This is a genomic window from Rhodococcus sp. ARC_M12 (assembly GCF_022810385.1).
Classification (GTDB): Bacteria; Actinomycetota; Actinomycetes; order Mycobacteriales; family Mycobacteriaceae; genus Rhodococcoides; species Rhodococcoides navarretei.
Window position 1 is genome coordinate 1 of record NZ_JALGQI010000010.1, and the last position, 54817, is coordinate 54817.

The 54817-nt window shown below is 63.9% G+C and carries 65 protein-coding genes (1 of these 65 cut by a window edge); 32 read left to right on the forward strand and 33 right to left on the reverse strand.

Annotated features, from left to right (window positions below; translation table 11 throughout):
• Positions 1-82: 82 nt before the first annotated feature.
• Both MTX35_RS13950 and MTX35_RS13955 read right to left on the reverse strand, forming a co-directional pair.
• Positions 83-403 carry an AsnC family protein gene (locus MTX35_RS13950; RefSeq protein WP_243595556.1) on the reverse strand — a complete coding sequence of 107 codons (321 nt, stop codon included), beginning with the start codon at positions 401-403 and terminating at the stop codon, positions 83-85.
• A 51-nt stretch (positions 404-454) separates the two neighbouring features.
• Entirely contained in the window at positions 455-1459 is a 1005-nt protein-coding gene (locus tag MTX35_RS13955) for a 1-aminocyclopropane-1-carboxylate deaminase (protein ID WP_243595557.1), read from the reverse strand.
• A 91-nt stretch (positions 1460-1550) separates the two neighbouring features.
• Here MTX35_RS13955 and MTX35_RS13960 point away from each other — a divergent pair, with 91 nt between their 5' ends.
• Positions 1551-2231, forward strand: a complete 681-nt coding sequence (locus MTX35_RS13960; RefSeq protein WP_243595558.1) for a GntR family transcriptional regulator — start codon at positions 1551-1553, stop codon at positions 2229-2231.
• On the opposite strand, the gene MTX35_RS13965 is transcribed toward MTX35_RS13960, so the two are convergent.
• The 8 genes from MTX35_RS13965 to MTX35_RS13995 form a co-directional block, all read right to left on the reverse strand.
• A complete protein-coding gene (locus MTX35_RS13965; RefSeq protein WP_243595559.1) occupies positions 2228-2905 on the reverse strand; it encodes a response regulator in 678 nt (225 codons plus the stop codon). The genes MTX35_RS13960 and MTX35_RS13965 overlap by 4 nt on opposite strands.
• Positions 2902-5355: a sensor histidine kinase KdpD gene (locus tag MTX35_RS13970; protein WP_243595560.1), complete on the reverse strand. Its 2454-nt coding sequence runs from the start codon at positions 5353-5355 to the stop codon at positions 2902-2904. The genes MTX35_RS13965 and MTX35_RS13970 overlap by 4 nt, the downstream gene beginning before the upstream one ends.
• A gap of 15 nt (positions 5356-5370) precedes the next feature.
• Positions 5371-6000 carry a potassium-transporting ATPase subunit C gene (locus MTX35_RS13975; protein WP_243595561.1) on the reverse strand — a complete coding sequence of 210 codons (630 nt, stop codon included), beginning with the start codon at positions 5998-6000 and terminating at the stop codon, positions 5371-5373.
• 2 nt (positions 6001-6002) lie between these two features.
• Positions 6003-8015 carry a potassium-transporting ATPase subunit KdpB gene (gene kdpB, locus MTX35_RS13980; protein ID WP_243595562.1) on the reverse strand — a complete coding sequence of 671 codons (2013 nt, stop codon included), beginning with the start codon at positions 8013-8015 and terminating at the stop codon, positions 6003-6005.
• The gene (gene kdpA / locus MTX35_RS13985) at positions 8012-9676 is read right to left on the reverse strand and encodes a potassium-transporting ATPase subunit KdpA (RefSeq protein ID WP_243595563.1); all 1665 of its coding nucleotides are present in this window, start codon (positions 9674-9676) and stop codon (positions 8012-8014) included. The genes kdpB and kdpA overlap by 4 nt, the downstream gene beginning before the upstream one ends.
• Before the next feature lie 7 nt (positions 9677-9683).
• A complete protein-coding gene (locus tag MTX35_RS26290) occupies positions 9684-9767 on the reverse strand; it encodes a potassium-transporting ATPase subunit F (protein WP_121871520.1) in 84 nt (27 codons plus the stop codon).
• A gap of 89 nt (positions 9768-9856) precedes the next feature.
• On the reverse strand, positions 9857-10315 hold the full coding sequence (locus MTX35_RS13990; RefSeq protein ID WP_243595564.1) for a hypothetical protein: 459 nt from the start codon (positions 10313-10315) through the stop codon (positions 9857-9859).
• Entirely contained in the window at positions 10300-10857 is a 558-nt protein-coding gene (locus MTX35_RS13995; protein ID WP_243595565.1) for an RNA polymerase sigma factor, read from the reverse strand. Before MTX35_RS13995 ends, MTX35_RS13990 begins: the two co-directional genes overlap by 16 nt.
• Before the next feature lie 172 nt (positions 10858-11029).
• Here MTX35_RS13995 and MTX35_RS14000 point away from each other — a divergent pair, with 172 nt between their 5' ends.
• The 7 genes from MTX35_RS14000 to MTX35_RS14030 are packed head-to-tail and all read left to right on the forward strand — an operon-like array spanning position 11030 to position 13770.
• Positions 11030-11521, forward strand: a complete 492-nt coding sequence (locus tag MTX35_RS14000; RefSeq protein WP_243595566.1) for an Asp23/Gls24 family envelope stress response protein — start codon at positions 11030-11032, stop codon at positions 11519-11521.
• 11 nt (positions 11522-11532) lie between these two features.
• Positions 11533-11808: an Asp23/Gls24 family envelope stress response protein gene (locus MTX35_RS14005; protein ID WP_243595567.1), complete on the forward strand. Its 276-nt coding sequence runs from the start codon at positions 11533-11535 to the stop codon at positions 11806-11808.
• Positions 11809-11812: 4 nt separating this feature from the next.
• Positions 11813-12097 (forward strand): hypothetical protein, encoded by a 285-nt coding sequence (locus tag MTX35_RS14010; RefSeq protein ID WP_121871524.1) that lies wholly within the window; start codon positions 11813-11815, stop codon positions 12095-12097.
• A gap of 15 nt (positions 12098-12112) precedes the next feature.
• Positions 12113-12292, forward strand: coding sequence for a hypothetical protein (locus MTX35_RS14015; protein WP_027495126.1), 180 nt, complete (start codon positions 12113-12115; stop codon positions 12290-12292).
• Positions 12285-12650 carry an Asp23/Gls24 family envelope stress response protein gene (locus MTX35_RS14020; RefSeq protein ID WP_243595568.1) on the forward strand — a complete coding sequence of 122 codons (366 nt, stop codon included), beginning with the start codon at positions 12285-12287 and terminating at the stop codon, positions 12648-12650. The genes MTX35_RS14015 and MTX35_RS14020 overlap by 8 nt, the downstream gene beginning before the upstream one ends.
• Complete coding sequence (locus MTX35_RS26025) at positions 12647-13189, forward strand: DUF6286 domain-containing protein (protein WP_243595569.1); 543 nt, start codon at positions 12647-12649, stop codon at positions 13187-13189. The genes MTX35_RS14020 and MTX35_RS26025 overlap by 4 nt, the downstream gene beginning before the upstream one ends.
• Positions 13186-13770, forward strand: a complete 585-nt coding sequence (locus MTX35_RS14030; protein ID WP_243595570.1) for a hypothetical protein — start codon at positions 13186-13188, stop codon at positions 13768-13770. The genes MTX35_RS26025 and MTX35_RS14030 overlap by 4 nt, the downstream gene beginning before the upstream one ends.
• Positions 13771-13773: 3 nt before the next feature.
• On the opposite strand, the gene MTX35_RS14035 is transcribed toward MTX35_RS14030, so the two are convergent.
• From MTX35_RS14035 to MTX35_RS14045, 3 genes are read right to left on the reverse strand one after another with little or no spacing between them, the layout of a single operon-like run.
• Entirely contained in the window at positions 13774-14745 is a 972-nt protein-coding gene (locus MTX35_RS14035; RefSeq protein WP_243595571.1) for an endonuclease/exonuclease/phosphatase family protein, read from the reverse strand.
• 14 nt (positions 14746-14759) lie between these two features.
• Positions 14760-16058, reverse strand: a complete 1299-nt coding sequence (locus MTX35_RS14040; protein WP_243595572.1) for a lipase family protein — start codon at positions 16056-16058, stop codon at positions 14760-14762.
• Between the two features lie 60 nt (positions 16059-16118).
• Complete coding sequence (locus MTX35_RS14045) at positions 16119-17402, reverse strand: HNH endonuclease signature motif containing protein (RefSeq protein ID WP_243595573.1); 1284 nt, start codon at positions 17400-17402, stop codon at positions 16119-16121.
• A 249-nt stretch (positions 17403-17651) separates the two neighbouring features.
• Between MTX35_RS14045 and MTX35_RS14050 the strand changes: the two genes are divergently transcribed.
• Both MTX35_RS14050 and MTX35_RS14055 read left to right on the forward strand, forming a co-directional pair.
• Positions 17652-18887: a molybdopterin-dependent oxidoreductase gene (locus MTX35_RS14050; protein WP_243595729.1), complete on the forward strand. Its 1236-nt coding sequence runs from the start codon at positions 17652-17654 to the stop codon at positions 18885-18887.
• Positions 18888-18995: 108 nt separating this feature from the next.
• Positions 18996-20249 carry an Nramp family divalent metal transporter gene (locus tag MTX35_RS14055; RefSeq protein ID WP_243595574.1) on the forward strand — a complete coding sequence of 418 codons (1254 nt, stop codon included), beginning with the start codon at positions 18996-18998 and terminating at the stop codon, positions 20247-20249.
• Here MTX35_RS14055 and MTX35_RS14060 read toward each other — a convergent pair.
• A complete protein-coding gene (locus MTX35_RS14060; protein ID WP_243595575.1) occupies positions 20246-20689 on the reverse strand; it encodes an SRPBCC family protein in 444 nt (147 codons plus the stop codon). The two genes, MTX35_RS14055 and MTX35_RS14060, sit on opposite strands and share 4 nt — an antisense overlap.
• A 29-nt stretch (positions 20690-20718) precedes the next feature.
• Entirely contained in the window at positions 20719-21693 is a 975-nt protein-coding gene (locus tag MTX35_RS14065) for a D-2-hydroxyacid dehydrogenase (RefSeq protein WP_243595576.1), read from the reverse strand.
• A gap of 32 nt (positions 21694-21725) precedes the next feature.
• On the opposite strand from MTX35_RS14065, the gene MTX35_RS14070 reads away from it, so the two are divergent.
• Both MTX35_RS14070 and MTX35_RS14075 read left to right on the forward strand, forming a co-directional pair.
• Positions 21726-22232 (forward strand): GNAT family N-acetyltransferase, encoded by a 507-nt coding sequence (locus tag MTX35_RS14070; RefSeq protein WP_243595577.1) that lies wholly within the window; start codon positions 21726-21728, stop codon positions 22230-22232.
• Positions 22233-22242: 10 nt separating this feature from the next.
• Entirely contained in the window at positions 22243-22803 is a 561-nt protein-coding gene (locus MTX35_RS14075) for a sugar O-acetyltransferase (RefSeq protein WP_243595578.1), read from the forward strand.
• Here the strand turns inward: MTX35_RS14075 and MTX35_RS14080 are convergent.
• The gene (locus tag MTX35_RS14080) at positions 22795-24378 is read right to left on the reverse strand and encodes an ABC transporter permease (RefSeq protein WP_243595579.1); all 1584 of its coding nucleotides are present in this window, start codon (positions 24376-24378) and stop codon (positions 22795-22797) included. The genes MTX35_RS14075 and MTX35_RS14080 overlap by 9 nt on opposite strands.
• On the reverse strand, positions 24375-25175 hold the full coding sequence (locus MTX35_RS14085) for an ABC transporter ATP-binding protein (RefSeq protein ID WP_374230298.1): 801 nt from the start codon (positions 25173-25175) through the stop codon (positions 24375-24377). The genes MTX35_RS14080 and MTX35_RS14085 overlap by 4 nt, the downstream gene beginning before the upstream one ends.
• A 36-nt stretch (positions 25176-25211) precedes the next feature.
• On the opposite strand from MTX35_RS14085, the gene MTX35_RS14090 reads away from it, so the two are divergent.
• Complete coding sequence (locus tag MTX35_RS14090) at positions 25212-26015, forward strand: SDR family oxidoreductase (RefSeq protein WP_243595580.1); 804 nt, start codon at positions 25212-25214, stop codon at positions 26013-26015.
• 6 nt (positions 26016-26021) lie between these two features.
• Here the strand turns inward: MTX35_RS14090 and MTX35_RS14095 are convergent, their stop codons facing one another.
• Positions 26022-26804 carry a pirin-like bicupin family protein gene (locus MTX35_RS14095; RefSeq protein WP_243595581.1) on the reverse strand — a complete coding sequence of 261 codons (783 nt, stop codon included), beginning with the start codon at positions 26802-26804 and terminating at the stop codon, positions 26022-26024.
• Between the two features lie 30 nt (positions 26805-26834).
• Positions 26835-27353, reverse strand: coding sequence for a VOC family protein (locus tag MTX35_RS14100; RefSeq protein WP_243595582.1), 519 nt, complete (start codon positions 27351-27353; stop codon positions 26835-26837).
• An 87-nt stretch (positions 27354-27440) separates the two neighbouring features.
• Between MTX35_RS14100 and MTX35_RS14105 the strand changes: the two genes are divergently transcribed.
• The 3 genes from MTX35_RS14105 to MTX35_RS14115 are packed head-to-tail and all read left to right on the forward strand — an operon-like array spanning position 27441 to position 29435.
• A complete protein-coding gene (locus tag MTX35_RS14105) occupies positions 27441-27893 on the forward strand; it encodes a MarR family winged helix-turn-helix transcriptional regulator (RefSeq protein WP_243595583.1) in 453 nt (150 codons plus the stop codon).
• Positions 27890-28612 (forward strand): pirin family protein, encoded by a 723-nt coding sequence (locus tag MTX35_RS14110; protein WP_243595584.1) that lies wholly within the window; start codon positions 27890-27892, stop codon positions 28610-28612. The genes MTX35_RS14105 and MTX35_RS14110 overlap by 4 nt, the downstream gene beginning before the upstream one ends.
• Before the next feature lie 13 nt (positions 28613-28625).
• Positions 28626-29435 carry an alpha/beta fold hydrolase gene (locus tag MTX35_RS14115; RefSeq protein WP_243595585.1) on the forward strand — a complete coding sequence of 270 codons (810 nt, stop codon included), beginning with the start codon at positions 28626-28628 and terminating at the stop codon, positions 29433-29435.
• Between the two features lie 2 nt (positions 29436-29437).
• Here MTX35_RS14115 and MTX35_RS14120 read toward each other — a convergent pair whose 3' ends face one another.
• Positions 29438-29872, reverse strand: a complete 435-nt coding sequence (locus MTX35_RS14120; protein ID WP_243595586.1) for a MarR family winged helix-turn-helix transcriptional regulator — start codon at positions 29870-29872, stop codon at positions 29438-29440.
• A gap of 65 nt (positions 29873-29937) precedes the next feature.
• On the opposite strand from MTX35_RS14120, the gene MTX35_RS14125 reads away from it, so the two are divergent.
• The 3 genes from MTX35_RS14125 (at position 29938) to MTX35_RS14135 (ending at position 31332) form a co-directional block, all read left to right on the forward strand.
• The gene (locus MTX35_RS14125; protein WP_243595587.1) at positions 29938-30309 is read left to right on the forward strand and encodes a VOC family protein; all 372 of its coding nucleotides are present in this window, start codon (positions 29938-29940) and stop codon (positions 30307-30309) included.
• Between the two features lie 214 nt (positions 30310-30523).
• On the forward strand, positions 30524-31111 hold the full coding sequence (locus MTX35_RS14130) for a helix-turn-helix domain-containing protein (protein ID WP_243595588.1): 588 nt from the start codon (positions 30524-30526) through the stop codon (positions 31109-31111).
• An 8-nt stretch (positions 31112-31119) separates the two neighbouring features.
• Positions 31120-31332 (forward strand): hypothetical protein, encoded by a 213-nt coding sequence (locus MTX35_RS14135; RefSeq protein ID WP_243595589.1) that lies wholly within the window; start codon positions 31120-31122, stop codon positions 31330-31332.
• A gap of 12 nt (positions 31333-31344) precedes the next feature.
• On the opposite strand, the gene MTX35_RS14140 is transcribed toward MTX35_RS14135, so the two are convergent.
• From MTX35_RS14140 to MTX35_RS14155, 4 genes are all read right to left on the reverse strand, one after another.
• Positions 31345-32286, reverse strand: coding sequence for a DUF808 domain-containing protein (locus MTX35_RS14140; protein WP_243595590.1), 942 nt, complete (start codon positions 32284-32286; stop codon positions 31345-31347).
• 112 nt (positions 32287-32398) lie between these two features.
• A complete protein-coding gene (locus MTX35_RS14145) occupies positions 32399-33562 on the reverse strand; it encodes an NADH:flavin oxidoreductase/NADH oxidase (RefSeq protein WP_243595591.1) in 1164 nt (387 codons plus the stop codon).
• Between the two features lie 227 nt (positions 33563-33789).
• Positions 33790-35010, reverse strand: a complete 1221-nt coding sequence (locus MTX35_RS14150) for a pyridoxal phosphate-dependent aminotransferase (protein WP_243595592.1) — start codon at positions 35008-35010, stop codon at positions 33790-33792.
• The gene (locus tag MTX35_RS14155; RefSeq protein ID WP_243595593.1) at positions 35007-35948 is read right to left on the reverse strand and encodes a DMT family transporter; all 942 of its coding nucleotides are present in this window, start codon (positions 35946-35948) and stop codon (positions 35007-35009) included. The genes MTX35_RS14150 and MTX35_RS14155 overlap by 4 nt, the downstream gene beginning before the upstream one ends.
• Between MTX35_RS14155 and MTX35_RS14160 the strand changes: the two genes are divergently transcribed.
• The gene (locus MTX35_RS14160) at positions 35947-37341 is read left to right on the forward strand and encodes a PLP-dependent aminotransferase family protein (RefSeq protein ID WP_243595594.1); all 1395 of its coding nucleotides are present in this window, start codon (positions 35947-35949) and stop codon (positions 37339-37341) included. The two genes, MTX35_RS14155 and MTX35_RS14160, sit on opposite strands and share 2 nt — an antisense overlap.
• On the opposite strand, the gene MTX35_RS14165 is transcribed toward MTX35_RS14160, so the two are convergent.
• Positions 37334-37609, reverse strand: coding sequence for a PLD nuclease N-terminal domain-containing protein (locus MTX35_RS14165; RefSeq protein ID WP_243595595.1), 276 nt, complete (start codon positions 37607-37609; stop codon positions 37334-37336). The genes MTX35_RS14160 and MTX35_RS14165 overlap by 8 nt on opposite strands.
• Before the next feature lie 54 nt (positions 37610-37663).
• Between MTX35_RS14165 and MTX35_RS26030 the strand changes: the two genes are divergently transcribed.
• Positions 37664-38464 carry a hypothetical protein gene (locus MTX35_RS26030; RefSeq protein WP_308198131.1) on the forward strand — a complete coding sequence of 267 codons (801 nt, stop codon included), beginning with the start codon at positions 37664-37666 and terminating at the stop codon, positions 38462-38464.
• A gap of 40 nt (positions 38465-38504) precedes the next feature.
• Complete coding sequence (locus MTX35_RS14175; protein ID WP_243595596.1) at positions 38505-39128, forward strand: hypothetical protein; 624 nt, start codon at positions 38505-38507, stop codon at positions 39126-39128.
• Here the strand turns inward: MTX35_RS14175 and MTX35_RS14180 are convergent.
• Together MTX35_RS14180 and MTX35_RS14185 are read right to left on the reverse strand one after the other, a co-directional pair.
• Positions 39112-39636, reverse strand: a complete 525-nt coding sequence (locus MTX35_RS14180; protein ID WP_243595597.1) for an HD domain-containing protein — start codon at positions 39634-39636, stop codon at positions 39112-39114. The genes MTX35_RS14175 and MTX35_RS14180 overlap by 17 nt on opposite strands.
• Positions 39637-39823: 187 nt before the next feature.
• A complete protein-coding gene (locus tag MTX35_RS14185; protein ID WP_243595598.1) occupies positions 39824-40444 on the reverse strand; it encodes a TetR/AcrR family transcriptional regulator in 621 nt (206 codons plus the stop codon).
• Between the two features lie 56 nt (positions 40445-40500).
• Here MTX35_RS14185 and MTX35_RS14190 point away from each other — a divergent pair, with 56 nt between their 5' ends.
• Positions 40501-40935 (forward strand): PaaI family thioesterase, encoded by a 435-nt coding sequence (locus MTX35_RS14190; protein ID WP_243595599.1) that lies wholly within the window; start codon positions 40501-40503, stop codon positions 40933-40935.
• Between the two features lie 40 nt (positions 40936-40975).
• Positions 40976-41434 carry a DUF6194 family protein gene (locus MTX35_RS14195; protein ID WP_243595600.1) on the forward strand — a complete coding sequence of 153 codons (459 nt, stop codon included), beginning with the start codon at positions 40976-40978 and terminating at the stop codon, positions 41432-41434.
• Here MTX35_RS14195 and MTX35_RS14200 read toward each other — a convergent pair whose 3' ends face one another.
• Positions 41435-42334, reverse strand: a complete 900-nt coding sequence (locus MTX35_RS14200) for a transketolase family protein (RefSeq protein WP_243595601.1) — start codon at positions 42332-42334, stop codon at positions 41435-41437.
• Positions 42334-43008 (reverse strand): thiamine pyrophosphate-dependent enzyme, encoded by a 675-nt coding sequence (locus MTX35_RS14205; protein ID WP_243595602.1) that lies wholly within the window; start codon positions 43006-43008, stop codon positions 42334-42336. The genes MTX35_RS14200 and MTX35_RS14205 overlap by 1 nt, the downstream gene beginning before the upstream one ends.
• 310 nt (positions 43009-43318) lie before the next feature.
• On the opposite strand from MTX35_RS14205, the gene MTX35_RS14210 reads away from it, so the two are divergent.
• The 8 genes from MTX35_RS14210 (at position 43319) to MTX35_RS14245 (ending at position 48760) form a co-directional block, all read left to right on the forward strand.
• Positions 43319-43690, forward strand: a complete 372-nt coding sequence (locus tag MTX35_RS14210; RefSeq protein WP_243595603.1) for a VOC family protein — start codon at positions 43319-43321, stop codon at positions 43688-43690.
• A gap of 21 nt (positions 43691-43711) precedes the next feature.
• On the forward strand, positions 43712-44032 hold the full coding sequence (locus MTX35_RS14215; protein WP_243595604.1) for a hypothetical protein: 321 nt from the start codon (positions 43712-43714) through the stop codon (positions 44030-44032).
• A gap of 1 nt (position 44033) precedes the next feature.
• Positions 44034-44543 carry a putative immunity protein gene (locus MTX35_RS14220; protein ID WP_374230299.1) on the forward strand — a complete coding sequence of 170 codons (510 nt, stop codon included), beginning with the start codon at positions 44034-44036 and terminating at the stop codon, positions 44541-44543.
• Between the two features lie 39 nt (positions 44544-44582).
• The gene (locus tag MTX35_RS14225) at positions 44583-44918 is read left to right on the forward strand and encodes a hypothetical protein (protein ID WP_243595606.1); all 336 of its coding nucleotides are present in this window, start codon (positions 44583-44585) and stop codon (positions 44916-44918) included.
• Positions 44919-44932: 14 nt separating this feature from the next.
• Positions 44933-45406 carry an N-acetyltransferase gene (locus MTX35_RS14230; RefSeq protein ID WP_243595607.1) on the forward strand — a complete coding sequence of 158 codons (474 nt, stop codon included), beginning with the start codon at positions 44933-44935 and terminating at the stop codon, positions 45404-45406.
• A gap of 23 nt (positions 45407-45429) precedes the next feature.
• Positions 45430-46185 (forward strand): class I SAM-dependent methyltransferase, encoded by a 756-nt coding sequence (locus MTX35_RS14235; RefSeq protein WP_243595608.1) that lies wholly within the window; start codon positions 45430-45432, stop codon positions 46183-46185.
• Positions 46186-46275: 90 nt separating this feature from the next.
• Entirely contained in the window at positions 46276-46560 is a 285-nt protein-coding gene (locus MTX35_RS14240) for a DUF1490 family protein (RefSeq protein ID WP_243595609.1), read from the forward strand.
• 19 nt (positions 46561-46579) lie between these two features.
• Positions 46580-48760: a cation-translocating P-type ATPase gene (locus MTX35_RS14245; protein WP_243595610.1), complete on the forward strand. Its 2181-nt coding sequence runs from the start codon at positions 46580-46582 to the stop codon at positions 48758-48760.
• Positions 48761-48770: 10 nt separating this feature from the next.
• On the opposite strand, the gene MTX35_RS14250 is transcribed toward MTX35_RS14245, so the two are convergent.
• The 4 genes from MTX35_RS14250 to MTX35_RS14265 all read right to left on the reverse strand — a co-directional run.
• Positions 48771-49028, reverse strand: coding sequence for a DUF3297 family protein (locus MTX35_RS14250; RefSeq protein WP_094611446.1), 258 nt, complete (start codon positions 49026-49028; stop codon positions 48771-48773).
• Between the two features lie 313 nt (positions 49029-49341).
• The gene (locus MTX35_RS14255; RefSeq protein WP_308198134.1) at positions 49342-50064 is read right to left on the reverse strand and encodes a DUF3800 domain-containing protein; all 723 of its coding nucleotides are present in this window, start codon (positions 50062-50064) and stop codon (positions 49342-49344) included.
• A gap of 129 nt (positions 50065-50193) precedes the next feature.
• Positions 50194-52836 carry a replicative DNA helicase gene (dnaB, locus tag MTX35_RS14260; protein WP_243595612.1) on the reverse strand — a complete coding sequence of 881 codons (2643 nt, stop codon included), beginning with the start codon at positions 52834-52836 and terminating at the stop codon, positions 50194-50196.
• Positions 52837-53357: 521 nt separating this feature from the next.
• A protein-coding gene (locus MTX35_RS14265; RefSeq protein WP_243595613.1) for a bifunctional SulP family inorganic anion transporter/carbonic anhydrase crosses the window boundary here: on the reverse strand, positions 53358-54817 show its 3' portion. It continues 820 nt past the right edge of the window; 1460 of the gene's 2280 nt are visible here — the last part of the coding sequence; the start codon falls outside the window, past its right edge; the stop codon is at positions 53358-53360.

Sequence of the window (54817 nt, forward strand, 5' to 3'; positions counted from 1 at the left end):
AACTTCTACAACACTCGACGTAGGCACTCCACGATCGGAATGCTCAGCCCCCACAATTACGAACAGTCACTGAACGCGCCGATTATGGCCGCGTAGCCACTGTCCACTTTTCGGGGTGAACCTCAACGAACATCGTGTCGTCACGACGGGCCAGCCCGACGGACACTGCGCGGGCCATACCCACGTGGCAGCGCGCTCGAAGAACGACGGCACCGGTGGCACCGATGACTCCGACCACGCGAACACTGCCCGACTCCAGCAGTTCCCGCCCCCGTCGAGTCACCGTTCTCTCGGGCTCGCCGAGCGCGTCGGCGATGCTCGCCCACGGCGCCCTCGGGTTGACCTGCAGTGCCGCCGTGATCCGACAACTCAACGGATCCAACGCTTCTCGACTCTGCCTCATCGACCGCACCTCCTGAAGTCGTCACTGGGCAGGGACGAGGCTGCGTCTACGTCAGAAGATCCCGCTGTACGCGTTGAGAGCGGGTTGACCGCCCAGGTGTGCGTAGAGCACATTCGATTCCTTGCCGATCTCACCCTGCTCGACCAGGTCGATGAGGCCGGCCATGGACTTACCCTCGTAGACGGGGTCGATGATGACACCTTCGAGGCGACCCGTCATCTTGATGGCCTCGATGGTGGACTCGACCGGAATGCCGTAGTAGTCACCGGCCCACCCTTCGAGGACGGTGATCTCGTCGTCGCGGAGTTCACGTCCCAGACCGATGAGCTCGGCGGTGTTCCGCGCTATCCGTTCCACCTGGTTGCGAGTTGCCTCGATCTTGGCCGACGCATCGATACCGAGGACACGGCGTGGCCGGTCCTGACCCGCGAAGCCGGCGATCATGCCCGCGTGCGTCGAGCCGGTCACACTGCACACCACGATCGTGTCGAAGAAGACCCCGAGCTGTTCCTCCTGCTTCTGTACCTCGTACGCCCAGTTGGCGAAGCCGAGACCGCCGAGCTTGTGATCGGATCCGCCTGCCGGGATCGCGTACGGTGTGCCACCCGACCGCTCGACGTCCTCGATGGCCTTCTGCCAGCTGTCCTTGAACTCGATGCCGAAGCCCGACGGGTCGAGCCGTACGTCCGCACCCATGATTCGCGACAGCAGTATGTTGCCCACCTTGTCGTTGACGGAATCGGGCCAGTCCACCCACTTCTCCTGCACCAGAACCGCTTTCAGTCCCAATTTCGCAGCCACGGCAGCGACCTGCCGCGTGTGGTTCGACTGCACGCCGCCGATGGAGACGAGAGTGTCCGCGCCCTTGGCCAATGCGTCGGGAACGATGTACTCCAGCTTGCGTGTCTTGTTGCCGCCGTAAGCCAGTCCGGCGTTGACGTCTTCTCGTTTCGCCCAGATCTTCGCGCCGCCGAGGTGAGCGCTCAACCGTTCCATCGGGTGAATCGGGCTGGGGCCGAAAGTGAGTGGATAGCGGTCGAAATCGTCGATAGGCACGGGAGTTCTCCTCGGGTCGGGGTCTGCGATATATTGCATCTTGCATGTCGCCATCTGTCAAGGCCGGACGGGGTGGGCTACGATATTTCGCATGCCGGTACCCGTCGAACTCGGAAAGCACAAGCGGTCACTGCTGCGCGAGAACGCCTACGTATCGATCCGAGACGCCATCGTCGACGGCACGTTCGCACCCGGCGAAAGACTGCGCGACTCGGAGTTGGAGCAGTGGCTCGGCGTGTCCCGCACACCCATTCGCGATGCCATCGCTCGACTGGAGCTGGCCGGTCTGGTCCATACGCGGCCCGGCCGCTCGACTGTCGTCTCGACCATCGAGCGCAAGGCGGTGTTGGACGTCCAGGCGGTGGCCGCAGCCATGCACGCGCTCGCGATGCGCACCGCCGTACCGCTCATGGACACCCCCGAGATCACCCGGATGCGCGACGCGAACAGGGAGTTCGCCGCCGCCTTCACCCGCGGCGATGTCGACGTGGCCCTGGCGAGCGACGACGCGTTCCACAACGTCGCCGTAGAGGCCGGCCAGAACCACGTGGTGGCGTCGGTGCTCGAGCAGGTCACACCCAGCCTGCGGCGGCTGGAGCGGCTACGATTCGCCTCGCTCGTCGGTCGCGATTCGATCGCACAACACGAGAGAATCATCGAATTGTGCAGTGCCGGCGACGCCGACGGAGCCGCCCTTGCCGTGCAACAGAACTGGGAATCTCTCGCGCTCTTCGTCGACCAGGACGAGTCGGGAGCACAACCCAACGCCTAGCTCACGAATCTGTAGCCCATACCCGTTTCGGTGATGAGGTGCACCGGCGCGGCCGGGTCTCGTTCGAGCTTCTGACGCAGCTGACCGAGATAGATGCGCAGGTAATGTGTTTCGCGCTCGTGCCCGGGACCCCAGACGGTCCGCAGTATCTCTTTCTGCGACACCAACTTGCCCTCGTTGCGAACCAGCAATTCGAGAACACCCCATTCGGTGCGAGTCAGATGCACGCTCGCACCATCTCGCACAACAGTTTTCGCAGCGAGATCCACGGTGAAGTCCGCGGTCTGCACTACCGGCTCGGCAACCGAGTGCGGTCCACGTCGCAAGGCGGCGCGCAACCGCGCCAACAACTCGTCCATACCGAACGGCTTGGTCACGAAGTCGTCGGCACCGGCATCGAGCGCCTCGACGGTATCGGCCGAGTCGGTACGCGCCGAGAGAACCAGGATCGGCACGTCGGTCCACCCACGCAGCCCCGCGATGACGTCGATTCCGTCGATGTCGGGCAGGCCGAGATCGAGAATCACGATGTCGGGGTGGAAGTTCGCGGCCACCCGCAGCGCCTCCCCGCCGCTCGCCGCGCTGACGACCTCGAACCCGCGGACGTTGAGATTGATTCGAAGCGCGCGCACGATCTGCGGCTCGTCGTCGACGACAAGCGCCCGCACCTTCACCTGATCGCCGCCTTCAACTCGACCGTCATCGTCAGCCCGCCGCCGACGGTGTTCGATGCCGTGACGGTACCGCCCATCGCCCGCACGAACCCGCGCACCACCGACAGCCCGAGCCCGACGCCGACGGAGTTGTCACGATCCCCGAGTCGTTGGAACGCGTCGAACATGGTCTCCTCGGTACCCTCGGTGATGCCGGGACCGTGGTCGGCGACGGAGATGATCGCCCGGTCTCCGTGTGTCGTGGCACTGACGGTGATGTCGCCGACGGGAGCGTAGCGGGCGCTGTTGTTCACCAGGTTGGCCAGCACGCGCTCGAGCAGGCCCGGGTCGGCCACTACCTCGACGTCACCCACCTCGACTCGGACCCGATCCTCGGCTCCGACCAAGGCGCCGACCAGAACGTCGTCGACGAAGACCGGGCGCAGACTCGGTTGCACCACACCGGCTTGCAATCGCGAGGAGTCGAGCAAGTTGCTCACCAGAGCCGTCAGTTGATCGGCCGATTCGTCGATGGTGGCCAGCAATTCGTCGGTGTCCTCGGGCGAGAACTGGACGTCGGTGCTGCGCAGAGACGAGGACGCCGCCTTGACTGCAGACAGCGGCGTCCGCAGATCGTGGCTGACGGCCGAGAGCAATGCTCGACGCAATGCATCGGCCTCGGCAAGCGCACTGGCGCGGCTGGCTTCCTCGGCGAGACGGCCCTGCCGAACCATGCCGGCGGCCTGGTTGGCCACAGCCGCGAGCACTCGTCGATCGTGCGCTCGAGTTCGGTCGCCGGCGAGAAGCAGCGTGAACTCACCGGTGCCGATCTCGGTGTCGGCACTGTCCTTGTCCGTGGGGGCACCGGCCCCCGTGGTGCCGACGATCGTCGCGGACTCGTTGTCCCACAGCGACACCCCATCCTGACTGTAGGTTTCGCGGGCACGCTCGAGCAGCGCCGGCAGATCGGCTCCCCGAAGGACGGATCCGGCGAAGAGAGTGAGCAACTCGGCCTCCTGTGAGGCGCGTCGAGCTTGTCGCGTCCTCCGCGCGGCGGCGTCCACCAAGGCAGCGACTGCGATGGCCACGAGCAGCAGGACGACGGCGACGACAAAATTCTCCGGCTCTGCGATCGTGAGGCTGTACAGGGGCGCGGTGAAGAAGTAGTTCAGCAGGAACCCGGCGATCAGCGCCGACAATGCAGCAGGCGCAACGCCTCCGAGCAGTGCGACACACAGAACGACCATGAAGAACAGTGCGCTTTCCCCGCTCGGACCGAAGTTCGGCCCGACGAGGTTCAGCACCGCCGCTGCCACACACGGGACGACAACCGCGGCGATCCACGCGAGAATCCGGCGTCGGCCTGCGTCGACCTGAAGTCGCCAGCGCCGCGCCCGCTCGTCGTGAGTGACCATGTGCACGTCGATCTTTCCGGAATTCTGCACCACCGCGGCACCGATGCCCTCGTCCAGAATCCGCGCGACCCGAGACCGTCTCGACGTACCGATCACCAGCTGAGTCGCATTCACCCCGCGAGCGAAATCGAGCAGCGTCGTCGGCACGTCGTCACCGACCACACTGTGCACACTGGCACCGAGCCCCGCGGCGAGCTTGCGCACCGAACCCATCTGCGGTGCCGAGACGCCCATCAGTCCGTCCCCGCGAACGATGTGCAGCACCATCAACTCTGCGCTGGACTTGGAGGCGATGCGGCTCGCGCGACGCAGCAGAGTGTCCGATTCCGGGCCACCGGTCACCGCGACGACCACCCGCTCACGCGCCTCCCAGGTGTCGGTGATCCGATTCTCGCTGCGGTACTTCACCAGTGCCGCATCGACCTGATCGGCGATCCACAGCAACGCCAACTCACGCAGCGCAGTGAGATTGCCTCGGCGGAAGTAGTTGCTCAGTGCTGCGTCCACCTTCTCGGGGGCGTAGACGTTGCCGTGCCGCAATCTACTGCGCAGCGCCTCGGGGGTGATGTCGACCAACTCGACCTGGTCGGCACCGCGAACCACGCTGTCCGGTACGGTCTCTCGCTGCGGCACCCCGGTGATCTGCTGCACCACGTCGTTCAACGATTCCAGATGTTGCACATTGAGCGTCGAAATCACACTGATGCCTGCGTTCAACAGGTCCTCGACGTCCTCCCACCGCTTACCGTGCACGCCTCCCGGTGTATTGGTGTGCGCCAATTCGTCGACGAGGACAACCTGGGGCCGCCGCGCCAGCACGGCCTCCAGATCGAGCTCCTCCGACTGCGATCCGCGATACTCGACGAGGCGGGGCGGTACCACCTCGATCCCGTCGAGCGCGGCGATCGTCCGTTCTCGGCCGTGCGTCTCGACCAGGGCAGCAACCACATCGCAGCCCCTGTCCTGACGCCGGTGCGCCTCACCGAGCATCGCGAACGTCTTGCCGACTCCCGGCGCAGCGCCCAGATAGATGCGCAGTTCACCTCGATCCGGCACGACACTTCTCCTGTCTCAGCTGCAGGGGCTGGTCAAGCCCAGCGCCACATTGAGCTCCGGCACGTTGACCGCCTTCGCCCCGAGCACACCGTACTGCGGTCCAGCGGTGTACTCGGCGACCAGAGCCTCGACGTCGCCGACACTCATACCGTTGACCTCGGCTACCCTCGGTACCTGCACCGCGGCGTACTCCGGACTGATCGCGGGGTCGACTCCCGAACCGGAGCCGGTGACCGCGTCCGGGGGAACCGCGGCGGGGTCGACGCCTTCGCGCTCGGCGATCGCAGCGCGACGCTGCTCGACGAACGACGCGAGAATCTCACTCGACGGCCCCTGGTTGGTCGGCAGCGCCGCTGCAGGATCGCCGGGAGCGAAGGCATCGTTCTCGGACACCGATCCCGTCACGCGGGTGTGGAAGTACGGATCGGGCTCTCCCGGCGCGACCTGCGGGTCGACGCCGATCAACGAGCTTCCGACGACGCAGCCCTGCAAGTCACGCAGCGGCGAACCCTCGGCGGAGTCGGTTCCGATTCGACTGATGCCCCAGACCACGGCCGGGTAGCCGATGCCCAGAATCACCGTCAGCGCCAACAACACTGCGAACCCGGCCACCAGCTGGCGAAGAAAACCCTGTACGAAACGCATGATCAGCCTATCCCTGGAATGTGTCGAACGAGGAGGTCGATGAGCCAGATGCCGACGAACGGACTGATGACACCGCCGACGCCGTACAGCAGCAGGTTGCGGCGCAGCAACGCGGCCGCCGACGCCGGGGTGTAGCGAACACCTTTGAGCGCCAACGGGATCAGTGCCACGATCACCAGCGCATTGAAGATCACCGCCGACAGGATCGCCGATTCCGGTGTCGCCAGATGCATGATGTTGAGCCCACCGAGCTGCGGATAGACGGTGGAGAACATCGCCGGCAGAATCGCGAAGTACTTCGCCAGGTCGTTCGCCAGCGAGAACGTCGTCAGTGCTCCGCGGGTGATGAGCAACTGCTTGCCGATCTCGACGATCTCGATCAGCTTGGTGGGATCGGAATCGAGGTCGACCATGTTGCCGGCTTCTTTGGCGGCAGATGTTCCGGTGTTCATCGCCACACCGACGTCGGCCTGCGCGAGAGCCGGAGCGTCGTTGGTGCCGTCACCGGTCATCGCGACCAGCCTGCCGCCCTCCTGCTCTCGCCGGATGAGCGTGAGCTTGTCCTCGGGGGTTGCCTCGGCCAGATAGTCGTCCACTCCGGCCTCGGCGGCGATCGCCTTGGCGGTGAGCGGGTTGTCGCCGGTCACCATGACCGTCCGGATTCCCATGGCGCGCAGCTGGGCGAAGCGCTCGGCAATGCCCGGCTTGACCACATCGGAGAGTTCGACGACTCCGAGAGCACGGGCAGCAGAACCGGTTTCGCGGACCGCAACCACCAGCGGTGTGCCGCCGTTCTGCGCGATGTCGTGCACGGTGGCGTCCAGATCGGCCGTGCCGCCGCCCTCACGAATCCAGCTGTACACCGAATCTGCTGCACCCTTGCGAATCTCCATACCCGGCAGGTCCAGCCCGCTCATCCGAGTCTGCGCTGTGAACGCCACGAACTCGCCGCGCTCGGATTCGCCGTCGGTCGTTGCGGATTCGAAGTCACGCTCGACCAGTTCGACGATGCTGCGTCCCTCGGGGGTGCCGTCGGCGAGCGAGGACAGGCGGGCTGCCCGCGCCAGTTCGACCGCGTCGATGCCCGTCGCCGGGTGTAGCCCGGTGGCGCGGCGATTGCCGAAGGTGATGGTTCCGGTCTTGTCCATCAGCAATGTGTCGATGTCACCTGCCGCTTCCACCGCACGCCCGGACATCGCGAGAACGTTGCGCTGAACCAGCCGGTCCATGCCCGCGATACCGATGGCCGAGAGCAGTGCGCCGATGGTGGTGGGGATCAAGCAGACCAGCAGCGCGATCAACTGGATCGGATCCTGTTGCCGGCCCGCATAGTTCGACATCGGACCGATGGCGACCACCGCGAAGAGGAACACGATCGTCAGGGACGCGAGCAGGATGTTCAGGGCGATCTCGTTCGGTGTCTTCTGCCGAGCTGCACCCTCGACGAGCGCGATCATTCGGTCCACGAACGTCTCACCCTGCGCCGCAGTGATTTTCACGACGATCTCGTCGGAGAGCACGATGGTGCCTCCGGTGACCGCGGAACGGTCACCCCCCGACTCCCGGACCACCGGTGCAGATTCACCCGTGATCGCCGATTCGTCGACGCTGGCAATGCCCTCGATGACGTCACCGTCGCCGGGGATGACCTCACCGGCCGAGACGACCACCTCGTCACCGACCTGCAACTCCGCACCGGCCACTTCGGTGATGACGAACTCCGCACCGGAGGCAATACGTCGTCGAGCAACACTGTCCTGCTTGACTTTTCGCAGGCTCGCGGCCTGCGCCTTGCCGCGCCCCTCGGCGACGGACTCGGCCAGGTTGGCGAAGAGCACAGTGAACCAGAGCCAACCGGTCACGAACCACGCGAACACGGACGGAGCGGCGATCGACAGCACCGTGGTGACGATGGAGCCGAGAAAGACGACGAACATGACGGGGTTACGAGCCAGGTGGCGCGGATCGAGTTTTCGGAATGCGCCTGGAAGCGCGGTTGCGAGAGAGAGTTTCATTGCATGGCCTCTGCTATGGGTCCGAGAGCAAGTGCGGGGAAGAAGGTGAGGGCCGCGACCAGAACGGCAGTGCCGATGAGCAGTGTGCCGAACAGCGGCCCGTCGGTGGGGAGGGTTCCGGCGCTGGGTGCGCTGCGTTTGGTCGTCGCCAGCGAGCCGGCCAGCGCCAGCACCAAGACGATCGGCAGAAAACGGCCGAGCAGCATCGCGACACCGAGCGATATCTGGAACCAGTCGCTGGTCACCGTCAGTCCGCCGAAGGCACTGCCGTTGTTGTTGGATGCCGAGGCGTAGGCGTAGAGCACCTCGGTGAAGCCGTGGATGCCGGGATTGCCCTGATAGCCGGTCGTCGATTCGAGCAGCACTGTGATGGACGTACCGACGAGAACGAGGATCGGCATCACCAGTACCGACAGCGCGGCCATCGTGATGGCGCGTCGACCCAGCTTCTTGCCGAGAAATTCCGGAGTTCGGCCGACGAGGAGTCCCCCGACGAAGACGGCGATCACGGCCAACACCAGCAATCCGTACAGGCCGGTTCCGACGCCGCCTGGTGCGATCTCCCCGAACAGCATGTTCAGCAGTACTGTCCCGCCACCGAGCGCAGACATGCTGTCGTGCGCGGAATTGACTGCACCGGTGGATGTTCCGGTGGTCGACACGGCGAACAAAGCCGACGCCGGGATACCGAAGCGGACTTCCTTGCCTTCCATCATTGCGCCCGCCGCGGTTGCGGCAACGCCGCGGGTACCGGACTCGGCGAACAGCGTCACTGCCAACATCGTGCCCCACAGCGTGGCCATCACCGCCAGCACCGTCAGGCCCTGCTTGCGGTTGCCGATCATGGTGCCGAAGGTGCGGGTGAGGGCCACCGGAATCAGCAGCAGCGAGATGATCTCGACGATGTTCGACAGCGGCGTCGGGTTCTCGAACGGATGCGCGGAATTGGCTCCGAGAATGCCGCCGCCGTTGGTGCCGATCTCCTTGATCGCTTCCTGAGAGGCAACGGGCGCAAGCGCATTGGTTACCGCCTGCCCGTCCAGGCCGGTGGAAGCGAAGCCCGTCGAAAACGACATCACCACGCCCTGGGTGAGCAGAATTACCGCCACCAGCAGCGACAGCGGCAACAGAATTCGTAGCGTTCCGCGGATCAGATCCACCCAGAAGTTCCCCAGTTCACCGCCGGTGGAAAACCGGACGAACCCTCTGACGACGGCGATCGCCACTGCGATACCGACTGCAGCAGAAACGAAGTTCTGCACCGCCAAACCCAGCGGCTGCGTCAGGTTCGACATGGTGGTCTCGGGCGTGTACGACTGCCAGTTGGTGTTGGTGACGAACGACGCCGCGGTGTTGAACGCCATCGCCGGGCTGACACCGGACAGGCCACCGTTGAGCGGCAACACGCCTTGGATGCGCTGCAGCAGAAAGAGAAACACCACGCTGACGACCGAGAACCCGACGACGCTGGTGGAGTATCCGACCCAGGTCTGTTCGGATTCCGGATCGACTCTCGCGATGCGATACAGAACTCGTTCGACACTCGAATCCCGAGTGCGCGTGTAGACACGGGCCATGTAGTCGCCGAGAGGCACATAGGCAGCCGCGAGCACGACTATCACCACGCCGATCTGGAGACCGGCAAGCAGAGCAGGATTCATGGCGGCGTCAGAACCTCTCCGGGTCGAGGAGAGCGACGAACAGGTACACCGCGACGAACGCGGCCACCGCGAGACAGAGCAATTCGGTCATTGCTCGATCCTGGATCCCGCTACCGACCGGAGCCGGTTTCCTTACGCTTTCTTACGCCACCGACCAGCGGTTATGACGCGATATTTACGCTAGCGCTCCTCGATATCGTCGACGCGTATCTCGACCTCTTCGCGGCCGAGGGTGATGCCCAGCAGTTCCCACACGGTCTCGATCGCAATACTCGCAAGTCGGTCGCCCGCGGCCTGCAGATCGTCGCCGTAGACCCCGATCACCGCGATGAACAGGCCGATGCAGGCATGGTCGTCGAGGTGGAGATCGATCTCGGTCGGCTGTGCGCCGTGCACGCCTGCGAGGGCACGCCGAAGCGTCGTCTTGACGATGTGGTCGCTGATCCTCAGCGAGTCGCCGGCCTCGGCTCCTGAGCCGGCAGGGAAAGCGCTGTCGATGGGCCAGGTGCGCCGGGTGGTGTTGCGTACTTTCGCGATGATGGACGAGCTGATGTCCACCCAGTTCGGTTCTTGCGGTGCATCCCGAAGTTCGGTGGCAGCACGCGCGAGAACCATATCCGGTTCTACTGGGTTCGCCATGTTGCCAACCTTTCGCTCAATGTTGCTCGTGCTCTGGTCAATTGCCCGCGCACTGCGCCCGCGGACAACGTCATGATCGCGCCGATCTCGGGGTGGGTCATGCCCTCGACCTCACGGAGAAGCCAGCAGGCCCGCTGGCGGTACGGCAGTTCGGCCAGCGCGACGCCGAGCTCGGCCATGAAACTGTCGGCCTCCACATCGGCCTCCGGATCGCTGCCTGCGCCGGTGCTCTTGCGCTCGAACACCCAATCCTCCGCAGGAGGCACGCTACGCCGTCGCCGATGATCGATGACCTTGTGCGAGACGAGCGAGAAGAGCCAGGTCCTCAACGCCGAGTCACCACGGAAGTTGTCGAGTCCCTTCCATGCCGCGACGAACGCGTCCTGCACCACCTCCTCGGCGGCACCTTGATCGGACAACATGTTGCGCGCATACCGGAACATCTCCGGGCCGTATCGCCGGACGATCTCCTCGAACGCATCGGTCTCGCCGAGCGCAGCCGCGCCGACGAGAACGCGGTCCGACGCGTCTACCCACTCCATCGGGCCCCCGTTCACTTCATCGTTGTCATCGATCACGCGAGTCTTTCGATACCGGTTTACCACCGGACGTAATCTATGACGTAGGTCACTTTACGACGACGTGCGTTTCGACCATCGAGCTACGACCAACTCCTGACACACACTGCACGACACTCAACGAAGAGAGGCATTCATGAGCTCCACGACGGACACCAAGGCAACCGTATCCGCAACAGGCGAAGGCAAGACCGACATCACCACCAAGTCGGATTCTGTGCTCGTCAGCTCGCAGGGCCGCACCACCATTGCCGACACCGTCGTCTCCAAGATCGCCGGTATCGCCACCCGTGAGGTTCAGGGAGTGCACGCCGTCGGCGGCGGAGCAAGCCGCGCGATCGGTGCCCTCCGCGAGCGCATCCCCGGTGCCCGCGTCAACCAGTCGCAGGGCGTTTCGGTCGAGGTCGGCGAGCGTCAGGCAGCGGTCGACATCGACATCGTCGCCGATTACGGTGTCTCGATCGCAGATCTCGCGGCAGGCATCCGTCGCAACGTCATCAACGCCGTAGAGCGCATGACCGGGCTTGAGGTCACCGAGGTCAACATCGTCGTCCACGACATCTTCCTCGACGACGGCTCCGAAGACGACGACACCACCACCGAGCCCGCCACCACCCGAGTGCAGTGACCGATCCGCACATGACGGAGCGTGACAGGTCCGAGGACATCGCCGACGCCGTTCTGGCGATCGACGGTGTCGTCGGGCTGCACGGCGGCATGTTCGGCGAAGCCGCTACGTACCTGCCCGGACGCCGGATCGCCGGCATCCGAATCGGGGAGGACGGAACCGAGGTTCACGTGACCCTCGAATTCGGGGTTGCGGTCCGTGAGACCGCCGATTCCGTCCGTCGCACAGTGGCGGCGATGGTCGACGGGCCCGTGCACGTCACCGTCGAGGACATTGTGCGAGTCTGACCAGGTGAACGAGCATGCAGCGCACGACCGAGCCGCCGCCTACAAGGCGGCTCGGCGCGCTGTGGCACGCGAGCACCACCCCGACATCGGTGGAGATCCGGCCCGATACATGGCCGAACTCGCCGCCGTCGACCGAAGATTCGCGGTGCTGCCCTCGACCCCTGTCAACGCAGCGAGCGCACCGACGGTGTTCCGCGCGTCCTCGATTCCGTCCCCGCTACGCACACTTCCCAAGCGGATCGCTCGCATCCGCAAACGCGTCACCAGGCGCAATTACTTCGAACTCTGAGTGGAGATCAAGACCATGACCACTGCAACCATCGGTTTGTTCGTGGGACTTCTGCTGGCCATCGCCGCAGCGGCAGGCGGCTTCACCGGCTTCCTCATCGCCATCGTTCTCGGTGGCCTCGGCTTTTTCGTCGGCCGCTACATCGACGGGGAGCTGGACCTGAACTCGATCATGCGTGGTCGCGGTCGTGACTGACACAGTGACCGACCCCGGCGAACGCGGATCGCTGGAGATCAAGCACAAGGCCGTCGAGCGGCTCGCGGTCCTCGCTGCTCGCAGCACCGACGCGGTCGCCGGGCCTCAGCCGGGACTACGCGTCCTCGGCGGGCGTGACCTGCCCAAGGCCGACGTGACGGTCAACGGCTCCCGTGTCCGCGCACAGGTCGCGGTGGCGGTCACGTGGCCCTCGCCGCTGGCGAAGGTGGCAGCCGACGTCCGAGCCGCCGTGGCACGGGATCTGTCCGAGCTGGGCATCTACACCGTCGACCGAGTCGACGTCACCGTCCAATGCGTACCCGCCGAGGCCACCCATGAAGAAGGGAGAGTGCAGTGATCGAGAAGGCAAGCAAGAAGCCGGTGGCGAACCCCACCGCAGCCGTACCCGCAATCCTGTTCGCACTCGTCCTCATCGGTGCCGGAGTGGTTCTCGGCCGCGAGGCGCTGCTGAACTGGGGTGCCATCGACGGCCCCGAGTGGGTCGGCCCCGCCGCCACACATCTCGACGGTCTGACTGCTCAGCAGTGGATGCTGCCCGGAGGTATCGCGGCAGTCGTCGTCGGATTCATCCTGGTGCTGACTGCGATTCGTCCCCGCAGACGCACCCACCGCGCCCTCACCGAGCACGACGTCTGGCTTCGCAAGGGTGACCTCGCCGCTGTTGCGCGCGCCGTCGCCCTCGACAGTGCCGGAGTCGACTCCGCGACCGCCAAGGCCGGCAACAAGAAGGTCGCCGTGTCGGTGTCCACCGTGGCCGGCTCCGATACTTCGGAGTTGAAGTCTGCGGTCGTGGCCTCTGTGAACGACGCTCTCCGCCCACTCGCGTCGGCGCCGAAGGTCCGCGCTCGAGTGCGAACGACAGGACAAGCCTCATGAAGCGCGCAACTGCATCCGTCGACCGCACCAGCACAGCCGTTGTCGGCCTCGCCCTGATCGCCCTCGGCGGAGGAGCAGTCGCGTGGGAGCGCGGCGAGTTCCCCGGCCGCGAACGTCTCGACGCAGCGTTCGTCGACACCGCCATCGACGCAGGCTGGTGGCCCTGGGCTCTCGGCGCGGCCGCCATCGTTCTCGTTCTGCTCGGCCTGTGGTGGCTTCTCGCACACCTGCCGCGTCGGTCCGTCGGCACCGTCGCCTTCGCGTCCGTCCCGGATGCGGATGCCGATGTCGACGGCCGGCTCAGTGTCGATCTGGGAACGGCTGCTCGAAGCGCCGCCAAGTCACTGGCCGCCCACGACGGTGTGGTGTCGGCTACCGGCCGTTCGGTGTCCGACCGCGGGCAGCGAGTGGTCGAGATCACCGCAACCCTCGATCCGTCGGTGACATCCCTGGACAAGGTTGCGGGCGCGGCAGCACAGACGCGCGACGATGTGGTGACCTCCCTCGACGGGACGCCGGCAGCCGTCCGAATCCTGCTGCAGTGCGGCAAGTCTCGAAAGCAAGCCGGCCGCGTCAGCTGAACCTCAGAGGAACTCGATCTCCCCGATCAACCCGTGATGGTCCGATCCGGGGAGATCGATTCGCTCCAGCGAGCGAGCATGACCGGTGTTGCTGAGGATGTGATCGATTCCGACGACGGCGGGGGTTCCCTTGTCCGTGGGATACGTGGGGATCAGGCCCTTCCCCAATTGCGCTGCAGCGTCGGAGTATCCGGCATCGAGCAGGTTGCGGAACTTCTTGTGCGAATACGTCGTGTTGAAGTCGCCACTGACGATCACCGGCCCGCTCCCCGACGCTGCTTCCAAATCGTTTCGGAGAGTGTCCAATTCGGCGGTCCAGACGTCGGCCGGGGTGATGTAGGCGGGACCGGGATGCACCGCAAGTAACGTAACCGGCTCGGAGCCGGGAACCTCGACCTCGGTGGCGAGATTCACCGGTCCGTAACCGTCGAGTTCGCGATTGCCGGAAATCGGGAAACGGCTGTAGATGCCGGCTCCGCCGCCGCCGGACACGTGCGGCTGAAGATAGCTGTAGGGGAAGAGTTCTTCCATGCCGGCGTCGCGGAGGCCGACCACCGACGCGTCGGTCAGTTCCTGGATCGTGACGATATCGACGGCGCTCGCGCGGGCCTGCCCGACCACGACCGTCGGATCGGCCAGCCCGATCATCAGATTCGCCTGCATCACCCGCAGTCGCACTCCCTCGTCGCCCGACGCATCCTCGGGTGCCGCGTCCGCCACATAGAGCGGTGCGTAGGCCAACGCACCGGCCACCAGCACCAGTGCGGACACTCCCGCCAGAATCCAGCGCCGACCGATCAGCGCCACGAGGGTGCCGACCACAACGGCGACGAACATCAACGGGACGAACGATGCGAGCGCGATCAGAACATTGATCCGGGTGTCGGTGTAGTAGACGACCATCGCCGCAACTCCGATGACGATGCCCAGGATGGCGATCGAGCCGGTGAGTATCCGTATCCAGGTTCGCTGCATCGGTCCGAGGGTAGCTACGCCCGAACGCCGATGATCACGGCTCTGATGGTTGTCCAGGTCAGCGACAGCAACCCCCGCACCGCGGAGAGCGAGAACGCTGTGGACCACACCGTTCGCGTCGACGGTTCGCCGACCGGCCGTCCCGCGAATCGATCGGCGAGCCAGTCCAATGTCAGCGGCGCACTGAGCGGGTGCAGCGACAGGTGCTCACTCAGCCGATCCCGTAGATAGGTCACGTGGGCACCGGCCTCGATGTACCGATCCACCTGCCCGTCCACGTCGTCGACGGCGATGATCTGATCGTGCACCGACTGAACGACCAGCAGCGGTGCCGTCGGAGCGGTTCGACCCGGCTGAATGTCCTGGAACACCTGCACGATCTCGGGCAGAGCCAGCAGATCGGCCAACGGCACTTCGATGTAGCGATCCAGGTCGTGCCGCGCGAGGCGGGTGACAGCGCGGACGGTGGTCATGTGCTCGACGGAATCGAGAATGCGCATCCCGTCCTCGTTGACGTACTGCCGGATGACCCGGTCCAGCTCTGGATAGGTGCGCCGCAGACCCGCCACCACCAGCGTCGGCAGCGCCGAATGGAACGTCGCATTCAGCCTGGTGAACGCCGAGCCGGGATCTCCGACGGGCGAGCCGAGGGCAGCACCGACCAACTCGATCTCCGGCGCATATTCCGGTGCCATTTCCGCCGCCCAGGACGTCGCGAGCCCGCCGCCCGAGTAGCCCCACAGCGCGACCGGCGTGCTCGAATGCAGGTCCAGCGGCTCGAACGACAGCGCCGCGCGAACCGCGTCGAGCGTGCAGAATCCGGGTTCCTGCGGCGAACCCCAGTGTCCGTCGGGGCCCTCGTGATCCGGGATGGAGATGGTCCACCCTCGGCGCAGGGCATGCAGTACCAGCAGGAACTCGAACTGCGGAACCGCACCGAACGCCCGCGCGCCACGCCGAAGCGCATAGGACGGGAAACACGAGGACGCGACGCCGTCGATCGCACACTGATACGACAGCAGGACCGGCTCGGCGTTGTACGGGCGCAGCACCGTGGTCACACTGGCCTGCGGAAGACCACCGAGATCAGCGGTGCGATACAGCAGCTGCCACGCGTCGACCCGCTGGCGGATGCGGCCGAACATGGCGACCTCGACCGGCCGCACCTTGAGAATCGTCCCGGGCAGAGCTGCTTCGTACCCCTCGGGCGCGGCGTAGAAGGGGTCGTCCTCAGGCCTGGTCGCATCGGTCCGGCTCGGTGCTCGTTCCACCGGCCAGGGCCGTTCGTCCTCCAACGATCTGTCGACGCTCATGTCCCACCGCTTCTTGTCCGAGTCTCGCCGTCACACTAACTTGCCCTCGAGGACCCCATTTCATGCAGCCTGCTGCCAATTCGTGATCAGGACATCGGTCGCGTAGCTCAGGTCGAGACCTTCCCCACCCCAATTCGGCACGATGGCGTCGGGCGCGATGTCGCCGTACCGTCGCTTGATCTCGTCGGCGTCTCCGGACACCGCGGGAGCGTGGATGATCTCGGTTCCCGAGGGATGGCGGAACGAGAAGCGTTGATCACCACGGGCTTCGATGAAGAAGTACCCGTCGTGCAACGCTCGATGATGCTCGCCGCACAGCAGGACCAGGTTGTCGAGTGACGTCGCACCTCCCCGTGAGCGGTAGGTGACGTGGTGCGCATGCATGAAGCGGGTCCGGCCGCACCCCGGCACCGCGCAGCATCGGTCTCGAATGATCAACTGACGCATCTGCGTTCGGCTCGGTGCTTTCGCGGTCGAACTCCACCGCACCGTTTTTCCGAGTCGGCCGTGGCCGACAGTCCGCATGACCGCAGAACACAGCACCTGAGCCAACGTCTCGTCGTCCAACCCCGGACCGTCGTCGAAATGGGCATGATCGCAACCCGCTACGTCGCTGCCGCCGATGTGGACCAACACTTCCGCTGCCGGTGACACAACCGGCGAATCCAGCGCAGCGCAGACCATCTCGGCCATCGCGATCATCGCCGGCACCGGGTCGGGCGGTGCCGGCGCCGCCCGATCACCCTGTGATTCGCTCTCTGTTCGAGTGCGCTCGTACTCCGCTCTGGTCAACGCAGCCAGGAATCGCTTGCCGTCCTCGGGGCGAAACCGCGCCGTGACCAGCAGCGAGCCGTCCTCCTCGTCCCAGCGCCACCGCCCGACGCACGGATCGAGGTCGACGCCGTTGCCCCTGGTCGGACGCATCGCCTTCTTCAGGCCGCGACAGAGCCGTTCGATATGCGCGGCGGGTGCATCCAGCGCTTTCTGCAGCAGCGATGCCTCGTTCTCGGCCGTGGCCACCCGGGTCATCGCTCGTACCTTGGAGTACGAGATCGTGCCGCTCAGGTACGCCGAGGTGATCAGCGGCAGTTCTCGCATCGCTTTGGCCACCCGCACCTGCTCACGGGCCGTGTGCAGATCGACTCCCGCACGCCAGGACAACCAATGCGCACAGGACCGCACTTCCCAGGCCGCCCATCCGCGTCGAGCATCGAACTCACCCACCAGAATCAGATACTGCGCCGACGCCGCAGCGATCTGCCCTGCCAGAGCGCAGATTTCGGTCTCGATTTCTTTCATGTCGATCCGCCCCGCCTCGGATCGCGCCTCGGTCATGTCGATCATGAACGCCCCCATTCATCGAATGCATGTTCGACGAACAGTAGAACGAGGCACCGACAACAACTTCTCGACGAGCGTCCGGTACGTCCCCGCGGGGACGTATCGGCTTGCTTTCTCGCTGTTCGGCCCGATACTGACACCGAATGCTTGTTCCGAGCGAGCGAAGGGCGGTAGGCGCACGTGAGCGACGACCCACCGGTACCCGAGCAGGCCACGAGACATCCGGCACTGCCTGGGCAGCGAATGCCCTACATGGCCGACGCACGCAACCCGCTCGCGCGCTTCCGCAGTCCGCTGCGCGGCACGTGGTTGACGTCATTGTTCGGTGCGGTACTCCTGGTGGCGCTGCCGATCATCATCGTGACGGGTCTGCTCTCGTACAGCGCGTACGGCCCGCAGTTCGGCCAGGCCAGGCCCGGTGCCGTGGGGTGGCTACGGTTGCCCTTCTTCGACTGGCCGACGAACCCTGCCTGGCTCTACCAACTCACGCAGGGCCTGCACGTCGGGCTCGGCCTGATCATCGTGCCGCTCGTCATCGCGAAACTCTGGTCGGTGATGCCCAAGCTCGTCGAACTACCGCCGGTGCGGTCACCCGCGCATGCGCTCGAACGTCTGTCTCTGCTGGCTCTCGTGGGCGGCCTGCTCTTCGAGATCGTCACCGGTGTTCTCAACATCCAGTACGACTACGTGTTCGGCTTCGATTTCTACGCCGCTCACTACTTCGGTGCCTGGGTGTTCATCTCCGGATTTCTCGTTCACCTCGGCCTCAAGGTTCCGCTGATGTGGCGCACCCTGAGATCCGAATCCCTGATGGACGTGTTGCGCGCCAGGAACGAAGCTCCGGACAAGCAGAACGACGACAACCCTCCGGCGACCATGAATCGCCGCGGTGCCATCGGATTGGTGGCTGCCGGAATGGGTTTCGTTGCCGTGTTGACAGTCGGCCAGACGCTCGGCGGAGTGCTGCGCAAGGCTGCCATTCTGCTACCCCGCGGGCGCTCCAACGGCGACGGCCCCAACGACTTTCAGATCAACCGAACGGCGGAAGCGGCAGGAATCACCGAGGCGCAGACCGGTGCCGACTGGCAACTGACGATCAGCAGTGCAGCCGACGACGCCGTCCCGATCGTATTGTCCCGAGGCAGGCTGCTGTCGATGACGCAGCGAACTGCAAAACTTCCGATTGCGTGCGTCGAAGGATGGTCCACGACGCAGACCTGGACCGGCGTCCCGTTGGCCGAACTCGCCGCACTGGCGGGTGTGCCCGCACCGCGGTCGGCCGAGGTGAGCTCGCTCGAGCAGAACGGAGCGTTCACCCGTGCGGTGCTGCAGGGAAATCAAGCGGCGCACCCGAACTCGTTGCTGGCTCTGAAAGTCAACGGCGTCGATCTCTCGCTCGATCACGGCTATCCCGCACGCGTGATCGTGCCTGCTCTTCCGGGCGTCCACAACACCAAATGGGTTGCTCGTATCGTGTTCCGCTCGTGACGAACAGGGGCCGAACCCGGCGGCGGGAGAGTCGGCTTGCCAGGGACCTCCACTTTCGTAAAGAGTGAGGCAGGTCACTGAGCAGACGCCGGCCCGCGAGGAGAACCGATGACGGAAACCACTGCACCGCCCCCGAAATGGAAGGTGGTCGGCCCTGGACTGGTGGTCGCCGCAACCGGCATCGGCGCCGCCGACCTCGTCGCGACACTGGTCGCCGGGTCACGATACGGCTACGCACTGCTGTGGGTGATCATCGTCGGTGTCGTCATGAAAGTCGTTCTGGTGGAAGGTGCCGGCCGCTACACGCTGGCGTCGGGCAACACGATCTTCCAGGGCTGGCGTTCGCTGGGTAGGTGGACGACGGTGTATTTCGCGCCCTACATCGTGATCTGGGGATTCGTGTACGGCGCTGCGGCGATGTCGTCGAGTGCGCTGCCGATCGTCGCACTGTTCCCCGCACTGGATCTCAAGGTCGTCGCCATCGCATCCGGACTCCTCGGGTTCGCATTGATCTCGCTCGGTAGCTACGGGTTCTTCGAGAAGATCATCACCGTCTTCGTCGGCATCATGTTCGTCACGGTCATCGGCGCTGCGGTAGTGGCTGTTCCGAACGTTCCCGCGATCGTCAAGGGCATCGTTCCCACCATTCCCGACGGCTCGATCGTGTACGTCCTCGGCCTCGCCGGTGGCGTCGGTGGCACCATCACGCTCGCCGCATACGGCTACTGGCTGCGCGAGAAAGGCTGGATCACACCGAAATTCATGCGCGTCATGCGCATCGACAATTCGATGGCGTACGTCATCTCGGGCATTTTCGTCCTCGCGATGCTCATCGTCGGTGCCGAACTGCTGTACTCGTCGCAGATCGCGATCTCCACCGGCGATCAGGGCTTGGTTCAGCTCTCCGACGTGCTGGCCGAGCGCTACGGCACGGTGTTCGGCTACGTGTTCCTCATCGGATTCTGGTCGGCGTCGTTCTCGTCGCTGATCGGGGTGTGGAACGGCGTGAGCCTGATGTTCGCGGACTTCGTCGGTAATCTGAAGGGGCTCGAACAGGGCGATTCGGACACGCGCGTGGGCGGCAAGTACTTCCGCTGGTACGTCGCGTGGCTGACGTTTCCGCCCATGGCGCTGCTGTGGCTCGACCAACCGATCGGGCTAGTACTGACGTACGGCGTACTCGGGGCGGTGTTCATGCCGTTCCTGGCAGTCACGTTGTTGATTCTGCTCAACAGTGATCGCGTGCCGACGCAATGGCGCAACGGCTGGTTCACCAACCTCACGCTGGGTGTCTGTGCATTCCTGTTCGCGTGGCTCGCCGTCGACCAGGTGTTGGATGCCCTCGACAAGTACGTGTACTAGTCGGCGGCTTCCAATCGGGCCCGCAATGTCGACTCCGTGTGCTTGATCGCCTGACCCACAACCGGTTCCACTACCGCGCCGAGCACCTTGCCTGCGATTCCGCCCGGCAGGCTGTAGCGGAACACCACATCCAGACGGGTACCGCCGTCTGCCGTATCGGAGAACGACCACGTGGACGAGTTGGACAGGCCCTCGACCGATTCGAGCGTGAGCTTCTCGTTGTGGACCCATTCGGTCACGTGCACGACGGAGGTGAGGGCCTTCGGACCGATCTGCATCGTCGCGTCGTACCGGGCACCGAGGCCTGAGGTGACCTCGCTCGTCGGCTCGAACCGGGTGATGCCGAACATCCACTGCGGGACGTTTCTGAAGTCGTCCATATAGGCGAACGCCGCGTCACGGCTGGTCGACGCAACGGCCGAACGATTGATTTCACGCACTCGTGCACCTTAGTACACGCTACGAGGTGTTACGTATACTTTTGCGCGTCGTTCTGTCTGCGCACGTATCCCAACCGCATGTCCACGACGTTGACCAGTGCCGAACCACGGACGTATCGCTGCAGGTTGTCCTCGAACAACGCCCACAGACGGTCGGCGAAGTCATCGGCGTCGCCCGCCAGATGCGCAGTCAGGATGACGTTGTCCATGCCCCACAGCGGGCTCGTGTCCGGCAGCGGCTCGACCTCGAACACGTCCAACACTGCCCACCCGATACCTCCGGACGTCAGGGCGTCGCACAGGGCTCGTTCGTCGACGACGGGCCCGCGAGCGATGTTGACCAGCCCCGAATCGGGACGCATGGCCGCGAGCACCTCGCCGTCGACGAGAGCGCGGGTGGCATCGGTCAACGGTGCCGCCAGCACGATCACGTCGTAGTCGCCCGCATACGTGGGTAGTTGCCGAACATTGCGGATTCGCGTGAACTCCGTGTCACCGGACCGCTCGGACGTTGCCGCGGCATCCACGCGCATTCCGAGGGCACCGAGCACTCGGCCGATCTCGCGCCCGATGGAACCGGGTCCGACAACGAGAGCGGAGCGACCGCGAATCCCGTTGGTGATTCTGTGCTCCCAGACTCGCTCGCGTTGTCGAGCAAGCGCTTGTGGCAGTTTCTTGACCGACGCCAGAATGCCGGCGGCGACGTACTCGGCGATCGCGCGGTCGAGGATTCCACCGGAGTTCGTCAGCGTCCACGACCCCTCGCGCAGAACCGGATCGAGCAGTCGATCGACGCCGGCACTCGACGAGTGGATCCACCGAAGATTCTCGGCCTTCGGCCATACGGCCCGCAGATCGGCGGTCTCGAACGTCCGGAACAGCAGCACCTCGGCCCACGGCACCGCGTCGGCGAGTTCGGCCATCGTGCACCTCCGAAACTCGGCACCGTCGATCGCGGGGAAGGACCTCCGGTCCGAATCGTTCTCGACCACAAGCACGTTCACCACAGGACTCGCCACCTCCGTACGATGGCACCGTGCTCACCGTAGAACTCGCATCTGCCGCCGACGCGGCAACGATACTCGGCCTCCGGCACGCTGCCGAGGACTGGCTGTTCGCTCGTGGAATCGATCAGTGGACGCCACGCGAGGTGCCCCTCACCACGGTCGCTGCGCAGATCGAGGCAGGAGAGTTCCACGTCGCTCGACGCGAGCCCGGTGCCCCGATAGTCGGGGCTCTGCGGTTGATCTGGGCCGATCCCGCAATCTGGCCCGAAGAGGATGGGCACGCCGGGTACGTGCACGGGGTGGTGATCAACAGAAGCGAGTCAGGAATGGGACTGGGCGCGTCGTTGCTCGAGTGGGCATTGCGGCGAAGCCGGCAGGAAGGGCGATCGCTACTGCGTCTGGACTGTGCCGAGACCAATACCGAACTGCGCAACTACTACCTGCGGCAGGGCTTCCGCTACGTCGGCCGCCGCGAGTTCGCCGACGGCAGTTCGTGGTTCAGCGTGGCACTGTTCGAGAGGCCGACCGATCGGTAGCCTGTCATCCATGAACGAGAACCGGGATCGAATGCTGCGCGGCGAGTTGTACCGAGAGAGTGATCCCGAGTTGGTGGCGTCTCGGGTGGCATGCGGCAAGCTACTGGACCGATTCAACGCGACCGAGGCGGACGACAACGACCGAAGGCGCGAGATTCTCGGCGAGTTGCTCGGATCCATCGGATCGGACTCGTCGATCATGCCCAGATTCCAATGCGACTACGGCACTTACATTTCCATCGGATCGAATACGTTTCTCAACTACGACGCAATCCTGTTGGACTGCGCGCCGATCACCATCGGTGACGACGTATCGATCGGGCCACGGGCGCAACTGCTGACGGCGCTGCACCCCATGGAGGATCACGAGGCGCGCCGAACACGCTGGGAGAGCGCTCTTCCCATCACCATAGGAAACAACGTGTGGTTGGGTGGCGGGGTCATCGTCTGTCCGGGAGTCACCATCGGCGAGAACTCGGTGATCGGAGCCGGAAGTGTCGTCACCCGCGACGTGCCGTCGCACACCTTCGCGGCCGGCAACCCGTGTCGGGCCATTCGCGCTCTACCGTGAGATCACCTCGTGCAGGATCTTGTCGGAGTCACGGACCAACGTGTCGACGGCCACCCGCGCACCCCACCACATCCCCAGCCACCCGACGGCCGCGGCCACGGGAACGGACAGATACGCGAAGGCACCGGGGAGGAGTAGTGCCAGTAGCAGAGCGGGCAGTACCGACACCGCGAGTACAACTATTGCCAGCATGAGCAGGGCGAACGAACCTCCGTTGAACGACCCTCGTGTGTTGAGAGAAAAGGCCTTGGTCGGTTCGGGAACCGGATAGGCGGCACGGACGGAGACCATGACGATGAGGCCGGCGCTGACCCCGAGCATCGACAGCGTGACCGAGATGGGGATTGCCAATCGGTCGAGTCCGAGGTCACCGAATACGCGGACGACCGCCGTGGGCACGATCGCGAAGGGTGCAGCCACGATCAGCCAGGCGAGCTGCCGGCCACGAACGTCGTCGCGCAGAGCTTGCGGAATCATCACCAGGTGCCACATCGAACCGCCGTCGAGGCCGTACAGATTCGATCCCGCGCCCATCGCCATGAAGATCACGATCCACGCGCCCCATGCTGCACTGAACGGAATCGAGTCGGTCACCAACGGACCGACACCTCCGAGCACCGCGAAGATGAGGACCGACAGCAGCTGACTTCGACGACGCATATCGCCGCGCCACAGGGACAGCTCTCGCATCACCACCGCACCGATCCGCGATGCCCGCCAGCCGGTATCGCCGTTACGACCCCCTGCCTCCACCTGCTTCCGCGACGCGCCGTACGAGGCGGACACCCGTCCCTCGAAGAGCCGCAGCACAAGTCGCTGCCACGACCACACCACTACACCGTCGAGCAGCAACAGTCCCGCCACTGCGCCGATCGCCAGGAGCCAGTTCCCGTCCAGCGCAGCATCCACACCGGTGATTCCCCAGCTGAACGGAATCGAATGTGCCAGAGTCAGAGGCCAAGTCACTTCACCCGATAGCACCCGCGAGAAGTTCTGGGTGATGGGGAACTGCAGGAAGTACAGTCCGCCGAACACCGCACCGAACGCCAGCAGAGCGAACTCTCGACTACGTCGACTCTTCAGTAGCTGAGACATCGCCACGGTGACCACTCTGGACAGTGACACGAAGAGCACCACGGTCGCGGGCCAAGCCACCAGAGCGACCGGAAGTGCTGCGAAGGAACGGGACACGGCATAGATCGGGATCGACGCAGTTGCAATCGCCGTCAACGGCACCACCATGCCGAACGCCGACGTGCCCAACAACGCACGAGCCAGGCGTGCGGGTTCGACCGACAGCATCTGGAAGTGGCGGGGCTGGATGTTGTCGTCGGAGATTCCCGAGAGCACCGGGAACAGCACCCAGCTCAGGCCGATCAGGGTCAGCCCGAGGCTCGCGGTGCCGCCGACCAACACCTGCGAGTCTCCACTGCGCGCAGACAACACACATGCCACGACCGCGAATACCAGTCCCAGCAACCCGAACACGGCTTTCACCACTGCTTGCCCGCCCTTGAACTGCCTGCGGTAGAGCGTGATTCGCATCTGCAGGACGGTTCGGCCGAGGGACGTCACGAGCGCATCCAGGACAGGCCGTCGGGGTTCTGCTCGCGAGTACCCACCAGGCGAACGAAGGCGTCGTCCAGGCTTCCCCCCGCACGGACCTCGTCCACCGTTCCCGCGGCCACGACGCGGCCGCCGGTGATGACGCCGACGTGGGTGCAGAGCTGCTCGACGAGGGCCATCACGTGGCTCGACAGAATCACCGAGCCGCCGGACCGGACGAATTGGATCAGAATGTTGCGAATGGTGGTGGAGGAGATGGGGTCGACCGCCTCGAACGGTTCGTCCAACACCAGCAGCCGTGGACCGTGCAGCAATGCCGAGGCCAGTCCGATCTTCTTGGTCATGCCCGCGGAGTAGTCGGCGATGACGGTTCCCCCGGCATCCGCCAGATCCAGCGCGTCCAGCAACTCGTCTCGACGCTGTGCGATCACGTCCTCCGGCATCGCGCGCAGTCGTCCGAAGTACGTCAGCAGCTCGTGGCCGGTGAACTGCGAGGGCAGAGCGAGCCCGTCGGGAAGCACGCCCAACAGTTCTTTTGCGGCGATGGGATCGGCCCAGACATCTCGTCCGAACACGAGACTTCGGCCGTACTGTGGCCTGAGCAGACCGACCGCCATGGACAGGCATGTCGTCTTACCTGCGCCGTTCGGGCCGACGAGGCCGAACATCGATCCGGGTGGAACCATCAGCGAGAGGTCGTCGACGGCAACCTTGGGGCCGAAGGCCATACACAGGTGCTCGATCAGCAGGGCGGCAGAGTTCGTTTGCACGGGTAACAGACTAACCGGTATGGGCTGATTCGTCATGCGGTACGAACCGACTGCACCGGTACCATTCCGGACATGAATCGCACCGCAGTGGTCACCGGAGCTTCGTCGGGTATCGGACGCGCGGTCGCGCAGGCGCTCGTCGCCCGGGGCTATCGAGTGATCGGCACGTCCCGCAATCCGGCATCGATGACCGACGCCCAGCGGGCCACCGGCGTCGAGTATCGCGCTCTCGATCTCACCGACGCCGACTCGATCCGCACCTTCGTCGCCGATCTCGGTGACGTCGACGTCCTGGTCAACAACGCCGGTGAGAGTCAGTCCGGTCCGTTCGAGGAACTGCCGACCGACGCCATCGAGCGACTGTTCCAGTTGAACGTCTTCGGCGCAGTGACGCTGTCGCAGAGCGTCATTCCCGGCATGCGTGCGCGCGGGTACGGCCGCATCGTCATGGTCGGCTCGATGCTGGCCAGCTTCCCGCTCGCCTACCGCTCGTCCTACGCCTCGACGAAGGCCGCCATCAAGGGCTTCTCCGACGCGGCACGCCTGGAACTGTCGCCCTACGGCGTGTGGATGACCACCGTCGAGCCGGGATCGATCAACACCGGAATCAGCGAGCGGCGAACCAAGTACATCGCACCGGATTCGGTCCACCGAGACGACTTCCACACCGCGATCTCAGCCCTGGACCGCAAAGAAGGAACCGGCATCTCCGCCGAGAATGTCGCGGAGGTGGTGCTGAAGGCCATCGAGGCGGACAAGCCGAAACCGTTGTACGCCAGGGGCAGCAACGCACCGGTCGTATTTCTTGCGCGGCGGCTGCTGCCTGCGACGTTCATGGAGAAGACGATCGCGAAGATGTTCGGTCTGAAGAGGTAGCAGACCTCACCCGGCGATCGCGGCGTGCATCTCCCACACGATCACTTCGGCTCCGGTTGCGGTGCTCAGCTTCTGCCCGCCGCCTCCGGAGATCCGCACGGCGTCGCCCTCGGCGAGTACGCCGACTCCCTCGAGCATCGCTTCACCCTCGGCGACGAAGATGTGCACGAACGGCGCGTCGGGCACATCGACCGGGGCTTGCCCTGGCTGCAGACGGGCAGCGTGCATGGCGGCGTACTTGTTCTTGATGCGGATCGCCGCGTGGTCGGCGTGATGAGCCATGCCTGACGCCACGGGAACCAGTCCGCCACTGAGCAATTCGCTGTCGATTTCGAGCTGCTCGTAGCCCGGGGTGATGCCCTGCTCGTCCGGGACCACCCACATCTGCACGAAGCGAACGGGATCGCCGTGCTTGCCCGAGTACGAGCCGGCGGTCTCACCGAGTCGCCACGAATCGTTCTTCTCGGAGTGCAGGATTCCCGTACCTGCGCTCATCCGCTGCGCGAGACCGGGGTAGATGACACCGGTATGGCCCATCGAATCCTGGTGCACCAGCGAACCCTGCAGGACCCAGGTGACGATTTCCATGTCGCGGTGCGGATGGGTGTCGAATCCCTGACCGGGAGTGACGATGTCGTCGTTGTTGACCATCAGGACACCGTGGTGGGTGTTGCCACGGTCGAAGTGGTTGCCGAAGGAGAAGGAGTGCTTGGAGTCGAGCCAGCCGATCCTGGTCTTGAATCGGTCGTCGGCTCGGCGGACGTCGAGTGTGGTTGCTGCAGAGGTCATGTCATTGCCTCGGATCTCGAAGTGTGGGGGTCAGAGAACGTGCGAGCCGTACATCTCACCGAGTGGATCGGCGATCAGTTCCAGGCGGGCACCGTCGGGGTCGCGGAAGTACAGGGAGACCTCGCTGTGCTCGATCAGTTCGACTCCGGCGTCGATCAGCTTGGAACGCAGGTGTTCCCACCTGGTGGGCTCGACACTGATCGCCACGTGATGGAGACCGCCGAGCACCTCTGCGTAGGGTCCGACATCGAGGCCGGGAAAATCGAAGAACGCCAACAGATTGCTGTTGCCGATATCGAAGAAGAAGTGCGAAGACCCAGGATAGTCACGGTTCTCGATGAGCTCGGCGAGCGGAAACTCGAGCAGATCCTGGTAGAAGCGGACCGTTGCTTCGACGTCGCTGCTGACCAATGCGGTGTGATGGAGGCCGCGAGCCGAGGAAGCAGGCCGCTCACCGGCAGGCTTCAGGTGCTGCCGACGAATGCGTTCCCGCTGCTCTTCGTGTTCCTGCGCGCGGCGTGTCTCTTCCGCAGTCAGTTCGTTGGTCATCGCTCCACCCTCCGGGGTCAAGTAGTTGCTTCGTCAACTACTGAGAACAGTACACCTGCTAGTTGCGTTGTCAACTACTATGGGCGCATGGATTCACCACGGTGGCTCAGCAAGGACGAACAGCAGGCCTGGCGCGCATACCTCGACGCAACGCGGCTGTTGCTTCGCGATCTCGACAATCAGCTCACGCGCGACTCCGGCATCTCGTTCACCGACTTCGAGTTGCTGGTGGTGCTTTCCGAAGCACCCGACCGTCGACGCCGCATGAGCGAACTCGCCGACGCCGTCACCACCACTCGCAGCGGCGTGACAAGGGCCATCAGTCGACTGGTCGACTGCGGCTGGGTCCGGCGCGTCAAATGCGACGACGACAAGCGAGGAATGTCTGCCGAACTCACCGAGGCCGGCATGAACACCCTCGCCGCCGCCAGCCCCGGGCACGTCGAAGCCGTACGGAAGAACATGTTCGATCTGATCGACCCCAACGATCTCGCGGCCGTCACACGTACATTCTCGGCAATGCGGGACAACGCGTCGTGACCCTCACCCACATTCCCAGCGAACAACGGCATCACTGGTGGAACGAATGGCTCGATTCCAAGCAGTCTTTCCCCGCCACCGGAAACTACGATCTCCCGGCCAATGCGCATGGACTGTTGATGGTGCACAACGAGGACACGGTGTCCCCGGGCGAGGGGTTCGACTCCCATCAGCACGAGAACATGGAGATCCTCACCTGGGTACTCGAGGGAACGCTCGAACACACGGATTCCGAGGGTCATTCCGGGCTGATCCGCCCCGGGCTGATTCAGCGAATGAGTGCGGGCACCGGCATTCGCCACACCGAACGCAACGCATCCAGCCTGACCGGCCGCGACAAGCTACGCGTCGTGCAGATGTGGATCCCACCCGATACCGACGGGAGGGTGCCGTCGTACGACGAGCGCGACGTTCGAGACGAGTTGGCGAATGGCGAGCTCGTCTGCGTGGCATCGGGAATCCCAGGAAGAAGTGGAGTGAACATCGGCAATCGTTTTGCGGCACTCCACGTTGCGCGGCTCGAGCCCGGACAGTCGATCACCGTTCCCGACGCGCCGTTCGGTCACGTCTTCGTCGCCGACGGTTCGGCGGTGTTCGAGGACGTCGGCAACCTGGCCCAGGGCGACGCGGTGCGACTGACCTCGACGGGCGGGCACCGTGTGACAGCATCGACCGCGAGCGAAATCATGATCTGGGAAATGCACGCCACCTTCGCCTGAGGGAGTTTCGACCATGCCGACCGTCATCACCGACGATGCCGTCACCCTGAACTATCTCGACGAGGGCACCGGCCCGGCCGTTGTTCTGATCGCCGGATTCTGCGCGCCCGCGACCACCTGGGTGCTACAGCAGAAGGCGTTGGTGGCGAACGGATATCGGGTGTTGGCGCTCGATCGACGAGGGCACGGCGCCTCGGAGGCACCGACACACGGCGCGTCCATGGAGCGGCACGGGCGTGATGTGGCCAATTTCCTCGCGGCCGTGGGAGTCACGGACGTCGTCCTGATCGGCGGGTCGATGGGGGCGAGCACCGTGTGGTCGTACATCTCGCAGTTCGGCACCGAGCACGTGCGAGCAATCGTGTCGGTCGATCAGACACCGAAGATGGTGAACAGCGACGATTGGCGCAACGGCTTCTATGGCCTCACCGAGGACAACCGAACCGCGTTCTTCGACAACGGAATACCAGATACCGGCCACGGCCGACCCCAGTGGAAATCGATACCGTCGCTGTTGAAGCTGATACTCGCACTGAAGGCAATGCCGAAGATGGCATCACCCGACACCCCACCGATGAAGGCTCTGCTCGCCGATCATGCTGCGCAGGATTGGCGCTCGACCATCGCGGGCATCGACAAGCCGTACCTCATGATGGCCGGACGCGACAGCCAGTTCTGGCCTGCTGCACATGCTTCCGAGTCCGTCGACAACAATCCCCACGGTCGGTCGGTAGTGCTGGACAAGTGCGGTCACGCCGCGAACATGGACCGACCGAACGAGTTCAACACGGCGATGCTGGAGTTCCTCGACTCGATCGAGTGACATCACGAGGGTCGGTTCCCGTCCAACGCCTCAGCGCAGGCAACAAGGTTGCGATGCAACACTTCTCGCTCCTGCGCGGACAGTGATGCGATCATGTCACGTTCGACGTCGGCGACGGCGGCCGACGCTTGCCGCAGTCGTTCGATTCCCCGCTTCGTCACGTGCAGGCGTTGATCGCGGCCGGTGCCCTCGATCTCCACCAGGCCGTCTCGCGTGAGCCCGGCCAACAGCTGATGGGTGGCCTGCCTGCTGACGAACACCGCGCGAGCGAGCTCTGCATTGGACAATCCCGGCTTGTGCGCGAGGAGTTCGAGGCTGGAGTACTGCGAGACGGTGATATCGAGATCGCGTAGACAATCGTCCATCGCCGAACGCAGGGCGGATGTGGCTCGCTTGAGGGCGTAGCCGATCGAGGTGTCGAGGTCCACTTGACTCATGTCAATATCTTGACATACGTTGAACTCGTCAAGAACTTGACGAACCACCGAAAGGAACCAACCACATGACCACCGCTACCGTCTCCGGACCGAGCTTCCTCTCCTTGCAAGTACGCGACCTCGCCGTCAGTGCAGACTTCTACGAATCGCGCCTGGGTCTCGTCCGCGCACCGCAGGCACCCCCGGGCGCGGTGGTGTTCACGACCTCGCCGATACCGTTCGCGGTCCGAAACCCCGCTGCCGAAACCGATCTCGACAGCGGACAGCCGGGACTCGGGATTGCGCTGTGGCTCGAATGCGACGACGCCGAGGCGCTGCACGAGACACTGGTCGCCGCTGACGTCACCATCCTCACGGCACCCTTCGACGGACCGTTCGGGAAGACCTTCGTCCTGTCCGACCCGGACGGATATGCCGTGACCGTGCACAGCGGCTAGTACCGTCGACCCATGTCGAACCGCCTGATCGACCGCCTGATCGAGGCAGCCAACGCGCCTCGACGAGCTGCGAAGCCGCCCGGTCCGATCCTGCTCGCCTTCACCAGTCGTGGTTGGATTCGGAGCTCTTCTGATCGTGTTCCTGCAGGAGCGGGCCCCGGCGTAATTCCGAAAGAACTATTGCGAAAGTTTTCTTTCGGGTTATGGTTGGTGCATGAGCCCACCCCCACCGCCCCGGACGCCACGCAAGCTGACGGACATGTCAGAACTCAAGGCGCTGACGCACCCGATTCGGCTGCGCTTGCTCTACGCATTGCGGGCCAACAAGTCGATGACAGCGACCCAGCTCGGCGATCTGGTGGACGAGTCGCCCGCGTCGGTGAGCTATCACCTGCGCAAACTTGCCGAACACGGGTTCGTCAAGGAGGTCGAGAACGGATCGGACAAGCGTCAACGCTGGTGGTCGGAGGCCAACGAGGAAGGGTTCAGCTGGTCCGAGAACGACTTCTCCGATTCGCCGGAGTCGTTGTCGGTTGCCAAGGCGTCCAAGGACTCCTGGTTGGCGCACCAGTGGTCTCGGCTACGCGATTTCGATCGGACATCTGAATCCTGGGGGCCGGAGTGGGTATCGGCTGCCTTCAGCACCGACAACGTCCTGCGACTGACAGCGAGCGAAACCGCCGAGATGGACGTGGAATTACGTGCCGTCGTGGACAGGTGGCGTCGACACGGGGAAACCGCGACCTCGGAGGAGCGCGAACACGTCATGGTTCTGATGCACGGATTCCCCACGACACCATAGGAGTTGGCATGTATCCGTTCGATCCGCACACATACCTCTTCATCACCGAGCACGATCGCGAGCAGCGACTACTTCGGTCCGAGCGCCACAGACTCTCTGCTGCGCAGAAACGCCTGCGGCGCGATGAACTCCGCGTGCAACGAGCGTGGGACGAGTTGACGGCATCGCTCGCCGACGTTTCTGCATCGGAGCGACGAGTTCTCGAGCTTGCTGACAGGTGATGAACGCTGCCACTACTTTGCGGCAGCCCGCTTGGCGAGCGCCTTCGAGATCCCCAGCTGCGCAACCACGATGATGCAACCGACGATCGCGCCGATGACCGCCGACGCGAGGGTGTTGACGATCCACGCCAGCACTCCGCCGATGCCGGCCACTCCGCGGACTGCGTCTTCGCCGTGGTGCACGAGTTCGTAGATGGGGTGGAATCCGAGCTCGTCGATGCCGACGAGCAGGATGTGTCCACCGACCCAGAGCATCGCTGCGGTACCAACGACCGACAGCACCGACATGACCTTGGGCATGCCTTTGACCAGGCCTCGGCCGAACTTCTCGACGAACCCGGTGGAGCCGTCGGCCAGCTTCAGACCGATGTCGTCCATCTTGACGATCAGCGCGACGACTCCGTACACGACGATCGTGATGACCACGGCGACGACCGCGAGGATGATCAGTCGGCTCCAGAAGCCCTCTGCAGCAATGGTGTCCAGCGCGATGACCATGATCTCGGCGGACAGAATCAGATCGGTGCGTACCGCTCCGGAGACAACGGTGTCCTCGTCGCGCGGCTCGTCCTCGGCGGCGGCGTGATGGTCGCCGTGACCGAACAGTGCGCCCCAGATCTTGTGCGCGGCCTCGTAGCTGAGGTAGCAACCGCCGAGCATCAGAATAGGGGTCAACAGCCACGGCACGAACTGACTGAGCAGCAGCGCGATCGGCAGGATGATCAGCAGCTTGTTGCGTAGTGAACCCACGGCGATGCGCTTGATGATCGGCAATTCACGTTCGGCCGCAAGACCGCGAACGTACTGCGGCGTCACTGCTGCGTCGTCGATCACGACACCGGCCGCCTTCGCCGTCGCCTTACCGGTCGCTGCACCGACATCATCGATGGATGCAGCTGCCAGACGAGCCAGCGCTGCCACGTCGTCGAGCAGGGCTACGAGTCCGCCGGCCATCACAAACCTCCGCTTCGATACGAGAACACCGCTGGGCTCCTCATGATGCGAGCCCTTGGAACCCTACCGTCCGCAGGTGGTCTGTGATCGCCGTCCGGCCCCCTCCTGGTTACTACGCGATCTTGCGCTCCTGCTCGACCTCGACGACCTTCGCCGGCGGCAATCCGATGCTCGGGTCGTGTCCTCGGAAATTCTTCAGCCACCAGCTCCAGTCCTCGGGCACCAGCGAGAACGGGTCACCATGGCCGAGCTCGCGTGCAGCCCACACCGGCCAGTGCGGGTTGGCCAACGCCGGACGACCGAGCAACACCACGTCGATCTTGCCGTCGCGGATCACGGTGTCCGCATTTTCCGGAACTCCCAGATTCCAGCTGCAGGTCACCGGGATATCCAGCTCACGCTTGACCCGTGCGGCCCGCTCGACCATGAACCCCATGTCGCCGAACGGCGGGTCCACCATGTCGTCGGTATTGAAGCCCAGGCTGACGTCGGCCATGTCCAGGCCGTGTTCCTTCATCCATCCGATGGCGATCATGGATTCGTCGAACTGAACCCCGTCCGGGTGGTGGTCGTCCGAGCCCAATCGCATGGTGAGCGGGAACTTCTCGGGCCACACCTCGCGCACCGCGTCGAGTGCCTCGAGATGGAACCGTGCCCGGTTCTCCAAGCTTCCGCCGTACTGGTCGGTGCGCTGGTTCGCCAGTGGGGAGAAGAAGCTGGCCCCGAGGTAGCCGTGCGCGTAGTGCATTTCGAGCCATTCGTACCCCGCCTCCGCAGCTCGGACGGCTGCGTCGGCGTAGCTCTGGTGGATGGCCTTGATCTCGGGCACGGTGAGTTCGTGGACGGGAAACGAGTGGTCGCCGCCGTAGGGAATCGCCGACGGCGCAACACATTCCCAACCGTCGGGATGGTCTGCCGGAAGCTGGTGTCCGCCCTGCCACGGCGGCACTTCGCTGCCCTTGCGTCCGGTGTGACCCAACTGAATCGCCGGCACCGAACCCATCTGCTTGATCATCGACGCCACGCGAGCGTGACCCTCGATCTGATCGTCGTCGTAGATTCCGGCGCACCCGGGAGTGGTGCGTCCGTCGGGCGTGATCGCCACCTGCTCCGGGAACACCATCCCGAAACCGCCGGCTGCGCGCGCACCGAGATACATGAGATGAAAGTCGTTCATCTTTCCGTCGACGGCGCGATACATCGTCATCGGCGACATGGCGATTCGATTTCGAAGCGTCACCCCTTTGAGGGTGAACGGGCTGAAGAGATCCGGCATGACGGTGGTCCTTTCCTGAGTGATACCACCTCACCACCTGGCACGTTTCGATCTACTACATCGATGCTGCACGTCGGTGACAGTTTTCTCACCGTCCCACTCACCTGAGTGTGAGGGCCAGTGTGTAATTTCCTGTACGCACAGTGCTGCTGTTGATCGGCCTCCCTCTCACCGCCGCCTTCGACTGCTCGATCGAGGAACTGTTCGAGCCGGATCAGAGCTGATCGTTACTGCCTGTACGAGCTCATGAAATTACCCAGACGCTCGAGCGCCGTTCCGAGATCGTCCACGTTGGGCAAGGTCACGAGCCGGAAGTGATCGGGCACATCCCAATTGAACGCACGGCCGTGGCTGACGAGGATCTTCTCGGATTCGAGGAGGTCGAGGACGAACTTCTCGTCGTCGACGATCCCGAAACGTTCGGTATCGAGTTTCGGGAACATGTAGAGCGCACCCGCCGCCTGCACGCAGCTGATTCCGTCGATCGAGTTGAGCATGCGATGCGCCAGGTCGCGCTGCGCGGTCAGCCTGCCCGCCGGGAGCAGCAGATCCTCGATCGACTGCCTACCGCCGAGCGCGGTCTGTATCGCGTGCTGCGCCGGCACATTCGCGCACATGCGCATGTTGGACAGCAGCGTGATGCCCTCGATGAAACTTGCCGCACGTCGACGAGGGCCGGTGATCGCCAACCATCCAGCCCGAAAACCACAGACCCGGTATGCCTTCGACAGGCCCGAGTACGTCAGGCACAGAACATCTTTGCCCGTCAGAGTCGCGAGATTGATCATCTCCGCACCGTCGTAGACGATCTTCTCGTAGATCTCGTCGGCGAGCAGAATCAGATCGTGCTTGCGTGCCAGGTCGACGAATCGCTGCAGTGCAGCGCGTGGGTACACCGCGCCGGTCGGGTTGTTCGGGTTGATCACCACGATTGCACGGGTGCGGGGCGTGATCTTGGCTTCGAGGTCCTCGAAGTCCGGGGCCCAGTCCTGGCTTTCGTCGGCCAGATAATGGACGGGTATGCCTCCGGCCAGGGCCACCGAACCCGTCCACAACGGATAGTCGGGGGAGGGAATGAGGATCTCGTCCTCCGGGTTGCACAGAGCCTGCATCGTCATCGTGATCAATTCCGATACCCCGTTGCCGAGATAGACGTCGCCGACATCGAGATCCGTCAAGCCTTTGGTCTGGTAGTACTGGACCACCGCGGTGCGGGCGGAGAAAAGGCCTCGGGAATCCGAATACCCCTGTGCCGTAGGAAGGTTGCGGATCATGGCCATCATGATCTCGTCCGGTGCCTCGAAACCGAACGGGGCGGGGTTGCCGACGTTGAGTCGCAGGATTGCGTGACCCTGCTCCTCGAGTTCTTCGGTTTTGTCCAGAATGCGGCCACGAATGTCGTAGCGCACGTTCTCGAGCTTGCGCGCCTGATCGATCGATTTCGTCATCTCGAAAACTCCTCCTGCCGAACGGTCGGCGACATCCGGGTCCGGACCGCCACTGTTGCACACACGATGACCGCCGCTCCACCCACGAGCACCGGCCACGTCAAGCCCTCGCGCAGGATGATCGCGGCCCAGCAGATGGTCAGCACAGGTTGGATCAACTGGACCTGGCTGACGCCGGCCATCGGGCCGATCGCCAGTCCCCGATACCAGGCGAAGAACCCGAGATACATGCTCACCACCGCCAGGTAGCCGAAGGCAGCCCACTCGGATGCCCCTGCTGTCGACGGTTGCTGCCACCACGCGAGCGCGGCCATCGCACCGGTGACCGGCACGGACACCACCAGGGCCCAGGACACCGTCTGCCACGCACCGAGTTCTCGCGCCAACAGCCCACCCTCGGCGTATCCCACCGCTGCGGCGACCACGGCTCCGAGCAGCAACAGATCCGACCACTGCAATCCCGTCACCTGTCCGCCTTGCAGGGCAGCGAATCCGATTGCGACGGCAGCCCCCACGCCTGCAACCAACCAGAACATCGGCCGGACCGGTTGCCGTTCGCGGACGACAGCGACGACGGCGGTGGCCGCCGGGAGCAATGCGATGACGACGGCGCTGTGTCCCGCCGATGCGGTGGTGAGGGCGTACGAGGTGAGCACCGGAAAACCGATGACGACACCGGCTGCGATCACCGCCAGTCGAATCCATTGCCGCCCTCGGGGAAGCCGTTGCGCCGTCGCGGCCAGCGCAACCGCAGCCAATGCCGCCGCGACCACAGCGCGTCCGGAGCCGACGAAGAGCGGGGACAGGCCCCCGGTGACGGCGACGCGGGTCAGCGGCACCGTGAACGAGAACGCCGTGACGCCGGCGAGGCCCCAGAGCAGACCGGCGCGGGATAGCAGACCCGTTCCAGTTCGAGTAGCGCTACTATGCTGTGTCATGTCCGACGATAGCAGCTCCCGGATCGTGTCTGCACTGAGAAGTTGGATTGCGACTGCGCCTCCGGAAGCCCGGCTGCCGTCCACCCGCGCCCTGGTGGCCGAGCATTCGGCGAGCCCGGTCACGGTGCAGAAAGCCCTGCGCACCCTCATCTCGCAGGGCGTCATCGAAAGCCGTCCTGGCGTCGGCACATTCGTCAGAACGGTGCGCACGGCCCGCCCCAACGATTACGGGTGGCAGACCGCAGCCCTGGGGGCACCGGACAACCGTCTGCAGTTGCCTGCCGCCCTGCAGTCGACATCGAGCGATGTGATCGCGTTGCATTCGGGCTACCCGGCCCGGGAGTTGTTGCCGGAAAGGCTTGTTCACGCCGCCTTCACCCGCGCCGCCCGCACCGACTCGGTGATCGCCCGACCACCCACCGCCGGTCTGCCGGAACTGCGGGCCTGGTTCGCCGCCGAGTTGGGGGCGTCGACCCCGTTGGGTATCACGCCACCGTCGGCCAATGATGTGGTCATCATCCCCGGCAGCCAGACCGGACTCAGCACTGCCTTTCGAGCGCTGGTCGGTGCCGGCAGGCCGTTGCTCATGGAGTCGCCGACGTATTGGGGTGCGATCCTTGCCGCTACGCAGGCCGGCGTCCGCGTCGTACCGATACCCAGCGGCGTCGACGGTCCGGACCCCGACGCGCTCGCTCGGGCATTCGCGCACACCGGTGCTCGGGCGTTCTATGCCCAACCGACATTCGCCAGCCCCACCGGAGCACAGTGGTCGCCCTCATTGTCCGAGCAGGTTCTCGACACTGTTCGACGCCACGGCGCGTTCCTGATCGAGGACGACTCGGCCCACGATTTCGGCATCACCTCGGAGCCGAATCCGCTGGCCGCACGAGACGACGCCGGGCATGTCGTCTACCTTCGCTCCCTCACCAAGACGGTGTCACCGTCGGTTCGCCTGGCGGGCTTGATCGCTCGCGGACCGGCCCACGAACGCATCCTCGCCGATACGGGAGCCGAATCGATGTATGTCAGCGGGATTCTGCAAGCCGTCGCACTCGATGTGGTGACGCAGCCGGCCTGGCGTACCCACCTGCGGCGGTTGCGCGCGCAGTTGGCCTCGCGTCGAGACTTGTTGGCGAACAGCCTCATCGAGTTCGCTCCGCGTGGCCATCTCGACGCAGTGCCGCGTGGTGGGCTCAATCTCTGGATGCGCCTGCGCGACGACTCCGATCTGGAACGTATTGTGCAGGAGTGCAAGTCGGCGGGTGTGATCGTCGGGGCCGGAGACGACTACTTTCCCGCCGAACCCACCGGAAAGTACCTTCGCCTCAACTACGCCGGCCCCAACCCCGGTGAGTTCGCCGACGCGGCGCGCACGATCGGGTCGATCATCTGAGGCCGTTGGAGGCAGCGACGGCGAACGTCGACTTTCGACCCCACACGAACCAGACCAGCGGACCGAGGAACGGGAACGCGAGTACGACGAAGATCCACACTGCCCTGCCGGCGACGGTGTAGTTGGGCGAGCGGATGATGCTGACCAGCGCCGCAACGAACAGTACGACCGCGCCGAGCACCGCCACCAGAACGATGGTGCCCACACCCCAGCCCAGCACCTGCTCGGTGGTGGACGGTTGCTGAGACAGAAGTGTTGCGGCGTGCATGACGGTTCCTCCGATATCGCTGTGTCGTTGACCTGAACAACGTTACGAGTCAACATGCCTTGCCACATCGGTCTGCGTGAGTATCTCGTCGTACATCTCGAGATGTACGTGCAGTCGGGGTCAGGGCCGCACATCAGTCGACTGAACGACACAAACTTCTGGGGCACAGGGTATTTGACGCTGAAGGATCATCCGAACAAGGGATACTCGACGCACGATCGCTGTGTCACCATCGCTGAGACGGACAGCCCGTCGGTGACTTTCGGTGGAGGAATTGTGTCGAGCAAGAGTGGAATTCGCAAGAACCTGGTTCGTCGTTCGGTGGCAGTTGCCGTGGCAACCGCGGCATGTGCACTGGCCGTGCCCGCGACAGCCATGGCCCAACCCGAGATCGGACCGATCATCGACAGTGGCAGCGCCATCATCGACAGCGGGAGCGCGATTCTCGACGGCGGCAACATCATCGACAACGGTGCCCGCATTCTCGGCAGCGGAAGCGCAATCGCCGGAGGCATTCTCGGCATCGACACCGGCTCCGCGAACGGAGGCATCGCTACTCAACAGTGCAATGCCTCCACGCTATCGGGTGAAGAGGGCGTGACGGAGACCCTGCACGACCTGGGTCGAACCGGACCGACGTCGTTCGTTCTCAGTTACGACACCGTCGATGTTCCCGACCAGATCGAGGTGTTCTACCAGGGTGCCCCCATCCACAACACCGGGTACGTGGGTGGGAGCACCGGCGTCGGATCCGTGGTGGTCTCGGTACCTCCGGGAACCGCAACCGCTGTCCTGGTCCGCGTCACCGGTCCGTCGGGAACCGTCTGGACCTATACCGTCAGCTGCCCGAGCTGACGGACTGTTCCCGCCCGGCCCCACCAGCTACGTTGATCCCGTGCAGAAGGTCAAGAACGACTACGCCGCGTGGATCGAGCTGGGGCCGGGCGGTCTCCCCGCCAACATCGGCGGCTGGCTGATCACCACTGCCCTGAGGCCACTCGCCCGACGCGACACGATGAGAGTCGACGGCGCGGCGAGCCCCGGACTGCACTGGCAGATCGAACACCGACCCGGCCCCAGGCCGACAATCGCGCCGTACCCGATACCCCACCGGCAGCTCACCCACCATGCCACCGCCGCGCTGATCGACCGACTCACTGCCGCAGTGACCGCCGAGGCTCGATCGAACGGGCTGTTCCATCTGGCGCGCAGTCGATTCGAGCGCAGAGGCGACGCGCTGTACGTCTCGGACATCGGAGCTGCCGCGCCGTGGATCTCGCGAACGAAGGGTGAGGTTCTGCACGTGCACGAGAGCGAGGGCTCACTGCACGTGGTGATGCAGCCGGACGACGCCCAGTCCGTCATCTCCGCTGGATGGGGCGAGTTGCACCCATTGGCCGGACGCCCCGTCCTCGGACTACCCGAGACGTACGTGTTTCTGTACGCGCCGAGAGACGCCGACGATGCCGACAGAATCGAGCAGATCATCCGACGCGCGATAGCTACCGCGACGATCTGAATCGGCGCTGAAGTGGATTCGACTTCAGTGCGAGAGACATTCCCGATCGCCACAATGTCGCAGCAGTCGATTTCGGTCGCAATCGCGACTCGGCTTCGATCTTCGATGAGAAGTCGGCTACGAATCCATCTCGCACATAAACTGATTCGACCGTCGCGTAGCAGTGCGCTTCGAGTTCACGTATCCGACGGCCGCTGACATCGAGATACGCCGCGTCGTGGAGAAGGGCGGCCTCGGACAACGACGGCGTCGATACGTCCATGTGCTTGGCAATTGCCTCGTGGACGAGATGCCCGGTACGCCGGTCCCCGCCGTGTTCGACGACGAATGTACCGGCACGTTCCGCGCCGAGCAATGCGAAACATCCGACCGCCGGGTCCTGTTCGCTACCGAGCGCGATGTCGTGCAATAGGCACGCCAGATAGAGTGCCTCCGAATCTGGGCACAGGTCGTCCACCGCCGCGAACGCCGACGCGTACTGCCAGCACCGCAGACTATGCAATAACACGGGGGTACTCAAGCACTGACGCGCTTCGTCGAGTGCGTCGCGGCACAACCGTGAGTCCGGTGCATCCACAATCGACCACGGCGTGTTCGATGAACTCCGGCGGGGACCGAGCAACGTACCGGGCAACATCGACAGTTGTTGTCGCAGAGCATCTCCCACAGTTCGGACCCGGCCCCCGGCACTGAGTTCACCGGCTCTCATCGGACGCCCCATTCAGATGCCGAAGCATATCGGCCCGTGTGATGGCGAGCATGGCGTCGAGCATCGGTTGGTCGACGATGCGTCGTTGCCGCAGTGACACAGCGCCGTTCATCGCTGCCCAGGCGTTCAAGACCAGAGCGCGAGGGTCGACGTCGGACCCTGCGTCCGTCACTGCGTGCGTCACCGAATCGATGAGCCCACCGAGCGCCCTGTCGATCTTGGCCTTGGCCGCGCCGACCGTTTCGGACTCGGACTTGTCCACGTCGGTCAACCCCAGCAGTCGCAGCGCCAGCGGACTACCGCGATGGAATGCGGTGTATCGATCGAGGAACTCGGCGACCACACGGACAGGATCGACCGCGTCGACGGGTGAAGACATTTGTTCGACATGGGCCAGCGCCGTTCGCCACGCCAGTGCCGTGTAGACATCGACCTTGCCTGCGCCGAAGTTGGCGTAGATCGAACTCACTGCCACATCTGCTGTTGCAGCAAGCATCTCGATCGTCGTTCCGCGATAGCCGTGCTCCAGGAAGAGCGTTTGACCGGCGTCGAGCACAGCGTTGTGCGTTCGACGCTTCCGCTTGTCGGTGGGGGTTTCCAAGACCATGAACTTATCGTACTCTGATTCCGATGTCGGAATCCAATTACGATAGAAGGGTAGCGATGACAACCGACCAAGTACAGGCACCGGCCAGCGGAAGCGCGGCCATGGCCATGTTTCTTCCGCAATCACCGTTCGTGCAGCAATTGGGAATCGAGCTCATCGACATCGATGAGGGCACAGCTCGACTGAGGCTGCCGTACCGCGACGAGCTGTCCACCGTCGGCCAGATGCTGCACGGTGGCGTGATCGCCGGCTGCATCGATATCGGGATCATGACCGCCGCCTGGGCCGGATCCGCAGTCCCCGAGAAACTTCGGGGTGTCACGGTCTCCATGTCCATTCAGTTCATGGAGCCGGTGTATGCCGAGGGGATCGACATCGTCGGCACTCGGATGCACGCGGGCCGAAGCCTCAAGACGTGTCGAGTCGACATCGTCGGGACCAAATCCGGCCGCCTCGTCGCGACCGGAACCGGTACGTACAAAGTCGGCTGAACACTGCGACAGGAGCTTCCGGCCGTGTGACGATCGATGCATGACACTCGACGACATCGTGAATTTGGTCGGCAGCTTCGACGGCACCGTGGCGCAGCGTCCTCGAGAAGGTGATGGCACGCCAGACCTCGCGTGGGGTGATGTGTTCTTCTACTACTCACCCGACGGGACAATCCCGACCGCTCAGCCGTTTGCCACGATCGTGACCAAGAACTACCCGGGTGACGAGCTGTCCCAGCTGCACAGGCCGGACGCATTTCGCGTCAATGTCGTTGCAGCAAAACAGGAATTCGAGAAGTTCGTGGGGGTGGTGCCTCGCGACGCGGCACACGGACCCCAGGCCGATACCGACGACGTCATCGCTGCCCACCCTCAGTACGGCACTGCCGGCTGGTTGTCGGTGGTCAACCCGTCTTCGCGGACCGAGACGCATATTCGGGCACTGCTCGAATCCGCGTACGACGTTGCCAAGAGCAGATACGAGCGCCGCCAGAGCTGATCATCCGAAGAATTCGGTCATCGATCGAGACAGGCCTTCGACATCCAGCCCGTTGGCCCGATCGTGTTGGGCCACCGTGCCGTACTTTCGACGCTCTCCTGGTTCGACCCCGACTCCCGATACTCGATGACGCACATCGGCCAGGGCTCTGTTCACCTGCAGCACAGACGTTCCCGCGAGGTACGGCTCGACGATCATGACGTCGGGCGCGGTCAACGTCGCCCGCAGCGTGCGGCTGTCGAACGGCCTGATCGTCGACGCATGTAGCACCGTCACGTCGCGCCCTTCGGCTGCGGCCAGCACCCGGTCCGTCATCGGACCGACGGAGATCACCGTTCCGGAATTTCCCTGTTGCAGAATGGTGAACCTCCCATCGGAGTGCCCGTACGGGCGATGGTTGTTGATGCCGTCGAGCCTGATGTAGACGCGGTCGTCCGATGCCACCGAGCTGCGTAGCATCCAGTCGATGTCGTCGACATGCCCGGGCACGTGAACCGTCCACCCATCCAGAGTGTCGAGCAGTGCGACATCTCGCTGACCGAAGTGGGTCTCGCCGCCCTGCGGCCATCCGTAGGAACCGCCGGAGCTCACCAGAATCGCGCCGACACCCTGATGTCCCAGGTCGAGCTTCACCTGCTCGAAAGGGCGCTCGATCAGGAACGGCGGGAAAGTGTGCACGATCGGACGCATACCGGCCAGAGCCAGACCACCGGCGACACCGATCATCGCCTGCTCTCGAATCCCGACGTTGACCACCCGCGATCGAATATCGGCGGTCAGGTGCGGTTCGAGATAGCCGACTCCGATCTCCGCCAGCACCAACGCTGTTCGCTCGTCCTGCGCCAACAGGTGGGGGACCAGACGGTAGAAGTACTCACGTTGGTCCAGCGTTGCGCTCATCAGCCCTCCTTCTTTTCGACGTGAGCGACCACCACGTGCGGGCGGTCTGTGTGATCGGTGCGGAACGCCTGGCGGAGAGCACTGTGGTCTCGACCGTCGACGTCGGAGGTGTGCCAGCCTTCGACGGCGAAACGCGACGCAATGCCGCCCGGCCAACCCAGACCGGCAGAATCGTTGTCGATCACCACGGCCGTCAAATTGCCCAGATTCGATCGCGCAGCGAATTGAATGGCTTCCATATTGCTGCCTTCATCGAGCTCGGCGTCGCCGATCAATACGAAGACGCGGGCGCTGCTGTTCCGAATCTGCAGCGCCACAGCAGTTCCGGCGGCCAACGCCAGTCCATGTCCGAGCGATCCCGATCCGATGTCGACCCCGCGAACCAACGTTCGATCCGGGTGACTGCCCAGCGGAGAGTCGTAGCCGCCGAACGATGAAAGCTCTTCCGGCGACAGGAATTCCCGTGCCGCGAGCACTGCGTAGTACGCCATCGGCCCGTGCCCCTTGGACAGGTAGAACCGGTCTCGGTTCGGGTCATCAGGATTCGCTGGGTCGAGCCGCAGAATGTCGGAGTACAGCACCCACAGGACGTCCAGTGTCGAAGTGGCGCTGGTGCTGTGCTTTTCGTCGCCCGTCATCAGCGTCATGAGTCGCGGCAAGTCGTCGTACGTCATCTGCATGACCTCACCCTGCAACCTCGAGTGCACTCGAGGTCAAGAGCGCCGTATCCCTGCGGCAGCGCGCTCCTAACGGGGCGGTGCTGTAGCCGAGCACCGAGCACAATTCACGACGAACTGGCTCGACGTGCGAGGGCAACTGCGCGGTTCCATAAAAAGCGGTCGACACCACTGACGTGAGCGCCCACTCTGCCTGATGAGAAGCGTGATTCCGATTGTGGAGACGAATTGTGGACACTGAGGTCACCACGTACGACCAAGTCCACGATCCTGGTCCTTGCGCTGGGGGCCACCGTATTCTCATGACATGTCGCGCCCGCATCTAGACGTAGCAGGAATATCCATCGACTGCCGCGAGCCGGGTGAGCTCGCTCGCTTCTATCTCGTGCTTCTGGGCGGCACGCTGTTGTGGGAGAACCGATCGAGCTGTGGAATTCGCACGCAGACGGGCCTGAATATCGTTGCGCAGAAGATTGCGAACTACGCCCCGCCCGTTTGGCCGTCAGTGTCGATCGTGCACTTCGACATCGATGCGGGAGGCGACCTTGCCGCATCCGTCGCCTACGCAATCGAATGTGGCGCAACAGAAGCAACGGAGCAACCGGACCCGCGATGGCGAGTTCTCCTCGACCCCGCCGGCCATCCCTTCTGCATCACCACAGAGGTGTACGACGGTTGACGGGGGCAATAGCCTGAGGCAGTGCGCAATCTCGTCGTCCTTCTACTCCTGTTCGGATTCATCGTCGGGCTGGCTCCACTGGGCTGGTATCTGATCGGCGAAATGATGACGGACCCGATCGACGTCGTCTACTTCGGAAGCTACGAGCCCCTGGAGGGCGTATCGATGAGCAGCGAAGCAATGGAACGCTTCGACCGAGCATTCGATCGCCGGTCGCAAGGACCATCCACTCTGTGGTTGTACGTACTGCCCGCAGTGTCTGCAGCGACCGGCGCGCTGATTGGGGCAATACTGGGCAAGTTCGGATTCGTGCTTACACGTCACAGAACCCGAGTGGGTTGAATTGCCCGAGCCTGCGGAAGTAGCGCTGAGTCAAGACGACATTCAAAGCGTGGTCGGCTTCGCCGCTACCTGCGCCCGACGGGCATTGCCCTTTTTCGAGGCAGCGCATCCAGGTGACCTCCGTCCACGCTCGGCGATCGAGTGTGCCGAGGCGTTCGCAGACACCGGCCACCGCACAGCAGCACTTCGCCAACTTGCCTGGGCCGCACACAAAGCTGCCCGCGAGGCTCCGGCATCTGCGGCGACGGACGCCGCCTTGTCAGCAATGCACGCCGCCGGTGCAGCCTTTCTCCATCCGCTCTACAGCCCCCATCAGGTCAAACACATTCTCGGATCTGCCGTGCACCTGGTGCTCGCTCACCCCGAAGCTGTTGCGGAGCAAGTCGAATGGATCGATTTCCAGGCCGACACGACACTACGTTCGGTCTTGCGCCGGTATCCGTCTCCGGCCGCGGGGCGTACGAGGTTCGGCGTGCTCATGGTTCGACTCGATACCGAATTGCGTCGTTGACGCATTGTCTCGACCGAGCGTCGGTGACACCATGGGAACATGAACGACCGTCAACGCCGGTGGACTCGGTATCTGCTCGGTATTTGGCTGACCTTGCTCGTGTTCTCGACGATCGCCGACATCGTGACCGAACCATCGTTGTGGAACTGGACAAAGCTGGCAGTGTTGGCAATAGCCGCTCCGTGGCTCTGGCACCGACACGGCCGGGCTTGGCTGATGCCCGAAAAGATCGGACCCGAGGCTGTACCCGCCGAGGATGTCGACGCGGTGGTCGCAGAATCCGGCAGAACTGTCCACGCCATCAAAGCGCTGCGCGAGATGCATCCCGGTCTAGGTCTGCTCGATGCCAAGAATCTCGTTCAACCGGATCACTGACGGAGGAGAAAACGGTGACTTCAGTCAGCGGTACACGTGCCGTCCGGGAGCCTGCCGAATTCACCGAGGCCGCAACTCTGTTGATCGATTTCAATCGGGAGTACAACTACCCGGTGCCCGAGATAGACTGGCTTGCAGCACATCTCGACACGTTGGTGAAGTCCGGCGACACCAGCGTCCTGACATTCGGGACTCCCGCCATCGGTGTTGCCGTTCTGCGATTTCGGATCGGTACGCTGAGCGCAGACCCCGAGGCCTACCTCGCCGAGTTCTACGTCCAGCCTGAGCTACGCGGGAAGGGCTACGGCACAGCCTTCCTCGATGATGTCATCGAGCACGCGCGCGGCAGGGGTGCCACTTACATGGACCTCAACACCTCCGAGGACGACGAGGCGGCGCGACACGTGTACGAGAAGCGTGGCTTCGACTGCCACGAAGGCCGCGGCGAGGGTCCGAAGGCTCTCTACTACGAACTCGAACTGAACTGACGCAGGCGATGTAGCCTGACCATATGGTTAGCCGAGATAACAGTTCGACGTCGTTCGGGACCGTCGCCGACATATACGAATCTGCTCGCCCCGAATACCCGTCGGCCGCGGTCGAATGGCTGCTGGAACCCGCACGCGAGTCCGTCGCACGCCCTCTTGTCGCCGACGTCGGAGCCGGTACCGGCAAGCTCACCCGCATCATCGCGGCCGCCGGGTGCGACTCCGTAGCCGTCGACCCTGATCCCGCCATGCTCGACGCCCTGCGCGACGCGGTCCCCGGCGTTCCCACCCACGTCGGTACTGCCGAGTCCCTGCCGCTGGAGGACGGGAGCGTCGATGCCGTCCTGCTCGGGCAGGCCTGGCAATGGGTCGAGCCAGTGGCCGCGTCACGCGAGATCGGGCGGGTTCTCCGCCCGGGCGGCACCCTGGGACTGATTTGGAACATTCGTGACGAAACGGAGCCGTGGGTTCGGCGACTGAACTCGGTGGTCTCGCGTGGTGGAGCCCTGGCCATGTTCGACTACGGCCCACCGCCGATCGCAGAACCGTTCCGTCAGCTCGACGAGGAGCGGTGGACGTGGTCACGCACGGTGACTCGGTCCCAGCTGACCGACCTGGTCAAGTCGCGCAGCTTCTACATCACCGCGACCCCCGATGAAACCAACCGCATCGATCAGGATCTCACAGCGCTGTTCGACGAATTGGGCCTGACAGCATCGGCCACGGTCGAACTTCCCTACGTGACAAGAGCTTTCCGCACCACACGCCCGACCCGATGACGCTCGGCGACCCCGGGAGTCGCCACAGCCGAACAAAACGAATACGATTCCCAATAAGTGGGTACAGGTTCGACTTCGAGGAGCTACAACATGGCGTTTCCGATCATTGTCGCGAAGGCAGTATCGACGGTCGTGACAGGCGCAGTCGGCGTCGCCGCGTACAACGGTGCCAAGAAACTGTACGAGAAGGCTCCCGTCCGTAAGGCTGCGGTATCGGCAACCGAACTCGGCCTTCGCGCCGCACGGAAGGCCGAGATCCAGGCCGAATCAGCGCGTTTGGCAGTCTCCGATGTGGTCGCGGAGGCACGCGACCGGATCGGCGAAGAGGTGCCGCCACCGTCGGCCACCGAAGTCGGCCACGGCCACTCGCACTGACCGCGACAGCACGCCGACTATGACGACGCTCGTCGAACACTCCCTCGATGCGGCTCCCGATCGCGCGGATGGCATCGAGATCCTGTCCGATGCCGCCGGCCGCATGCGGCTTCGGGTCGACTGGCTGCGGTCGAGTCCGGGTCGCGCAGTCGCCGTCGAAGACCATGTGGACAAGATTCGCGGCGTGCGAGCCGTCCACGCGTACCCCCGCACCGCATCGGTTGTCGTCTGGTACTCCCGCTCGCGCATCGACCGGACCGAGCTGTTCGACGCGGTGAACGCGGGTCGTACGACCGACTGGGCATTGGTACCCGTCCGTAGCCCACGGTCCGCGGACGTCACCAGCGGCGACGTACTGCGCATGACCATCGGCGGGGCGGCCTTGGTTCTACTCGGATTCCGTCGCTACGCCTTCCGACGACCACCCATTCTCGGCCCCACCAGCCGTCTCGTTGCGACCGGCGCAACGATCTTCACCGGCTACCCGTTCCTCAAAGGAGCGGTGCGCTCACTGGCCGGCAACAGGACGGCGGGAACCGACGCGCTCGTCAGCGCCGCAACCGTGGCCAGCCTCGTACTGCGCGAGAACGTCGTCGCCCTCACCGTGCTGTGGCTCCTGAACATCGGCGAATACCTGCAGGAGCTGACGCTCAAGCGCACTCGTCGAGCAATCTCCGACCTCCTGACCGGCACACAGGACACCGCATGGATCCGACTTCCCGACGGTTCCGAGATCTCCGTCGACGTCGATCGACTGGAGATCGGCGACGACGTCGTCGTGCACGATCACGTCGGCGTGCCGGTTGACGGCATCGTCGTCGATGGTGATGCAGTGGTGGACCAGTCGGCGATCACAGGTGAGACGTTGCCGGTGTCGATCGTTGCAGGCGACCGGATCCACGCCGGATCCGTTGTGGTCCGAGGACGCATCGTCATCCGCGCGTCTGCGGTCGGCCGCGATACGACGATCGGCCGCATCATCTCCCGCGTCGAGGAGGCACAGGAAGATCGCGCTCCGATTCAGACTGTGGGAGAGAACTTCTCACGACGCTTCGTGCCCGCATCGTTCATCCTGTCGGCCCTCACCCTCATTGTCACCCGCGATGTCCGGCGAGCGATGACCATGCTGTTGGTCGCGTGCCCGTGTGCGGTGGGACTGTCTACTCCGACGGCCATCAGCGCTGCCATCGGAAACGGTGCTCGCCGAGGGATTCTCATCAAGGGCGGGTCACATCTGGAACAGGCAGGCAGGGTCGACGCCTTCGTGTTCGACAAGACCGGCACCCTCACCGTCGGACGCCCGGTCGTCACCAATGTCGTGTCTTTCCAGGATGACTGGGAGCCGGAGCAGGTGCTGGCGTATGCCGCCAGTTCCGAGATCCACTCTCGACACCCGTTGGCCGAGGCCGTGATTCGCAGCACCGAGGAACGCCACATCGTGATTCCTCCGCACGAGGAGTGCGAAGTGCTCGTCGGGCTCGGCATGCGCACGGTCGCAGATGGACGGACTCTGCTGCTCGGCAGTCCTTCGCTCTTGCGCAGCGAGAACGTCGCCGTGTCAGACCATGCAGCCGACTGGGTTTCGCGCCTTCAGCGTCAGGCCGAGACACCGTTGCTGCTCGCAGTCGACGGAGTCTTGGTCGGGTTGATCAGCCTGCGCGACGAGGTACGGGCGAATGCTCTGGAAGTGTTGAATGCGCTCCGCGCCGACGGTGTGGAACGCATCGTCATGCTCACCGGAGACCACCCCGAGACCGCAGCGGCCGTAGCCGCCGAACTGGGCATCGCCGAGTGGCGGGCCGAGGTGATGCCCGATGACAAACTCGAAGCCGTCCGCAAGCTCCAAGAAGAGGGGTACGTCGTCGCGATGGTCGGTGACGGCACCAACGACGCTCCCGCACTCGCCGTCGCAGATATCGGAATCGCAATGGGGTTGGCGGGCACCGATGTTGCCGTCGAAACGGCCGATGTAGCTCTCGCCAGCGACGACCTTTCACGGCTGCTCGACGTCCGTGATCTCGGTCGACATTCGGTGTCCGTCATCCGCCAGAACTACGGAATGTCCATTGCCGTGAATGCATTGGGCCTCGTGGTCAGCGCCGGTGGAGCACTGTCTCCAGTGCTCGCCGCGATTCTGCACAACGCGTCTTCGGTCGCGGTGGTCGGGAACAGCTCGCGACTGATCCGATACAGAATCTGATCGGTAGCCGCTACTTCGCGTCGCGGAAGTACGGTTCGACAGTGCCCTTGAGCTTGACGAGCATGGGATTGCCGTAGCGATCCTTCGCGGTCGGGACTTCGACGCGCACCCATCCCTCGGTCACGTTGTATTCGCGAACGCTCGTCTTCTCGACGCCGTTGAAGCGAATACCGACGTCCCGGCGAAGAACCTCTTCGTTGTAGAAGGGGCTCCGCGGATCGATCGCGAGGTGATTCGGTGGAACGTCTGTGTTCTGATCCTCTGGCATGGATTTCTTTCGTCGAATGCTGCGTCAGGTGCTCGGTTGATTCTCCGAGAGAATACGCGACCCAGCGCTGTCGGCCCTAGCCCCGCGCCATGTCCACGAATCTGGACAGGTGACGTTGACTCGAGAAAGTCGGGCGGTAAGCCTTGCACGTCGCCGACGTGGCAAGTTGAACTGCACCCCTGTGCCCGGTGCTCCTCCGTCTTCACTGCTTGACTATGTCGGCCCCGGCATGGTGTCCTGAACTTGCTAGCTGAGCCGGCCGCATGGCCGAGGTAGGTTAGCCGTCAAGGGGCCTCCGCGAGGAGGCCCCTCTTCATTTCGGCGGAAACAAGTAGATTCCGTCGCCTCGCTGCGAAACCTTGTTGACATGAATCGGCGCAAGTAGGTCCCACATCTCGTCATTGCAGATCTTCGCCGTTCGCCCGTTGCGGGGGAGAACTTTCACGGAAGCAGCGTAGGCAACAAGGTCCGCAAGCTGTATGAAGTAGGACTGCTGCGAATCTCTGGGTACAGAATCCTCGACAATGTGGCGCGCATTGACCCGGTCGCCTACTGCGGACCAAGTAATACGCCGAAACCGGCGAACCAGCTTTCGCACCTCGTCGTTCTGACCGATGTCGTGGACGATCACGATCGGAACGCCGCTCGCATCACTGCGCTTACGCAGTCGTTCCAATAGATACGTCCACGATCTATCGAAGACGTCGAGATCACGCTTCTGCACGAGGTCCTTGCGAATTGATATTGCGAAGACTCCGGATGACACGGTGACCAGGGATTTCAGATGTCGCTGGTACAGGTCGCGCATTTGCCCATCGCCCAGGCCGAGATCGCGGTAGACCTTCTTCACTCCGACAATATGGTTCGCCTTCGCTTCCTGTCTCATCGGAATTCGGTACAGATCGCGCACAGCCCGTCGCATGTCGATGATGTGGTCCAGCCTTGTCGTCCAATCATCGGCTGGAATCAAGACACATCCGAGTGTGAACGTCGCCGAACCGCCAGCGCCCATGCCGGTATCACCGGACTCGTCAATCTACGCGAACTCCAAGCGCGGCCCGACAACCTGATCCGGAAGTGGCGTCAAGGCAGTCGAATCGCGGTCGGACAAACCGCAACGACCGGAGTCCACGCATGAGCCCGCTCAGCCCACGGGAACATCGCCCTAGCCTCGCGCCATGTCCACGAATCTGGACAAGTGAAGCTGATGTGCCACAGTGATTGTCGCGGTCGGGCCGTTACGGTGCTTACCGAGAATCAGGTCGGCCTCACCGCCGCGGGGGTCGTCGCGCTCGATCGCGTCGGGGCGGTGCAGCAGAATCACCATGTCGGCGTCCTGCTCCAGGGAGCCGGACTCACGAAGGTCGGACACCATCGGCTTCTTGTCGGTTCTCTGCTCCGGGCCACGGTTGAGCTGGCAGACCGCGACCACCGGGCATTCGAGTTCCTTCGCCAACAGCTTGAGCTGACGGGAGAAGTCCGAGACCTCCTGCTGACGCGACTCGACCTTCTTGCCCGACGACATCAGCTGAAGGTAGTCCACCACAATGAGTTTCAGGCCGTTGCGCTGCTTGAGGCGTCGGGCCTTGGCTCGAATCTCCATCATCGTCAGGTTCGGGGAGTCGTCGACGAAGAGCGGTGCTTCGCTGATCTCACTCATGCGACGGGCCAGCTTGGTCCAGTCGTCGTCGGTCATCTTTCCGGAACGCATGTCGCCGAGCTTGATCTTCGCCTCAGCGGACAACAGTCGCATGACGATCTCGGTGCGACTCATCTCCAGGGAGAAGATGACACTGGGCATTCCGTGCTTGATGGAGCACGAACGCATGAAATCCATCGACAACGTCGAATTGTGGGTAGGAATCATCGACTCACTGGCGAGATACAGATGATCCGCGTTGTCGACCTCCACACAGCGAACCGGAACGGAGTCGACTCGGCGAACGTCGACGATGAACCGCGAACCCGACCGCACAGTGGATCCCGCAGCGCGACGTTCCTTGTGCAGTATCTGCTTGCGGTGCAGACCGAACACCACATCGTCCGTTGCGAACGTCAATGTGAATGCCGTCGACGACGCTTCGCTCCGACCTCGCACACTCCTGGTCGACATCTGCACGCGATAGCCCAAACTGACGATCAGCTCGCGCACTCCGAGAACGAGCCGCTCGTTGGTGACCGCGAACTGAACCGAGCCGCCCCCGGTGACTGTGCCGTCTGTGTCGAGCAGACCCGCCAACAACGCACGTCGTTGGGCCTCAGAACTACGGAGGTAGTCGAGCGGTACATGCTTGTCGCCCAGTACGCCGATCGTCCGCAGACGCGCCTGCACGGTCCCGATCGAGTTGCGACATGCTTGGCAGCGGTGCAGACCGGTCGTCACCTTTCCGCAGTCGATGCACGTCGGTGCCGCGACCGGAGCGGACATGAAACGCGCTTTGCCGCCGCACGATTGGCCGCAGGTACGGACACTGAGCGGAAACGGAACGAATTGCTTGCCGCAGACGACACAGTCCTTCGCCTCGACGACCTCGGTAGGAAGCTTGATCGAGTATCGGAGTGCGGCTTTCTCGGACGCCACCACGTGCAGGCCTTCGCCCTCTATCCGGGCAATGATCTCGGGGTCGGCGCTGGTGATCTGCGCGCAGGCCGACGTTCCGTCTCCCAGCCATGCGCCGAGGGTGTACGGCGGTACCAGTAGCTCACGCTCGGGCAGCTGAACGGCCTCGGCGTTGGTAACCGAGTGATTGATGCGCGCATCCTTCGTCGCGCAGCGCACCGTGTTCGCAATGTCCTCGGTGGTGCGCACTGCAGCGAACGTCTTCTGATTACGAGTCCGGTTGGAGTTGACCGCCGCAGCCTGCGCCGACTTGCGTGACGCCCTGGTCTCGGTCAACCACTGATGCTCAGCGTCGGCGACGATGACTGTGCCGTCGGAGAATTCGACTTCGTAGCACGGCCGATCGAGCATGATGTCCGTTGCCGCCACGACGCGGGTCGGCAGCCCGTGGGCGTCGATGAGGTGATCTCCCACAGCCACCTCGCCCATAGTGGTCCAGCCGTCGGGCGTTGGAAGCGGCGTGTCGAGAGCAAGCGCCTTACCAACGCCAGGCCTCGCCGCCACGATGATCATCTGACCCGGGTGCAGGCCGTTGGTGATTTCGTCGAGTTCGGCGAATCCTGTTGGTACACCGAGGGATATGCCGCCGCGGCTGGCGATGGAGTCGATTTCGTCCATCGTGGGCTGCAGCAGCTCCTCGAGGGGGAGGAAGTCCTCGGAGGTACGGCGTTCGGTGACCTCGTACACCTCGGCCTGCGCGCGGTCCACGACCTCGGCGACGTCCTGCCCGTCCGCTCCGGCGTAACCGAACTGCACGATGCGGGTGCCGGCCTGTACGAGCCGGCGCAGAATCGACTTCTCCGCGACGATCTCGGCGTAGTACCCGGCATTGGCTGCCGTCGGCGTCGTCTGGGTGAGGGTGATCAAGTACGGCGGGCCGCCGATGCGCTTGAGCTCCCCGCGGCGATCGAGCTCGGCCGACACGGTCACCGGGTCGGCAGGCTCACCGCGGCTGTAGAGGTCGAGAATCGCGTCGTACACGTTCTGGTGGGCCGGCCGGTAGAAATCGCCGGGACGAAGCACCTCGAGCACGTCGGCGATGGCGTCCTTGCTCAGCAGCATGCCGCCCAGTACCGACTGCTCCGCGGCCATGTCCTGTGGGGGCTGGCGACCGAAGTCCTCGCCGGGCCCCTCGCTGGACGAGGGGCCGGAGTAGTCGGACTGTCCTCGATCGTCCACAACTGCCACGCGAACCGGCCGTCCTCTCCCCATTGTCGTCGGCACCGCCAGGTGTCACCCGGCCGTGCGATGTAGCAAGTTCTACCCCCGGGCACCGACAAGCTTTTTCGGCACCGGATTCGCACTGTCCCGTCGCCGTTGCACGGCATCGAGAGAGACGCTGCACGGACGTTAAGCGCTATCGGCAGGAGTCACAACATGGCTTGGGGATGAACATGTGGATGGAATGTGGATGGTGTTGAACAACCGTGTTGACCGTCTGGGGATAACCTGGGTATAACTTTTCGAGTTTTGGCCTTTTCTGCAGGTCACAGCGTGTACATAAAGTTTTCTTCCTGTGCATCGATTCTGGAGCGGCGTGTCGGCCGAATTGACAGCTCGGGCGTGTTGAGTAAATACGAGGTGAACCAGAAGGTGAACCAGGTCACACCGACTGGGATTGCTCACAGAAACAGACCACCCTCCCGTTTCGACGAGAGGGGCCCGATTCCAACTGTGGAATCGGGCCCCTCGTACGACGCGCTCGGACGTCAGGCGTCACTCTTCTGCGGGCAAGCCGCAGGGTCCAGAACAGTGACCTCCTGGGTACCTATCTGGAGCACTCGTGCCGTCGGAATGTCGAAGAACAGTCCGGTGATTCGCAGCCGTCCCTCCGCGTTGGCTCGGCCAACGACCCGATGACGCGTGAGCGTCTGCAATTGCAACGCCACGTTCACCATGGCGAGTTGATCCGCCTCACCGAAGCCGAGTTCCGCCGCCTGGCGACCCACCACGTGCCCGCTGCGGTACGCGTCGAGGCTTGCCATCCCGTACCCCAACCACTCCGCGACGGACGCGTCTGCGGCGTTCTCCGGCCCGTTCAGCACCGCCTTCATGGCACCGCAGCCCGAGTGGCCACACACCACCACCGACGAGGTGCCCAGTTGATCGACACCGAACGCCAGTGCCGCCTCCACCGAACAATCCTGCCCCTGAGCGGGAACGAGGTTGCCCATGTTTCGGACGGTGAACAAATCTCCTGGACCGCTGCTGGTGATCGTGTTCGGCATGACTCGCGAGTCCACACAGCACAGGAAGAGGGTGTCCGGATCCTGGTTGTCGGTCAGACCCTCGAGGTGCGGACGGATGTTGGGGGCATGCGTGCGGTGGTACTCCGCCACCCCGCTCAATACCGGCCGCAGCGCAGCAGGCGAATCCTCCTGCGCCACATCGCCCTTGAGCTGCCAGGCGCGCCATGGCGCCAACGAGCTGCGTACCGTCGCGGATCCGCGCTTGGGCGGACCCTCGGCGGCAGCCGCCATCGAGGCAGTTCCCACCTCTTCGACCTTCACTGTGCCGCCGCCGAGTTCGTGCTGACGCATCCACTCGTTCAGGGCGTCGTGCACGGCGTGATCGAGGAAGTCCACCCCCAGGTGCACGGTGACGGCGGTGCCTGCGGGAACGGTGGACAGCACGTGTGTCAATCGAGGGAGCGCGAGGAAGCTCAACGAACCCTCGGTGGTGACGCGCCAGGTGCCGTCGACCGTTTCTTCCGCACGTACCTTGGCCCACACCACGCGGCGCAGCACGAGGATGATCGACAGCGCCAAACCGATGAGTACGCCCTCGAGCAGGTTGAGCGCCACCACTCCGATGACCGTGACCGCGTAGACCGCGATGTCCCCGGTCTTGTTCGCAATCTTGATGTCCGCCAACTTGATCAGCTGAACGCCGATCATCACCAGCAACCCGGCAAGTGCCGCGAACGGCACCAATTCGACGATCGAGATGAACAGCACCGAGAAGATCAGAATCCACACGCCGTGCAGAATCGCCGACGCACGAGACTTGGCACCGACCTTGACGTTGGTCGCACTGCGCACGATGACGCCGGTGATCGGCAGGCCGCCGATGGCACCGGAGGCCATGTTTCCTGCGCCCTGAGCCATCAACTCCCGATCGAAGTTGGTGCGCTCACCGCTGTGCATCTTGTCGACGGCAACTGCGGAGA

What these genes read in the sequence shown, in the direction of transcription:
- MTX35_RS14055 (WP_243595574.1), top strand. Translation starts at nt 18,996, where the DNA reads ATGACGGAAACCACTGCACCGCCCCCGAAATGGAAGGTGGTCGGCCCT.
- MTX35_RS14005 (WP_243595567.1), top strand. Translation starts at nt 11,533, where the DNA reads ATGACGGAGCGTGACAGGTCCGAGGACATCGCCGACGCCGTTCTGGCG.
- MTX35_RS14210 (WP_243595603.1), top strand. Translation starts at nt 43,319, where the DNA reads ATGTCGCGCCCGCATCTAGACGTAGCAGGAATATCCATCGACTGCCGC.
- MTX35_RS14190 (WP_243595599.1), top strand. Translation starts at nt 40,501, where the DNA reads ATGACAACCGACCAAGTACAGGCACCGGCCAGCGGAAGCGCGGCCATG.
- MTX35_RS14095 (WP_243595581.1), bottom strand. Translation starts at nt 26,804, where the DNA reads ATGACCTCTGCAGCAACCACACTCGACGTCCGCCGAGCCGACGACCGA.
- MTX35_RS14130 (WP_243595588.1), top strand. Translation starts at nt 30,524, where the DNA reads ATGAGCCCACCCCCACCGCCCCGGACGCCACGCAAGCTGACGGACATG.
- MTX35_RS14200 (WP_243595601.1), bottom strand. Translation starts at nt 42,334, where the DNA reads ATGAGCGCAACGCTGGACCAACGTGAGTACTTCTACCGTCTGGTCCCC.
- MTX35_RS14100 (WP_243595582.1), bottom strand. Translation starts at nt 27,353, where the DNA reads ATGACCAACGAACTGACTGCGGAAGAGACACGCCGCGCGCAGGAACAC.
- MTX35_RS13995 (WP_243595565.1), bottom strand. Translation starts at nt 10,857, where the DNA reads ATGGAGTGGGTAGACGCGTCGGACCGCGTTCTCGTCGGCGCGGCTGCG.
- kdpA (WP_243595563.1), bottom strand. Translation starts at nt 9,676, where the DNA reads ATGAATCCTGCTCTGCTTGCCGGTCTCCAGATCGGCGTGGTGATAGTC.
- MTX35_RS14195 (WP_243595600.1), top strand. Translation starts at nt 40,976, where the DNA reads ATGACACTCGACGACATCGTGAATTTGGTCGGCAGCTTCGACGGCACC.
- MTX35_RS14085 (WP_374230298.1), bottom strand. Translation starts at nt 25,175, where the DNA reads ATGACGAATCAGCCCATACCGGTTAGTCTGTTACCCGTGCAAACGAAC.
- MTX35_RS14045 (WP_243595573.1), bottom strand. Translation starts at nt 17,402, where the DNA reads ATGATCGACATGACCGAGGCGCGATCCGAGGCGGGGCGGATCGACATG.
- MTX35_RS14245 (WP_243595610.1), top strand. Translation starts at nt 46,580, where the DNA reads ATGACGACGCTCGTCGAACACTCCCTCGATGCGGCTCCCGATCGCGCG.
- MTX35_RS14105 (WP_243595583.1), top strand. Translation starts at nt 27,441, where the DNA reads ATGGATTCACCACGGTGGCTCAGCAAGGACGAACAGCAGGCCTGGCGC.
- MTX35_RS26290 (WP_121871520.1), bottom strand. Translation starts at nt 9,767, where the DNA reads ATGACCGAATTGCTCTGTCTCGCGGTGGCCGCGTTCGTCGCGGTGTAC.
- MTX35_RS14165 (WP_243595595.1), bottom strand. Translation starts at nt 37,609, where the DNA reads ATGCACGCCGCAACACTTCTGTCTCAGCAACCGTCCACCACCGAGCAG.
- MTX35_RS14240 (WP_243595609.1), top strand. Translation starts at nt 46,276, where the DNA reads ATGGCGTTTCCGATCATTGTCGCGAAGGCAGTATCGACGGTCGTGACA.
- MTX35_RS14115 (WP_243595585.1), top strand. Translation starts at nt 28,626, where the DNA reads ATGCCGACCGTCATCACCGACGATGCCGTCACCCTGAACTATCTCGAC.
- MTX35_RS14040 (WP_243595572.1), bottom strand. Translation starts at nt 16,058, where the DNA reads ATGAGCGTCGACAGATCGTTGGAGGACGAACGGCCCTGGCCGGTGGAA.
- MTX35_RS14000 (WP_243595566.1), top strand. Translation starts at nt 11,030, where the DNA reads ATGAGCTCCACGACGGACACCAAGGCAACCGTATCCGCAACAGGCGAA.
- MTX35_RS14140 (WP_243595590.1), bottom strand. Translation starts at nt 32,286, where the DNA reads ATGGCCGGCGGACTCGTAGCCCTGCTCGACGACGTGGCAGCGCTGGCT.
- MTX35_RS14185 (WP_243595598.1), bottom strand. Translation starts at nt 40,444, where the DNA reads ATGGTCTTGGAAACCCCCACCGACAAGCGGAAGCGTCGAACGCACAAC.
- MTX35_RS14035 (WP_243595571.1), bottom strand. Translation starts at nt 14,745, where the DNA reads ATGCAGCGAACCTGGATACGGATACTCACCGGCTCGATCGCCATCCTG.
- MTX35_RS14050 (WP_243595729.1), top strand. Translation starts at nt 17,652, where the DNA reads ATGGCCGACGCACGCAACCCGCTCGCGCGCTTCCGCAGTCCGCTGCGC.
- MTX35_RS14145 (WP_243595591.1), bottom strand. Translation starts at nt 33,562, where the DNA reads ATGCCGGATCTCTTCAGCCCGTTCACCCTCAAAGGGGTGACGCTTCGA.
- MTX35_RS14120 (WP_243595586.1), bottom strand. Translation starts at nt 29,872, where the DNA reads ATGAGTCAAGTGGACCTCGACACCTCGATCGGCTACGCCCTCAAGCGA.
- MTX35_RS14125 (WP_243595587.1), top strand. Translation starts at nt 29,938, where the DNA reads ATGACCACCGCTACCGTCTCCGGACCGAGCTTCCTCTCCTTGCAAGTA.
- MTX35_RS14155 (WP_243595593.1), bottom strand. Translation starts at nt 35,948, where the DNA reads ATGACACAGCATAGTAGCGCTACTCGAACTGGAACGGGTCTGCTATCC.
- MTX35_RS14015 (WP_027495126.1), top strand. Translation starts at nt 12,113, where the DNA reads ATGACCACTGCAACCATCGGTTTGTTCGTGGGACTTCTGCTGGCCATC.
- MTX35_RS14160 (WP_243595594.1), top strand. Translation starts at nt 35,947, where the DNA reads ATGTCCGACGATAGCAGCTCCCGGATCGTGTCTGCACTGAGAAGTTGG.
- MTX35_RS14235 (WP_243595608.1), top strand. Translation starts at nt 45,430, where the DNA reads ATGGTTAGCCGAGATAACAGTTCGACGTCGTTCGGGACCGTCGCCGAC.
- kdpB (WP_243595562.1), bottom strand. Translation starts at nt 8,015, where the DNA reads ATGAAACTCTCTCTCGCAACCGCGCTTCCAGGCGCATTCCGAAAACTC.
- MTX35_RS14205 (WP_243595602.1), bottom strand. Translation starts at nt 43,008, where the DNA reads ATGACGTACGACGACTTGCCGCGACTCATGACGCTGATGACGGGCGAC.
- MTX35_RS26030 (WP_308198131.1), top strand. Translation starts at nt 37,664, where the DNA reads ATGCCTTGCCACATCGGTCTGCGTGAGTATCTCGTCGTACATCTCGAG.
- MTX35_RS13990 (WP_243595564.1), bottom strand. Translation starts at nt 10,315, where the DNA reads ATGGCGAACCCAGTAGAACCGGATATGGTTCTCGCGCGTGCTGCCACC.
- MTX35_RS13975 (WP_243595561.1), bottom strand. Translation starts at nt 6,000, where the DNA reads ATGCGTTTCGTACAGGGTTTTCTTCGCCAGCTGGTGGCCGGGTTCGCA.
- MTX35_RS13960 (WP_243595558.1), top strand. Translation starts at nt 1,551, where the DNA reads ATGCCGGTACCCGTCGAACTCGGAAAGCACAAGCGGTCACTGCTGCGC.
- MTX35_RS14090 (WP_243595580.1), top strand. Translation starts at nt 25,212, where the DNA reads ATGAATCGCACCGCAGTGGTCACCGGAGCTTCGTCGGGTATCGGACGC.
- MTX35_RS14030 (WP_243595570.1), top strand. Translation starts at nt 13,186, where the DNA reads ATGAAGCGCGCAACTGCATCCGTCGACCGCACCAGCACAGCCGTTGTC.
- MTX35_RS14135 (WP_243595589.1), top strand. Translation starts at nt 31,120, where the DNA reads ATGTATCCGTTCGATCCGCACACATACCTCTTCATCACCGAGCACGAT.
- MTX35_RS14225 (WP_243595606.1), top strand. Translation starts at nt 44,583, where the DNA reads ATGAACGACCGTCAACGCCGGTGGACTCGGTATCTGCTCGGTATTTGG.
- MTX35_RS14250 (WP_094611446.1), bottom strand. Translation starts at nt 49,028, where the DNA reads ATGCCAGAGGATCAGAACACAGACGTTCCACCGAATCACCTCGCGATC.
- MTX35_RS13950 (WP_243595556.1), bottom strand. Translation starts at nt 403, where the DNA reads ATGAGGCAGAGTCGAGAAGCGTTGGATCCGTTGAGTTGTCGGATCACG.
- MTX35_RS14075 (WP_243595578.1), top strand. Translation starts at nt 22,243, where the DNA reads ATGAACGAGAACCGGGATCGAATGCTGCGCGGCGAGTTGTACCGAGAG.
- MTX35_RS14150 (WP_243595592.1), bottom strand. Translation starts at nt 35,010, where the DNA reads ATGACGAAATCGATCGATCAGGCGCGCAAGCTCGAGAACGTGCGCTAC.